The organism is Marinobacter fonticola (assembly GCF_008122265.1).
Taxonomy (GTDB): domain Bacteria; phylum Pseudomonadota; class Gammaproteobacteria; order Pseudomonadales; family Oleiphilaceae; genus Marinobacter_A; species Marinobacter_A fonticola.
Genome location: NZ_CP043042.1, coordinates 861,505 through 918,944 on the forward strand (window position 1 = coordinate 861,505; position 57,440 = coordinate 918,944).

The following is a 57,440-nucleotide window of genomic DNA, read 5'->3' on the forward strand; positions in this document are numbered from 1 at the left end:
CGGCCAATGGCACGGAAGACTTCCTGCATCGCCGGTGCCTCACCGATGATTTCGGTGTGGCGGTTTGGCGGCTCTACCTGTGGCTCGGCGGTTGCCCGGCGTTCGCGACCATGGTCCACGGCGCGCTTGACCAGAGCTACCGCATCGTCGACGTCGAACGGCTTGGGCAGGTATTCGAAAGCCCCGGACTGGTAGCTGGCGACGGCGCTCTCCAGGTCGGAATGGGCGGTTATGATGATCACCGGAATATCCGGGTGCTCGTGCACGATCTGCGAGAGCAGGGCGATGCCATCGATGCCGGGCATACGGATATCGCTAATGATGGCATCGGGCTGCTCTCGTTCGAGGCGCATCATGATGCCCTCGCCGTTCTCAAAAGCCCGCGGCTGCATGCTGGCCTGAGATAGGGCCCGCTCCAGGACCCAACGAATACTCCGATCATCGTCAATTATCCAGACGTTAGCCGATTGGCTCATGCTTTCAGCTCCAGAGGCAGGAAAATGATGAAATCGGTGCAGCCGGGCGAGCTCTCGCATTCGACGAGTCCCTGGTGTTGACCGATGATGCTTTGCGTAATCGATAGACCCAGGCCCGTGCCGTTGGCCCGGCCACTGATCATGGGATAGAAGATGTTCTGCAACAGGTCAGGTGGAATGCCGGGCCCGTTGTCTTCGATATCGACACGGCAGACCAGCCGGTAGCGGCGGTGGCCGATGGTGAACTGGCGCAGTGCCCGGGTCCGGAAGACGATGCACGGCTGCCGGTCGGACGGGTGATCGGCGGCGGCTTCCATGGCGTTGCGGGCCACGTTGAGGAAGGCCTGAATCAGTTGCTCCTTGTCGCCCTGGAACTCCGGCAGGCTGGGGTCGTAGTCCCGCTCCAGCCGCACCCGGCCCTTGCTTTCCGCTTCCAGCAGTGTGCGCACCCGCTCCAGCACTTCGTGAATGTTGGTGTCGTTGAATTGCGGGGCTTTATTGGGCCCCAGCATGCGATCTACCAGGCTGCGTAGACGATCGGCCTCGTCGATGATAACCCGCGTGTATTCCTTCTGATTTTCGTCGGTCAGTTCGCGATCCAGCAATTGCGCGGCGCCGCGAATGCCGCCTAGGGGATTCTTGATCTCGTGCGCCATACCACGGACGAGAATGCGGGTGGTTTCCTGCTGGCTCAGCATGTCTTCTTCGCGGGTGATGCGCAGCAGGCGATCCCGGGGTTGGAGTTCCAGTAACAACTCGGCGGAATCCGCACCAATTTGGGACACGGAATAATCCACCGTAAATCGCGAACCGGACAACAGGGTGAACTCGGCTTCCCGCTTGGTAAATGGCTGTCCGGTCCTGGCGGCCGCGTGCAGCGTCTCGAAAGCTTCGGCCGAGTCGGTAAACAGGCTGGCCAGATTGGTGCCCGCGATGCGCGTTCCGCTGGCTTCCAGCAGATATTCCGCTGCCGCATTGATGTACTGAATGGTCAGATCGCTATTCAGAACCAATGTTGCCGTCGTCAGATTATCCAGGATTTGTCTGTAGACAATATTTTTAGACATGATGCCCCTCGCATTCGATGCGGTATCTGCAAAAAGCGAACCAGTTGTGGGGCACGCCTCATGAACTGCGCGTATCGGGTGACAATCAAAAGCTGAACGGTCTGTAGTATGGCTCCCCGGTTTGGGGCGCTTTTACTACAACAGCGAAAATACGCTTCGATGTTGTTCGGATGGTAGAGGCTTTTTGATGTGAGCGCACCATGTTGGTGCGCTTGGTGGCCGTGGGCACTTGAATGGCTCACGGCAGCCCGGTGGGCTGCTCCGAAGCTTCAGCTTCTAAGGTGCCGAGGTGCCTGCGGTTTTCGCTCACATAGCGCTTTTGCGGCACCTTCTCTTCGGCTGGGGCACGGGGCGGGGGTAAAGGGGGCAGGGTCAATTCAGTACGGACGGACGGTGAATGGTGAAGCTGATGTTCTGGCCTGGCTGGATGATGCGGCCCTGGCTGTCGACAATGTTGACCGACGCCTTGTGCGTGCCCCGGAAGACGTTGTTGACCGAGAACCGGCCGGATGCGTTCTGTCCGATAGGCTGGCCATCGAGTGTCACTTCGAACAGGTGGCCGGAGCGCAACGCCGGCTGGCTCGAAACCGAAAAGGTGATGTCACCGCTGCCCGAGTGGAAGGCGCTCTCGTCTTCGGGGGCCATAAAAGTGACGCTGCCGTAGCGCTGGCTGGATTGCTGCTCTTCGCCTTCGCCGCCGCGCTCGACGATCTCGCGGACCTGATCCGCTTTCGGCAGGGTTACCGTCGTCACGGGTTCGACCTTAATAGCCTGACCACCGGAGAGCGGTTCGTCCGAGTAGGTCACGTTGCCCTGGGCATCGACACGCTTGTAAACCTCGGCCTGTGCTGCGGTGCTTGCGAACACGACCACGCCGAGTAGAGCGAGAAATCTTGTCACGGGAAACTCCCTTCTGTTTTCGTTTTAACGATTATTGGCCGAGCCTTTAAAGCATTGCAACTTCTGCGTGTTACGCGTTGTACGGGAGAGTCTATACATGATGTCCCGCAAATAAGTTCTGAAAGTCTAGACCCTCCTGTAGGTTGGGCTGGTAAGCCCAACAAACCCGGAAAATCCTGTTGGGCTTGCCAGCCCAACCTACGCTGTGCAAGTGAGTTACGATAGTGGGTTGTGGGACACACACTGGCGCTTTTTTGTGCAGGCACAAAAAAGCCCCGCGGAGTGCGGGGCTTAGTCTGCATCAGACGGCTACCTTAGGCAGCGTCTGTTTATACAGGGGTATTGCTTAAACCGAGTAGTACAGTTCGAACTCGACCGGATGCGTGGTCATGTTCAGGCGCTCGACTTCACCGCGCTTCAGGTCGATGTAACCTGCGATCATGTCCTCGGTGAAGACGCCGCCACGAGTCAGGAACTCGTGATCCTTCTCCAGTGTATCGAGCGCTTCCTGGAAGGTTTCGCACACGGTCGGGATGTTGAGCGCCTCTTCCTTCGGCAGATCGTACAGATCCTTGTCCATGGCATCGCCCGGGTGGATCTTGTTCTGGATACCGTCAAGGCCGGCCATCAGCATGGCAGCGAAGGCCAGGTACGGGTTGGCGGCTGCATCCGGGAAGCGGACCTCAACACGACGCCCCTTCGGGCTACTGACGTACGGGATCCGGATCGAAGCCGAACGGTTACGGGCAGAATAGGCCAGCATGACCGGTGCTTCGAAGCCAGGAACCAGGCGCTTGTAGCTGTTGGTCGAGGCGTTGGTGAAAGCGTTGAGAGTCTTGGCGTGTTTGATGATGCCGCCGATGTAGTACAGGGCCATCTCGCTCAGGCCGGCGTAGCCGTCGCCCGCAAAGATGTTCTTGCCGTCCTTGTTCAAGGACATGTGAACGTGCATACCGGAACCGTTGTCACCCACGACCGGCTTAGGCATGAACGTGGCTGTTTTGCCGTAGGCGTGAGCCACGTTGTGCACGCAATACTTGAGGATCTGCACTTCGTCGGCCTTCTTGGTCAGCGTGTTGGCGCCAACGCCGATTTCGCACTGACCAGCGGTGCCTACTTCGTGGTGATGAACTTCGATTTCCAGGCCCATGGACTCCATGGCCGCACACATGGCGCCACGCAGGTCGTGCAGGCTGTCAACCGGCGGAACCGGGAAATAGCCGCCTTTCACACCCGGACGGTGACCGATGTTGTTGCGCTCGAAATCTTCGCCGGAAACCCAGGCGGCTTCCTCAGAGTAGATTTCGTACATAGCGCCGTTCATGTCGGTGCGCCACTTGACGGAGTCGAATACGAAGAACTCAGGCTCCGGGCCGAACAGTGCGCCATCGGCAATGCCGGTGGACTTCAGGTATTCTTCGGCGCGACGGGCGACGGAACGCGGATCGCGCTCGTAACCCTGCATGGTGGTCGGCTCGACGATATCGCAGGTGATGTTCAGCGTGGTTTCTTCGGTGAACGGATCGATAACACCGGTGCTGTCGTCCGGCATCAGGATCATGTCGGATTCGTTGATGCCTTTCCAGCCGGAGATGGAAGAGCCATCGAACATCTTGCCGTCGGTGAAAAAGTCGTCGTCGATTTCAGAAGTGGGCATCGTCACGTGTTGCTCTTTGCCGCGGCTGTCGGTAAACCGCAGGTCAATCCACTTCACTTCGTATTCTTTGATCAGGTCAAGCGTCTTGGACATTACGCATACTCCGTCAGTTTATGTCTTTTGTGGAGCCGGCTCGGCTGAATGGCCTTGAAACAGCCCGTTCAGCGTCCGATTCATTCGACAGGCGCAGGGCAGCTTATCAAAAGTGCTGCGGCCGTGCCTGCAAATTCGGCTGCAAACAGTTAAGCAAAGCGCTTGCCAATATTGTTGGCTCGGTCGATGGTGGTGCAGCGTGAGCATTTACAGGGCGGAAGCTGCACCCTAACGCAGGGTGGCAGGGCAGGGATAGTGCGCTTTATGCTCTAAATTGGTGCAATAATGGTATTTATGCATCCTTTTGGACCGTTGACGGTGTTCAGCTGAATCGTCTCGTGTCAGCCGGAACCGTTGGTCACAATTTGAGCGCATTGCTTGAGTTGACGTAGTTACTCGGGCCGGTTTTCGATATACTGCGCGCGCCCGAGGGTGACCTCCAATATCTGGCGCCCACAGCCGGAGCTGTCGAAGCGCTCCTTAACCGAACATTTCCCCGATTTGAGATGGCATGCCGGACAGGCTTCCTGTTTCCTTATATAGGCCCCTCTCAGGTCAGTTGCATGCCGCAGGATTTTTTTGTGATCGAAAAACGCCGAAATATCGCCATCATTGCTCACGTCGACCATGGTAAGACGACGCTGGTCGACAAGCTGCTGGAGCAGTCCGGTACCCTGGACCGCAAATCCAGTGGCGCCGAGCGAATCATGGACTCCAACGACCAGGAGAAAGAGCGGGGCATCACCATCCTCGCCAAGAACACCGCGATTCGTTGGAACGAGTACCAGATCAATATTGTCGACACCCCGGGCCACGCCGATTTTGGCGGTGAGGTTGAGCGTGTCATGTCTATGGTGGACTCGGTACTGTTGTTGGTGGACGCCGTCGATGGCCCCATGCCGCAGACCCGCTTCGTCACCCAGAAAGCGTTCGACCGTGGCCTGAAGCCGATCGTAGTGGTGAATAAGGTTGACCGTCCCGGCGCGCGTCCGGATTGGGTGATCAACGAAGTTTTCGATCTATTCGACCGCCTGGGTGCGACCGACGAGCAACTGGACTTTCCCATCGTCTACGCTTCGGCTCTGAACGGCATTGCCGGCCCGGAAGCGGATCAGCTGGCGGACGATATGACGCCGCTGTTCGAGGCCATCACGCATCACGTCCCGGCGCCGGATGTCGACATGGACGCCCCGTTCCAGATGCAGATTTCCCAGCTGGACTACGACAGCTACGTGGGCGTAATCGGTATTGGCCGTATCACCCGCGGCAAGCTGCGTCCCGGTCAGCAGGTAGCGGTAATCGACCGGCATGATAAGAAGCGCAACGCCAAGGTGCTTGAGGTCAAAGGTTTCCACGGATTGCAGCGGGTGCCGGTGGAAGAGGCCAGTGCCGGTGACATCGTGTGTATCAGCGGCATCAGCGAGCTGTTCATTTCCGACACATTGTGCGATCCGCAGAATGCCGAGCGTTTGCCGGCCCTGACGGTGGACGAGCCGACCGTGAGCATGACCTTCCAGGTCAACGACTCGCCGTTTGCCGGTCGGGAAGGCAAGTTCGTCACCAGTCGCAACATCCGTGAGCGCCTGGACAAAGAGCTGCTGCATAACGTCGCGTTACGCGTGGTCCAAGGCGAATCCTCCGAAAAGTTCAAGGTGTCGGGCCGGGGCGAGCTTCACCTGTCCGTGCTGATCGAAAATATGCGCCGCGAAGGCTTCGAGCTGGGTGTGTCCCGTCCCGAAGTCGTGCAGCGGGAAGTCGACGGTGAAATTCACGAGCCGTACGAGTTCGTCGTGATCGACGTGGAAGAGCAGCACCAGGGCTCCATCATGGAAGTTATGGGCCTGCGTCGCGCCGATCTGAAGAACATGGTGCCGGATGGCCGTGGCCGCACCCGCCTGGAATTCATCATGCCGGCACGGGGCCTGATCGGTTTCCGTAACCAGTTCCTCACCATGACCTCGGGCACGGGGATTATCACCAACGTGTTCGATCACTACGGCCCGGTGAAGGGTGGCGATATCGAGCATCGCAACAACGGTGTACTGGTCTCGATGGTCGACGGCAAAATTCTTGGCTACGCGCTGATGACCCTGCAGGAGCGTGGCCGTCTGTTCGTTGATCCGGGTACCGAAGTCTTCGAAGGTATGATCATCGGTATCCACAACCGCGATAACGATTTGGTGGTCAATCCGACCAAGGCCAAGCAGCTCACGAATATTCGTGCGGCCGGTACCGACGAGAACATCATGCTCACGCCGCCCATCCGCATGAGTCTGGAGCAGGCGCTCGAGTTCATCGACGATGACGAGTTGGTGGAAGTGACGCCGGAGACGATTCGCATCCGCAAGAAGCTGCTCAAGGAGAACGAGCGTCGTCGCGCACATAAGAAGTAAGCGCGATATTAGCGCCAGCCCCGGTTAAAACTTGGGCTGGCGTTTTCTTTTTTGGTCCCGACGGTTCCTCTTTATCACGTGAATCAGCGTTCCGTCGTGCGCTGCCAAAGGTGGCAATTCCTCGCTTTATCCCCTAAATTCAGCCTGACATTCCGTTGCCTGATCCCCCAAGGATTGTGAGGTGCCTCATGCTGTCGCTCTATCCCGAAATCAAACCCTACGCCGAGCATCGCCTGAAGGTCGACGCCCCCCACGAACTCTATATAGAAGAAAGCGGTAATCCGGACGGTACTCCGGTGGTCGTCGTTCATGGCGGGCCGGGTGGCGGTTGCGAGGATTACTACCGGCGCTTCTTCGATGCCGAGCGTTTTCGTATTGTACTTTTCGACCAGCGTGGGGCCGGGCGCTCGACGCCGCTGGCGGAACTGGAGGGCAATCATACACAGGCGTTGGTCGAGGACCTGGAGCGTATACGTCATTTTCTGGGCATCGAGCAGTGGGTATTGTTTGGGGGGAGCTGGGGGTCGACTTTAAGCTTGGTTTACGCGGAAACCCATCCCGATCAGGTGCTTGCCTTGGTCTTGCGTGGGATTTTTTTGTGCCGGCCGCGGGATATTTATTGGTTTTACCAAGAGGGCGCCAGCCGGGTTTTTCCCGATTACTGGAAAGATTACGTCTCGGTGATCCCGGAGCAAGAGCGGGACGATATGGTGAGCGCCTATTACCGGCGTCTGACCAGTGCCAACGAATTGAAGCAAATTCAGGCGGCCAAGGCGTGGTCCGTCTGGGAAGGTCGCTGCGCGACGCTGCATCCTAACCCGCGCGTGGTTGAGCGCTTCGGCCATCCTCACGTAGCGATCGCACTGGCGCGGATCGAATGTCACTACTTTATGAACAATGCGTTCCTGGAGCCGAATCAGATCGTGCGTGATGCCGGTCGTCTTAAAGGCATTCCAGGCCACATCGTTCACGGCCGCTACGATATGGTCTGCCCCCTGGATAATGCCCAGGCGCTTCACGAAGCCTGGCCGGAAGCGGACTACGCCATTATTCGCGATGCGGGCCACTCCGCGTCCGAGCCTGCCATTGTCGATGCGCTGATGATCGCTTGCGAAAAGGTTGCAGAACATTACGAAAAAGAGCCGCGACGCCCGATTTGAACCAGAGCATTAGGCTTTTGTCTCTTTATGTAACCGCTGCTTGCCGACCCGGTTCGGGATAATTAGAATTCCGATCTGTTCGATTTCGTACCGCTGTGTAATAAACGAATCCAATAAGGTTCACAGCGAAGAAATCTTAGCCTTTCAGGCAAAAGAACAAGGAGCCGTTTTTGAAAGCGCTGATCCAGCGGGTTACTCAAGCCAACGTTGACGTCGACGGCCGCTCGGTCGGGCGGATCAATGCCGGTATCCTTCTATTTCTGGGTGTCGAACACAAAGACACCCAAGATAGCGCTTTTCGCCTTTGCCAGCGTGTCCTGAACTACCGCATTTTTGCCGACGGGGCTGGGCGTATGAATCTCAGTCTTATCGATGCAGGAGGCAGTCTCCTCGCCGTTCCCCAGTTCACCCTTGCCGCCGATACCCGAAAGGGCCAGCGTCCCAGCTTTTCCGCCGCCGCCCCTCCCGAGCAGGGCAGGCATTTATTCGATGCTTTTGTAAATCGGGCGGAGCAGGCTCTTGGTGAGCTGCGACTTGCGACGGGACAATTCGGGGCGGATATGGCGGTCAGTCTGGTCAACGATGGGCCGGTGACCTTTCTGCTGGAGGCTTGAGGCGGCTGTGGCGAGCGCAAGCGTGTCTTGTCACAAAACCGTAATGATGAACATGATTCAATGCGGCGCAAACAAATGCGCACTGGCCGAAAGTCTCGGTTATTTACGTGAACCGTTGTGCTAGTTTCCGTGTGTTTCTCGTGCTGGGCAATAAGAGTGCAGGGTCGTTTTGGTTGCTCCAGCCTGGAGCGGTGCATCATCTAAAGACGACAGGTTGTTTAGGATTAAATAACTGAAATTTAAAATTTTTCCTGAGTTGGCCTGAAAGTTGTTGTGCGAACCCGGAATTCGTCAGGGGCGGATACCTAAAAAATCGCCATAAAAAATTTGCAAAATACGGCGCATTGTATTAAAACCTTGTCATCAGGCAGCGCTTTAAAAAAGCGCTGTAAGTGACTGACCCTGAAGGGTCAAGCGATTGCCAAGTCCGACACAAAACGGAACGGCGCGGCGCCAGGCTTCAGGGTAAAAAAGATCACGCATGAATAAATTCTGTCATTCCGGAAGGATACGGAAAGGAGTAACAGGAATGACATGTTTGATTCACATAATGGGCGCGATTTGAGCCCAATACTAAAAACGGGTAATAAAACCCGCAGCTAAAACCTGAGTTAACCTTAAGAAGGAAGACGCAACATGAAAAAGACTCTGATCGCTTCGGCTGTAGCGGCGGCTACATTCTCCGGCGCTGCATTGGCGCAAGAATCCAACCTGCCGACCGTGTACGGTAACATTCAGTACGCGCTCGCCTACGATGCAATCGACAACGGCCCTAACAGCCTGGAGCATTTCGACAACGGCACTACCTTGGGCGTCAAGCACGAGCACGTGATCGCGCCGGGTTTCACGGGCTTCTTCAAGTTGGAGCTGGAAGGCATCAACGCTGACGATAAGTCGTACGAGGACGGCATCGACGACCTGGACGAAGCTTACATCGGTGTTAAGGGTGACAGCTTCGGTCAACTGTGGGTTGGTTCTGACGACTCAACTTACGAAACAGCCGTTGACTACATCGTTAACTTCTACGAAGTAGCCAGCCTGAACATCGGCGGTTCATACACCACTGGTGAAGGCGACCTGATCCAGTACAAGACCCCGTCTTTCGGTGGCCTGACCTTCGGCGGTGCCGTTCAGATCAACGGCGACGGCGACGACCAAGCGGGTGGTGACAAGTCGTACCCGTACCAGCTGTCTGCCATGTACGAAATGAACGGCCTGACCCTGGCGGTTGCCATGGACTCTAACGACGGCAACACTGGCTACTCCAGCGGCTCTGCAGACGATTTTGATAGCAACGAAAATACGTACGGTGTTCGTGCAGCTTACGCACTGGATAACCTGTTGGTGTCCGCTGAGTATCAGACTCGCAAAGATGCATACGACAAGGCCGGTGTTATTGGTGTTTACACCCTAGGTGCCAACCAAGTGTCACTGGCATATGAGCTTCGCACCAACGACTATGGTGACGATGACAAGACTGACACCATCACTCTGCAGGCTCTGCACAACCTGTCTGACCACATGTACGTCTACTTCGAAGGCTACCTGGGCGGCGGCGACGATGTCTACGAATACGAAGACGATCAGGGCAACGAAGCCTTCTCTGACGAGCGCTCTGTTGCTTCTGTCGGCGCGGTTTACTACTTCTGATCCAGGCCTAGCCTTATTTAGAAGCAGTAACGAGTAAAAAAACCGGCGTCCTTCGGGCCGCCGGTTTTTTGTGCGTGCAATTCTGTAGCGGTATGCTCAGCGTCCGATCAGCAATCGTCGAGGGATTTTTTCATGGCTGAAGAATTGGAAATCAAGCTGACCCTGGCGCCGGGCAGCGCCGACAAGGTTCTTGCCTGGGTCGCGGATAAAGGCTCGGAGGCGCTTTCTAAAAAACGGTTGCTGAATCGCTACTACGATACGCCAGACCAGGCGCTTAATCGGCACCGCGCAGCCTTGCGAGTCCGTCAGGCGGGCACCCATTATATTCAGACATTGAAAACCAAGGGTGAATTTGTCGAAGGCGCCCATCGCCGCAACGAGTGGGAATGGCCACTGCCGGGCGCTGACCTGAACCTTGGCCTGCTGGCGGATACGCCCATTGGCGACCGGGTGAATCTGGCTGAACTCGAGGTCGTGTTCGAGACCAATTTCGAGCGCCAAAGCCTGTTGCTGGAAGACGCCGGATCGACGGTAGAATTTGCGTTGGACCAGGGCAAGATTTTGGCGGGAGGCGAGGCGCTCGAACTCGCGGAAGTTGAGTTCGAGATGAAATCAGGCGACAGCAGTGCCTTGATAGCCTGGGCATCGGCGCTTGCCGGCCGTGTACCGACGTTCCTGAATCTGGTCAGCAAGGCCGAGCAGGGCTATTGGCTGGCCGGTTTAGGTGAGCCGTCGCCACAAGTCGAGGGCGACGACCCTGTTACATCGTTTCTGCGTGCGCTGAGTGTGCACTGGCTGACGGGCACGGCGAGTGAATCGCTGCAGGCTGCACTGGAAAAGATCAAGATGCTAGCCATCGAAGCGGGCCTGGAATCCCAGTGGCAGTGGGCGCGTGAGCAGGCATCGACCTCGCCGGGCCACCGCTGGATGTTCGAGCCTCAACTGATACAGCTCCAATTGGGGTTGCTAGAGGCATAGTCCCGTAGGTTGGGCTGGCAAGCCCAACAGACCCGGCCCATCTTGTTGGGCTTGTCAGCCCAACCTACAGGCTGACTGGCATTGGGTGTCGACACAGTTATACGCCGCGAAGAGGCATCATTGGATGTTCGACCCGCAACTGGGCCGGCTACAACTGGGACTGCTCAAGCGTTAATCGGGTTTGTCCGTGGGGGGCGGTCGCCGGTTTTGTCTCTGTGGATTGCCCCTGTAAGTCCCGTAGGTTGGGCTGGCAAGCCCAACAATTCCGGCACATCTTGTTGGGCTTGTCAGCCCAACCTACAGGCTGAGTGGCGTTGGGTGTCGACACAGTTATACGCCGCGAAGGGGCATCATTGGGTGTTCGACTTGCAACTGGTCCGGCTACAACTGGGGCTGCTCAAGCGTTAATCGGGTTGGCGGTCGCCGGTTTTATCTCTGTGGATTGCCCCTGTAAGTTGTGTCTGTCTCGTAGGTTGGGCTGGCAAGCCCAACAGACGCGGCAAATCTTGTTGGGCTTGTCAGCCCAACCTACAGGCTGAGTGGCGTTGGGTGTCGACACAGTTATACGCCGCGAAGGGGCATCATTGGATGTTCGACCCGCAACTGGTCCGGCTACAACTGGGGCTGCTCAAACGTTAATCGGGTTTATCCGTGGGGGCGGCCGCCGGTTTTGTCTCTGTGGATTGCCCCTGTAAGTTGTGCCAGCGCTCGAGATAGGCCCGGTAGCGATCGAGTGCATCCACGAGTTCTTCCACCGGCGGGGTATCGGCCGATTTTACCAGTACGATAAGGCCTTTGCCTTCTACCTCTGCATCCGGCTCCGGGTGGCAGACGATTCGATCTTCCGGGTCGATGTAAGCCAAGGCTGTACCGATGCCGTGGCGAATCAGGGCGCTGACGATGTCGGCCCAGGTCAGTTCGTCCAGGGGCAATTCGTAGCGGTGAGGGTGATCGTTCTGGTAGTTGAACAAGTCCTCCAGCACCTTCTCCGTGCCGGGCGAGATAACGGCGCGCACCATGATTTCCGGGTAGGTCCGCACCGGCCTGATCACGGTTCGAATGCCCATCGAGGTATAGCGATGCCTGTCCTCGTCCCGAATGCACTCCAAAGTGACCCGGTGACAGAGTTTCAGGTCATTGAGCCTATGGGCAATGTTGAAGGTCACGCTGTCGGAATTGGGGTCGGTTTCGTCTGGCGCAAGCACGAGAATGTGACGGGCATCGATGATGTTGACCGCGCGCAGCGCCTGGGGGTCGGAGCCTGAGCCATGGTAATGCACCAGGCCCGCATCCCGCAGTTCAGGCGGTAGGCCTTCCGGATACTGCTGGGTGAGAATCTGAATCGGCGCGCTCTCGTAGCCCGGCACCGCCCGGATTTGGCTGGAGAGGCGCAGAAAATACTGCTGGCCGCCATGCTTGGGCGTATTCACGATGACGATGTGATTTTTCAATGTGTACCTCCAGCGTCCTGTCAGGATGCGTTCACGCCGATAGAACCGGTATTCGATGTAATCGCTGACGATGAGTGTCAAGACCGTGATGGCCATGATGTACATCAGGGCAATGGTAAGCAGCCGCCCCCCGGCGGTTTGCGGAGAAATGTCGCCGTAGCCCACCGTCGCCAGAGTCGTAAAGGTGAGCCAGCAAGCCTCCAGCAACGATAGCCCCTCAAGCGCCATCATGGATACGACGTGAATGGCCATTAGGCTGAGCAGCGCAATCAGTAGGCGTTTGATACGCTTGCGTATCACCCCTGACATGGGAAGATGCGAGAAATGGCGCTCGGCGGTAATGGCGCGTCGGTCTTTACTTAGCATCGCGTCGAAACATCCGGTCCGGGCCTGAGAGTGACGTTTAGGGCGCCATGACGGCCTGTCGTCAGGATTAAAGTCGTGGCCATTATCCAATAGCGTGGCAGGGGTGTCTCTAATGCCCTGTCTTTAATACTCTTGTCTTTATACCTTTGCGGCCATTCTGAAAATATAGGGAAACCCACCGCAAGTCTAATCGCTTGACAGTGGGATTCGATGCTACGACGTCGATGAGCCGGCGGGCAACCCGCTATCATTAATGAACAATCAACAACAGAGAATTGCCTGAGCCTATGGACCCGTCTCAACGTGAACTGCCTCCAATCCCTGAATGTCTGCAGGCTGATGCAGAGGAGGCACGCCGTATTCTGGATCGCTCCGGATTGGAGCAGTGGTTAGATAGGGATGACGGCGTGCACCGCTCCTTGTGGGAGCGGGCGGCCCTCTACAGCACGTTTGTGCGGGAAACGGTCGAGCGCTATCCCGAGCAGCTTGCACAGTGGCTTGAGTCGCAGCCGTTATCGGCAGCGACGACCCCCGAGACCATCTCGGCCTGCTGGCAGCGTTATCTTCAGGCGGTTACGGATGAAACCGGGCTGCACCGGGAGCTACGGCTGTTCCGCCGGGAATGTATGTTCCGCATTATCTTTCGGGATTTTACCCGCCTGGCGGACCTCGAGGAAACCATGCGCGCCGCCAGTAGCATGGCGGATGTGGCGATTGGCGGTGCGTTGAACTGGCTATACGCCGACGCCTGCGAACAGTGGGGTACGCCCTACGGCGAAGATCCGGCAACGGGAGAGCAGGCTCCCCAGCGGATGATCGTTCTGGGCATGGGCAAGCTGGGCGGCTTGGAATTGAACGTTTCATCCGATATCGACTTGATTTTCGCCTTTCCCAGCAACGGCGAAACCCGCGATGGCAAGCGCACGCTCGACAATCAGCAATTTTTCACGCGCCTGGGGCAGCGTCTGATTCAAGCACTTGATCAGTTGACCGCCGATGGCTTCGTGTTCCGGGTGGATATGCGGTTACGTCCCTATGGCCAGAGTGGCGCCTTGGCCCTGAGCTTTGCTGCCCTGGAATCTTACTATCAGGACCAGGGGCGTGACTGGGAACGCTACGCCATGGTCAAGGCACGGGTCGTGGCTGGCGACGTTGAAGCGGGCCAAGTACTGATGGAAAGCCTGCGGCCCTTCGTCTATCGCAAATACATTGATTTCAGTGCCTTCGAGTCCCTGCGGAATATGAAGGCGATGATCAGCCGGGAGGTTCGGCGCAAGGGGCTGGAGAACAATATCAAGCTGGGCAGCGGCGGCATTCGCGAGATCGAATTCGTCGTCCAGGCCTTCCAACTGATTCGCGGTGGCCGTGATCGGGAACTGCAGCAGCGCGAGCTGTTGAAGATCCTGCCGGAACTGGTGAATCTGGAACTTCTGCCCGAGGCGGTGACCCAGGAGCTGGCCGAGGCCTACGTTTTTCTGCGTAATGTCGAGCACGCCCTGCAGGGCGTGGCCGATCAACAGACCCAAGAGCTCCCCGACACGCCGCATGAACAGGAAAGACTGGCGTTGATTATGGGATTTACGGACTGGGCCACATGTCACGAGGCGCTGAAGCAGCATCGTGAGCGGGTCGCGGCCCATTTCGCCGACATTATCGCCTCGGACGACGACGATGCCGAAGAGCAGGAAGCAAGCGAGCGCTGGCAGGAAATTTGGCTGGGTGAGCTGGACCTGGACGATGCGGCGAAACGTTTGGCGAATGTGGGCTTCGAAAAACCGGAGGAGAGCTTCGAACTGTTACAGAAGCTCCGCCAGAGTCGGTCCGCACAAGTCATGCAGACAGAGGGGCGCCGTCGGTTGAACCGCTTTATGCCGGTTCTGCTGGAAGCGCTGAGTGACGTGGAGGCGCCCTCCGAAACCCTCGGCCGGGTGCTGCAGTTGGTGGAAGCCGTTTTGCGCCGCACAGCCTATCTGTTGCTGCTGCTGGAGAACCCCGAGGCCCTCAAGCAGCTTGTGCGCCTGTGCAGCGAAAGCCCCTGGATCGCGCGTCAGCTTGCCGAAACCCCTTTGCTGCTGGATGAGTTGCTGAACAAGGAAAGCCTCTATCACCCGCCGACCAAGGGGGAGCTCGAAGACGATCTGCGCCAGCAGCTCCTGCGTATTCCGCTGGAAGACCTGGAAGAACAGATGGAGGTGCTGCGCCATTTCAAGAAAGCGCACATCCTTCGGGTCGCCGCGTCGGAGCTGCGCGGCACACTGCCGCTGATGAAGGTGAGCGATTACCTGACCTGGATCGCGGAAGTCGTGCTTGACCACGTCGTTGAGGTGGCTTTCTCCAATCTGGTCAGCCGCCATGGCTACCCGCAACAGGACGATGAGCGGGCCTGCAATAACGATTTCGCCATTATCGGTTATGGCAAATTTGGCGGCATCGAGCTGGGCTACACCTCCGACCTGGACCTGGTCTTTATTCACACCGCCGATCCCCAGGGGGCGACGGGCGGCGACAAGCCCATCGACAATGCGGTGTTCTTCACCCGGCTGGGCCAGCGTATTGTTCATATCCTCAACGCCCAGACGCCATCGGGCCAGCTTTACGAAGTGGACATGCGTCTGCGTCCATCCGGCAACTCGGGTTTGCTGGTGAGCAATTTGCCCGCGTTCGAAAAATACCAGCGCGAAGATGCCTGGACCTGGGAGCATCAGGCTTTGGCGCGCGCACGCGGCGTCGCCGGCAGTAAAGAGGCGCTGGCTGCTTTCGAGACGCTGCGTCACGACTTGCTGTGCCAGTCGAGGGACCGCAAGAAGCTACGCGACGACGTGGTCGACATGCGGGAAAGGATGCGGGAGAACCTGGGAACCGCGATTCGTGAAGGGGAGTCCACAGTTTTCCATATCAAGCATGACCAGGGCGGCATCGTCGATATCGAGTTCATGGTTCAGTACCTGATGCTGGCGTATTCCGCCGAGCATCCGGCGCTGACCCAGTGGTCCGACAATATCCGCCAGATGGAAGAACTAGGCCGGGCGGGCGTTCTGCCCGAGGAAGACACAGAGCGTCTGCGCGAGGCTTATATCACGCTGCGCTCCACGATCCATCGCCGGGCACTGCAAAACCTGAATAGCCGCGTGGAGGGTGACGCCTTTGAATCGGAGCGCGCCTATATCTGGAGCGTCTGGCAGCGCATCATGGGGTGACATGGGGTGATTGCCATGAGGTGATGAAAAAATCGGCGATGACATGGACGATGAACCGCTGGTAGAGGCGTGTGTCGATGGGGCAGGGGCCACTTCGTCCGTTCTGGTTTTCCTGCTAGAATGCCGTTTTTCCAAAGTGTTCCACGGCCCAGCCAGGGAACGCTCTCATCGCTTGTTTCAGGAGCAATAAAGATGTCGATGGCGGATCGTGACGGCCTCATCTGGATGGATGGCGAAATGGTGCCCTGGCGTGAGACCAAGGTACACGTACTGACCCACACGCTGCATTACGGATTGGGCTGTTTTGAAGGCGTGCGTGCTTACAACACCGAAAAGGGCCCCGCCATCTTCCGGCTGCAGGAACACACGGATCGCCTGTTCCGCTCCGCGCACATTCTCAATATGAAGCTGCCCTTTACCAAGGAGCAGGTCAACGAAGCCCAGCGCCAGGCAGTGCGGGAAAATGGGTTGGATGAAGCCTACATTCGTCCGATGGTTTTCCTGGGCTCCGAAGGCATGGGGCTGCGTGCGGACAACCTCAAGGTTCACCTGATGGTTGCCGCCTGGAGCTGGCCGTCCTATATGGCGCCGGAAGCCCGTGATCTGGGTATTAAAGTCCGCACCTCGTCCTACACCCGCCATCACGTCAACATTACCCTATGTAAGGCGAAGGCCAACGGCAACTACATCAACTCCATGCTGGCGCTGAACGAAGCGATTGCCTGCGGCTGCGAAGAAGCGTTGCTGCTGGATAACGAAGGCTACGTGGCGGAAGGTTCCGGCGAGAATATCTTCATTCTGCGCGACGGTGTGCTGCATACGCCCGAGCTAACCTCCTGTCTGGAAGGTATCACACGCCAGACGATCTTCGATTTCTGTAAAGAACTGAATGTGCCCGTGCGCGAGCGTCGTATTACCCGCGATGAAGTTTACATCGCCGACGAGGCCTTCTTCACCGGTACCGCGGCTGAGGTCCTGCCGATCCGCGAACTGGACGGCCGTGTCATCGGCCAGGGTAAGCGCGGTCCGCTGACCGAGAAGCTTCAGGGTATGTACTTCGATGCGGTGAAGGGCAAGCGCCCCGAAAATCTCAGCTGGCTCACCGCCGTTAAAGACTGAGGGGTGCTCGTTGACCGGTCCTGAGTACGGCAGCGGTTACCATTCATCAACTGAATCCAGCGAAAATCCGGGAAGATTAAATGGCCGACGTAATCAAAGTACCCGTCTCCTTTGGTGAGGTGCTCGACAAGATCACCATCCTCGAGATCAAGTCCGAACGTATCAAGGATGAAGAAAAAGTCCGCAATGTTCGTCTCGAACTTGATGAGCTGAGTGAAACCTGGAACCAGGCGGTGCAGGATCAAGCGGCCATCTCGGAACTGCGCCAGCAGTTGAAAACCGTCAACGAGCAGCTTTGGGTGATTGAAGACGATATCCGTGACCAGGAAGCGGCGCAGGATTTTGGTTCCCGCTTCATCGAGTTGGCCCGTGCGGTTTACGTCACCAATGACAAGCGTGCGGCGATCAAGAAAGAGGTCAATCTGGCGCTAGGCTCTCGTTTTGTCGAAGAGAAGTCCTATCAGGATTACACCGCCCGTAAGTAAGCCTTCCCCCGGGGAGCCGGTTATTTCTCCGGCTCCCTGTTCCGGCGGCTCGTGACCCACTGGTCGAGCCGCTGACAGACTTCGTCAACGCTGATCAGTTCCATTGCGCCGGGGTATTCAGCCTTTGCCCCCCAGCGCGCCGTCTCCACGCTCTTTCCCGCAAACTTTTCGAGCGCTTCCGGATAGCGATTGACGCAAAGTTCGAGTGAGTTATAGGGACCGGAGCGATAGGGATTGCTGCCCGCGAACAGGCCCAGCACGTCCGTACCCATGGCGCTGGCAATATGCGCCGGGCCCGTGTCAGGCGCCACCAGCAGGTCCGCTTTTTTGAGCAGCGCGGTCAGCTGTTTGAGTGTGTCCTTGCCGCAAATGTTGACGGGTTTTTCCTGCATGCCCTGTTCGATCGCTGCGCAGTATTCTTTTTCCTGTGGGGCAGGACTGCCGACAAGAATGACCTGGGCGCCGTGGGTTCGAATCGCGTGGTCGGCGAGTGCTGCATAGCGTTCCGCGGACCAGTTGCGTAGTGGATGGCTGGCGCACGGACTGATGACGATAGTGTGCCGGTCCGGCGAGATATGGGCGTCGGCAAAGGCCAGGTCGGCCTCGGACAGCGGGATCGTCCAGCGCGGAGGCGCGGCCTTCAACCCCAAAGGCTCCAGGAAGCTGGCCAGGCAGTCGCGGACATGCTGACGCTCTGCCGGCGCGATGCGGCGATTGATAAAAGCCCCGTGCAAATCCTTGCTGCGAGACCGGTCATAGCCGATCTTGAGCTTCGCCGGAATGACGGCCGCCGCCAGATTAGCGCGAAAGGCGACCTGCATATGCAAAAGCGCATCGAATGTCTGGCCCTTCAGGGTTCGGCGCAGTTCCCGGTAGCCTTCTATCCCTGCCTTCTTGTCGAAGATCACGAACTCGACGCCGGGCAGGTCACCGACCAGCTTGGCTTCGATCTTGCCGATGACCCAGGTGATTCTGATGCCAGGCAGTTGTTCCTGGAGGCTGAGAACGACCGGTATCACGTGGGTTACATCGCCGATGGCGGACAGGCGGAGGATGCAGATGGAGTTGATCAAGAAGCTATCCGTTAATCAGGTGCCTATTATTACAGAGCCTTAGGCTCCCGTTTTGATAAGCTAGTGGCCATTCTAGCCTAGTCGTCGGCCCTGAGTCTCTCCGGTCTCTGCCGGCGGTGAACTTCCAGGGCCGCTGAAAAAGCGCGATGGGCTCGATTGGAGGCTCGCGAACAGGCAGCCGTAAAGTCAGGAATGAGGTGCCATCCCAAGCCATGTCTTCTGCAAAACCAGGCGAACCGATTGATGCTGTCGTCACATGGGTCGATGGCGACGATCCGCGACATCAGCAAAAGCTCGAGACCTACCTGGGCTGGCGCGCTCGTAAGAGGCCGAAAGCCGCAGCCAAGACCCGTTATGCGGACCGGGGCGAACTGGAATACTGCATTGCTTCTCTGCTCCGGTTTGCGCCCTGGCTGCGGTATATCTTCATTGTCACTGACGAGCAGGTCCCCGGCTTTGTCGGCCGGCTCCCAGCGGCTGCCATTGACCGTATCCGGGTGGTTGACCACAAAGTGATTTTCCGCGACATGGCTGACAGTCTGCCAACATTCAACAGTCTCTCGATTGAAACCCTGCTATGGCGTATACCCGGGCTGGCCGATAATTTCGTCTACTTCAATGACGATTGCTTCCTGATCAAACCGGTGGCTCCTGAGGTTTTTTTCAAGAGTGACAAGGTTGTGTTGAGGGGGACTTTTCGCTCTTTGGTCAAGTCAACGCTCAAAAGAAAGCTCAAACGCATGATGGGTATGGGGCGTCCGACGCGACGCACATTACAGTCGGAGACGGCCAGCCTGGCTGGAGCCGAGGATCGTTATCTGGATGTCGGGCATATTCCGCATCCGATGCGCGTCAGTACGTTCCGGGACTGTTTTGCGAAACATCCTGAGCGGATGCGTCGCAATGCATCGTACCCTTTGCGTCATGTCAGACAATTCTGGCCTGTGGCGCTCGCGAACCATCTTGAACTACGGCATGATGCCGCCGAAATTTCGCCACTTCCTGAGGCTCTCTATCTGAGTTCCACGTCGGATGTCGAGGATATTGAATCGTTGATCGAGGCCGAGACGCGCCCTGAGTGCAAGTTTCTTTGTGCCCAGAGTCTGGACAATGCCAGCGACGCATTCATGCGCTTGTGGATCGCCTGGATGGATCGGATTATCGGTCGTCTGCAGCCGGATTCCGACCGAGTCGACGAGCGGCCGCCCGTTAGGGATTGTTGATGCCTTTAGCTTTTGATTACCGTCACTATCACGTGGTTTCTCATGTGGGTGAAGACGCAAGCCGGGAACTCGTGGATGCGGTTCTGGACGAGACGCTAACGCGCGAAAAAGTGTTTCGCGACAACTGGCGGACCTTAAGCGCGCGCGTTCGTTTTCGGGATGAGTCGCTCCTGCTCAAGGTGCCCCGGGCCAGAAACAGCCGCCGATGGGAGCGCTTCCTGACGCGTTTCCGGGAAAGTGACGCCCTGCGCACGTTCCGGCATCTTGAATTGATGTCGACTATGGGATTTACGGCGCCCGTTCCCATGTTGGCGTGCGAACACAGGCCGGACGGCGTTGTAACCGACGCCTTCGTCTGCTATCGCTTTGTCGAAGGCCGTCCCGCCGAGCCGCGGGATGCGCTCAAAATCCTGGACGCTCTCGAAGCTCTCCATCGCCGCGGTTATCTCCGTAACGACCCGCAGTTGGCCAACTTCGTTGTATCTGGAGAGACCGTATGCTTCATCGACTTCCGGTTAAAGAAGCCTAAATTTTTACCGGCGTTGCAGAAGGCCCGGGAGCTGGCGCGCTTTCTTGGCAGCTGCCCGGAGGCGGAGAGACTTTTGCCAGCCACCGTTACTTCGTCGGGCTGGTTTTGGTTAGCCGTTCGTTTGGAGAAGATCAGTTTGGGTATTCGAAAGCTGAAAAGACGTTTGCGCAAGTGATGTGTCGTAGCGCTTTTGGTCTAAAACGGCGGTTGGAACATAGTCGGAGTTGCGCATGAGGAAAGCCGTGCTCTTTTGCCCATCCCGAGTTTGGGGAGGGATCGAAAAAAACGTGCGTCTCAGAGCCCGGTTTCTGGGAGAGGATGGCGTAAGGGTTTACGTGATCTTGCTGAAAGGCTTCTTTGCAGAGCGCTTTGCGGAGTTACCTAACGTAAGTGTGATCGAAGTCGCTTCACGTGGGGGCGACTTTAATCTTTTCGTGGTCGCCAATTACATAAAGATCCTTCGGGACATCGCTCCGGATGTCGTTTTTGCTGCGCTTAAGAAAGATTGGTGGCTCGTTTCCCTGGCCTCGAAGCTCGCCGGTGTGGATCGGGTTGTGCTCTATCTGGGGATCGCCCGAAGGGTGAAAAGCCCGCTTAAGTATTTTGTGATTTTCAGAATGATGAAATCGGTTCTGATGGTTAACAGCGATTCCCTGAAGCAGGCCATGCTGAAGCACCCGAAGTTCTTCGATGAAAACAATGTATTCCGGGTGTACAACGGTTTTGACGTCCCTTCGGCTGAAACTGAACCCATGGATTTCAGGGCGATGTTTAATTTACCCGCCGACACGGTTGTTGTGGGTTGCGCTGGCCGCTTCAGTCCACAGAAGGGCTTCGATTTGCTGCCCGATATTCTTTCCAAACTTCCTAATAACATTCACATTGTCCACGCTGGCGAAGGTGAGTTCGAGCAGGAGATTAAAGCGGCTATCCAGCTGCGCCCGGAGTCCAAGCGGATCCATTTTCTTGGATATCATCAGAATATGCCGTCGTTTTTTGCTGGCATCGACGTGTTCTTGTTGTGTTCCAGAAACGAAGGCATGGCCAATGTCCTCAATGAAGCGATGAGCCATGGCACGCCGGTCGTTTCAACCCGGGTCCCGGGAAGTGAAGAGCTTCTGGCCCATGGAGAGTACGGCATTCTTGTGGATGTCGATGACGTACCGGCGATGGCTCGGGCGATCAGCGCCATTGCAAATGGCGAGCATGCAGTTGGCCCCGAGCGCCTAAAACGCTGGATAGCTGACGAGTTTGGTCTGGAGAGAATGGTGCGTGAAACGAACCAGCTGTTTTTTTCAAGCTGATCGGGTAGAGCATCAGCGTTGGTAAGGCGTTCATCATGGTTCTATATGCGCGGAGAGTCCGTATGAAGGGGTCGTCTTGGCTATAAAGTATCGACTGAGAGCCGCCCGGATTGATGCTTTCAACCGCTTTAAATTTGGTGCTGATGCCCCTCGCTATGCCGAGCGCATCTGGGTGTCTCCCTCGCAATGCCAGCGCTACATCGAGGCTGCGGATCTGGCGAAGCATTTTGGTTCGAGAGTCAGGCAGATGTCAGGTCGCGTTTTTTTTGAATGGCCAACATCGCTCGAGCAGCCCTTCGAAAACCATCCGAAACTGAATTACTGCTGGGGGCATTGGCGAGACGGAAAGAATTGGCATGAGTCCGGTGCCATCGACTTTATGCTTCAAAAGATTGCCGTTTCACCCACCGGGGTGACTGACAAGTGCCGTACCCCTCAAGATGTCGAGCAGCGCTTTGAAACACTGGATGGAATTTGGGCGCAGGTCAGGGACAAAGGGCGTTTCCCCTCACGCCGGGAGCTGGTTTCGGATAACTATCGTGAGATCGGGGGTATTTTGATGCATTTGGGTCCCGGAGGTGAGCCGATCTTTTCCGGTGCTGGCTGTCATCGCTTCGCGATGGCGATGATGCTCGATACGCGTTTCCCAGCCCAGGTTGGTTGTGTCCACGTCTCGGCGTTGGATCGCTTGTCCGAGTTCCGCTCACGAACCTGATCCTTATGGCATCAGGAAGGCGTCAACGACCGATTTGGAACTGAAAGGCGCCAACCAATCGGGTTTTACCTCTATCGGTAGTTTTTCGACGGTACTCTCAAGCCCTTCCGTCAGACCCTTAACCGTCCGGGGCGTGAGGTACTGTTCGAGCTCACCCGTGAAGACCGAGCGGACACCCCCGCGACTGTCCACGGAAAGGATAGGGGTACCGCAAGCCAACGCCTCCGTGAGAACAATACCAAGCCCTTCGTATTCTGAGGCCAGAACGAAGAGATCGGCCTGCCGCATCCAGGGGTAAGGGTTGCTGCGTTTGCCCGCGAAAAACACGCGGTCCGAAATGCCCAGACTGTTCGCTTTTTCTTCGAGTTTTGCTCGAAGGGGGCCTTCGCCGACAATTACCAGTTTGTGGGGAACGCGGGCCGCTTTGAAGGCCTCCAGCAGCAGGGAGTGACCTTTCTGGGGCACCAGGCGGGCGACGTTCACGATGAACGGGGCGTCCGGAAGGCCTGATTCGGTTTCATCGGCCATTGTCTGGATGTGATTCACCGGACAGGGATTGGTAATAACGCGTAGGCTTTGAGGTTGAATGCTTCCCTTGGAAAAAGCCTGTTTGGCGGATTCTTCCACGCCAGAAGAAACGCAAACGAGATGGCGTTTATGGAATACCAGTTTCCACTCCAACTTTTTTTGCCATAGCGGCCGGTCGTAGTGAATAACGTTTTCCAGTACGTAGATATTGCGTTCATCCCGGAACGACCAAAAGTATTTGAAGGTACCCAGCCCCCGGAAAACGATGCGATCGAAACGACCGTACCGACGCTCCAAGTGCTTTATTTTCCGCTTGAGCAACCAGCCGCTCAGCCAGCCTATCCACATGAAGTGGGAGCGAGGGAGAACCACACCGAGAATAAGGCGCGAAATCAGAAATACGGGGATGCCGATGACGGATTTCAGCAAGGCTTTTAGCTGGTCGTGATAGTGAACATTAACGGCAGGATCTTGAGGGTGGAGATCATTGGGTTGGGCGCGGCAGGACAGTAAGTGGCTTTCATGGCCTTCTTCGGCGAACGCATCGGCAAGATTCACAGCCACACGCTCCATGCCACCCATCTTCAAGCTGTGGATGATAACCAGGGTTCTCATGAAGCGACGTTCTTCTCAATACCATTCTCCGCCCAGAATGTCCGGTTGTCTTTAACGGCCTCCCGTATGGCCCGGTTCTTTGCCCATATTTCAGGCTTGGAATACCCGCGTGCATGGTCGAGGTGTAGACACACCGTACTGAATCGGATTTGTCTGGACTTGTGCCCGAAGTTCCAGAGGCGCTCGCCCAGCTCCCGGTCCAGACCGCCGTACTGCATGTCTTCATTGAATCCGTTCACGGCCATCAGATCTTTGGTCCAGGTAGAACTGTTCATGCCATTCCAGCTCGCAGCCGCTGGCGTCACCGTATTCATGAACGCTTTCACCCAGGGTGAAGACGTCAGTTTCCAAAGCTTATGGCTTCTGGGCTGGCCGTTGGCTACCAGCCACTTCGCATCGAATATGACGCCCGAGCGGATATCTTCATCTGAAATGTTCTCAGAAATTGATGAGGTTAACTTGATGTAGCCGCCGGATAGAAAAAAGCCAGGTTTGGCCAGGTCGCGATGCGTCTCGACAAGATTGGGTTCTGGTATGCAATCGCCGTCCGTAAAGACAAGGTAGTCGCAATCGGTATGGCCGATCACCTCGTTAAGAACCCGGCACTTCCGGAAGCCTTCGTCTTCCTGCCAAACGTGGTCAATAGCCAGCACGCCACGCTCTTTGAAACGCTCGATTAACTCGCGCGTCGAATCTGTCGACCCATCGTCCGCGATGATTACCCGAAAGTCCTTTATGGTCTGATTTTCATAGCCCGTAAGCACCTTGCTTAGCCAATCGGGCGAATTGTAGGTGGTGATGACCACGCCAATTGCATCTGGTTTCATAGGTTTGACAGGATACGGGGAAATGGGATCGATAAGCATCAAGTATACATGGGCACGTCAACGTATACTGCAAAGCGCTTTTAATCTGTGACGCGTATAGTCGCCGGCCGTCCCGGCAGAAAAAGCACAATGGGTGTCATGAGAAGCACCTCCAATGCCGGGCAGACGCAGTACGCCGGTTTTATTAACGGGCTTTGGGTCCATGCAGCGTGTTGTCTGTAGGCTGTTTTGTTAAATTTCGATAGAGATAAATTTTGGTGCTTCGGCTCAGCCATTTGTAGTGCTGGCGCAGTGCAAGAACGTATCTTAGCTTCTCGCGGCGGCTGACGGGGACCGGATAGCGTGAACCCCAGGGGGTTTGCCGTAGGAAATCCCGATACAGCGGTTTGAACGGGTGGAAACAGTAGTGTAGCCAGGGCTTTTTCTTGCCCGTGAAGTGAACGATCTTGGGCCGGCCAACGCCCTCGCGCAATTCGTCTACGGTATAGGCGCTGCCTTCGCTGTACCTGCGTAAGATCTTGTAGATGTTGGCCTGCTGGTTCCAGGCGGGGGACAGGCGTTTCCATCGCGTATGCAGGATCGCGTTCAGACTGCACTGGTCGACATACTGGAACCGGTGGGCATTCTCCCCGGCATACCGGGCGACCGTGCCGTGAATATCTTCAGCGCGCCACTGCTCCAGGTCCATCACCAAGACACCGGAATTGAAATATTCTTGCCGGCTTACGCCAACCGATTCGCAAGCGGAGCGGGAAAGATCCTCGACCGCCGCAACGGGTTTCCCGTCCAGGTCCAGCTCCCAAAGTTCGCTGACATCCCCGATGACCAGGGTGTCAGAATCGATATAGATGACGCGGTGAATATCGGGTGGAAGATAGTCGGCCAGCAGGATGCGCTGATACACCGACGACCCGAAGCGGAGCGTGGGTAATCCGTCGAACCGCAGATTATCGGCAGGGTAGACAGAAAGCCTGCCGCCACGCTTTTCCACCAGTGCTCGCATCTCGGCAAGGACATCTTCGGGCACCTTGTCGGCGACGAAATGGAAATGGAGCTGGTAGTCCGGATGAGCGTTTTCCAGCGCCGATATCATCATGACGCTGGCAAACGGGACGTAATTCTCGTCGCAACAGGCGCCGATATCGATTTCAGCCCGTTGCCCTGGTCCCTGGTTTGTGGGCATGATCCTTGACCCCGGTCTTCAAGTAGAAGTGATAGATGAATCCGCCAACGCACGCGGTAATAACGTGGCCTGAGTTGAACATGATGTACGACTCAAAACAGTTTACGACCATCCAGAAGATAAAAAACGTCCAGGCGAAAATAAAAGCATCCCGCGGCATGGCGCCGGAACGGTATGCCTGAATAGTGGCCCAGCCCAGATAGGCCACCAAGCCCAGCAGGAGCAGCAGTCCGAGCGTTCCCAAAGAAACGGCGGCTTCGAGATAGGAATTGTGCAAGTGCCCGAATTGGTTCTTGAACCAGTCGTCGAAGTACGGGGCGTTTTCAATGAGCTGAGGAGTCGTGCCCGGGCCCCAGCCCAAAATCGGCCGTTGAGAGAACCAGTCGATTGCGGCGGACCAAGACGCCACGCGGACGGCGGTACTGGTATTTTTCACGTCTTCCAGTGCGAAAGCCTGTTGCAGCGCCTCGATTTGATTGTCGGTTGCGCTCAGTCGCTTCTCCATGTGTCCTTCGATGCCCGTCGTCAGCAGTAAAGCGGTGGTGACGCCGATCACGGCCAAGAGGGCAGCAATCGGAAGGTATACCCCCTTGAGTGAAGGCTTGCGAGACCGATCGCGATAGACGAGTGATAGGACAAAACCAATAGGTAAGGCCAGGGCTAACCCAAGCCAGACGGCGCGCACCTGCGTGACGAGGACGCAGGCTGCGGAGATAACGATCGCGCAGGCCAGTAACACGACATAGGCATATCGCTGCGGCTTTTGGGTATGCAGTACACGAGGAGCAAAAATAACAAGGGCCAACAGGGCGGTACCGAACGCGACGCCGGAATGCTGGGCGTTGGTAAAGCCGAAGCTGGGTCGATATCCTTGCAGAATCTGGTCGATCAACGGGCCGTTTACGGTCAAGGCGAGCTGAACGAGCAGTCCGCAAAAGGCAATAGGAAGGAACAGCCAAGCGAACCCCGGACGCGCGAGAGCCAGGCCGTAGGCGACGATCAGAATCAGGAGCGGTTTAAGGTAATACCGCGAGAAGCGCACGCTCACATCGTAAGCTTCCGGGAGTACGGCTCTATGATAGAACAAGCTGGCTGCCAGGTAAACCAAAAGAGCCATGCACAGCAAAAAGGCGGGATTGGTACGCAATGGCCGCCCCTGCCTCAGACATAGCGACAACAAGAAGAGTGCGACCAGTGCGCCTTCGGCACCGTGATAGGCCGGGGGCAACGGGTGCCAGGAGAACGCATAGATAGCCAGTGCGATGGAAAATAGAATGTGAAGATGGCGGGAAAGTAAGTCCATATACCCCTTTGAGCGCTTTTCCATTTGCGGGTCGCTACTGCTGGAATGTAAATTGCTGGCTGACATTGGCAGCGCGCTACTCCTATACGGCACTCGACGGCGGATACCTGAGACGTGAGGCCGGACAAACGGGTAACAGCGCTTCGCCAAGCATGCCCTGGAGAGGCTGAGCGGCCGGACTACGCGGCTTTCGCAGGCTGGTTCCAGGCTGCCAGGTTTCGATGGCGGGGATTCTAGCATGGAGATCTGGGCTGATATAGGTTGCGCGCTCCCAGGTAATGAACCGTTAATTCCCGGCGTGGCATGTTCAGTGCCTTCCGGTAATCCAGAGGATTGAATAGGGCGATGGCCACGTCGTTTACACGGACGGAAAGCAAGGGTGAAATTGTCCTGATCGCACCGGGCTTCGAAGACAGCGTTTCAGCTGAATCTTTCGATCCGCGCAGCTGGCAGGAGAAGGCCCGGCCGGTATCGGTGGGTGGCCGCGGCGGCGCCTGGTATATCCAGCGCGCGGAAAGCGATTGGGTCTTGCGACATTATCTGCGAGGCGGGCTGGTGGCGAGAATTTCACGCGACCTGTTCAAGTTCGCAGGTGAAAACCGGGTGCGTTCGTTCATGGAAGTGCGATTGCTGGACTATTTGACGCAGCAGGGCCTTCCCGTGCCTGCGCCGGTTGCCGCCTGGTATGCCCCGGCGGGCATTGGCTTCTATCGGGCCCGCATTCTGATCGAACGCATTGCCGGCGCCAAAACACTGCTTGAATTCGCCGGGGAGGCGACCGATCAGCTACTCAGGGATGCCGGCCGGGTCATTGCGCGCTTCCATTGGGCCGGCCTCGATCATGTCGATCTCAATATCAACAACATCCTGGTCGCGCCGGGCGGGGTTTATCTGGTCGATTTCGATAAATGTCTTATACGGGAACAGGGCGAGAGTGGTCTGAAATGGCAGCAGGCCAACTTGGCCCGCTTGCGCCGCTCGGTGGACAAGGAACTCGGCGCGTGGTCTGTTTCAGATCGGGAGAGCTTCTGGCAATCGCTCGTCGGTGGGTATAACGCTCGCGCTTGAGCGGTTGACGGTCAGCTTCGAGCGTCCTTGCGTTTTGCCCGTTTACGGTCTTTCGAGCGGTATCTCCAGCGCCAGAACGCCAGGCCCAGATGAATCAGCATGCCTGCCAGCCCGTTCATTTTTTTACTTTCGGCGTACCTTGCCAGGACTTGTTCCAACTGTTCGTCACTCAAGCGCCCCTCTCGGGTCAGGCGCAGCATTTCCTTGCCGATGGAGATGTAAAGGAGCGGATTGACGGCGTTGTAGACTCGCGCGCGACCGAAATCGATGAAAGCCAGGGTGTCGGGCTGGCTTGCCGGGTGCAGAAAATTTTCGGGTTGGGGGTCCAGCGTGACGACCCCCCGATTATGGAAGGTCGCGAATAAATCAGCCACTCGGGGGATGTCGGGCAGGGCAATATGTTCCAGCGGGTCGCCGGCCAGGCAGCTTCGCACGTAAAGAACCGAGCTGCGGCCAGCCGAGTGGTCGGCCTGCATATAGCCCAGAGAGCGAGGCACGGAAAGACCCTCCAGTCTGGCCAATGCACGGTGCTCGCGTCGCCAGACACGGCGGAAGTCCTTGCGCCCGGGAAACTGGCAAAAGCGTTTGAGCACGTAGCCAGAGGGTGTAATGTAAACTTCGCGGCGTGTGTTGTGTATCCATCGCGATTTCAGAGGGGACAAGGCCTCAAGCTCGGCCTGGCTGCCGATGACACCATTTTTCTGCAGGAAGCGTTGCTCTTCGGCATGCCACTCGAGCGTCGTCTCATCTGTCGTGTTCATGCTATTCTCGCAGCCTTGTGTGCCCGGTCTCCCCTCCGCGGGATGCGCCAATCTATCAAGTTTTACGCATGCCGGCCATCGCACAGCCTGGTAGCTGCTGGAGAATTGGAGAGCCTTCAACCGATGATCGCCCAAGAGCCACGCATCCTTATTGTCACTGACAAGTGCGATCTCTCGGAAACCCAATGGATTCTCGGTCTTCATGAGGCCGGAGCCCGAGTTGCCGTGGCATGCAACCCGGCTGGCCGGTACTTCGGCGATCTGGACGCTGCGGGTATCGTTCGGGCGCGCATCGCCTTGACGGGACGATTCGACAAAACCGGTACCCGGCAAATTCAGCAGGTGATCGACGACGAGCGAATCGACGTCATGCATTGCTTCAATCCTCGCGCTCTAGCCTGCGGCCTGCGGGCTGCCCGGGGCCGTAAGGTCGCTATTGCCGCCTACCGTGGAGTGATTGGCAACATCGATTATCTCAATCCGGAGTCCTGGATTACTTTTTTACATCCTCGTCTCAACCGTATTGTCTGTGTTTCCGATGCGGTCAAACGGTATTTCCTTGGGCTCAGCTTTCTATGGATGCGCCTCCCTGAGCGAAAGGTGGTTCGCATCTACAAAGGCCACAAACTGGAATGGTACGAGGGCCCTCCGGCCGATCTCTCGGCGTTTGGATTTCCGCAGGATGCCTTTGTGTTCTGCTGTACCGGTCGTGACCGGCCGGGCAAGGGCTTCCGAACGCTAATCGAAGCCATGGACCATATCCCCGACGACATGCCGGTGTATCTGCTGTTGGTGGGCAAACTGGATGAGAACGCTGAACTGACCGACCGCATACGGGCCTCTCGCCATGCCGACCGGATAAAGCTCGCCGGTTTCCGGACCGATGCGCCGCAGGTCGCAGCGGCCTGCGATGCGATGGTGTTGCCGTCGGAGAGTGAGGGGTTGCCACGCGTGGTGATCGAAGCCATGGCCTATGAACGCCCGGTCGTGGTGACAGAGGCCGGCGGCATGCCGGAACTGGTCGATGACGGCGTCGAGGGGTACGTGGTCCCGGTCCGCAACGCCAAGGCCCTTGCCGATGCGTTTATCAGGCTGGCATCGGATCGGGATGCGGCAACGGCCATGGGGCAGCGAGGGCGTGAACGCATCGGCCGCGAGTTCACCAACGAAGCGACGGTTCGGGAGACACGGGTGCTCTACCAGGACATGCTGGACGAGTTGAGCCTGTGAGACGCTACCTATTCTACGTGAGCCAGCCCTATTCCTACGCCATCCTGCGGCCCTTGCAGGCGGCTATTCGCAAACGGGGCGATGAAGTGGCGTGGCTGATCATAGGCTGTACTGCCAAGCCGTTGCGGCCGGATGAAAAGCGCATCGTGAGTTTTCGCGAGGCGCGGGACTGGGCACCGGACGCGGTTTTTTGTCCCGGCGACTGGGTTCCTTTTTTCCTCCCGGGTATCAAGGTCAAAGTCTTTCATGGGCTGCCGATCAACAAACGAGGCCACAAACCGGAAAAACAGTCTCATTTCCGCATTCGAGGGTGGTTCGACCTTTACTGCACCATGGCGGAAACGGACACCCGGCGCTACCAGAAGCTGGCGGACGACTATCGGCACTTCGCCGTGGTCAAGACCGGATGGCCCAAGCTGGATGCGATCCTGGCCGATAATCCGCAAGGGGCTGTACCGGCGCCTCATGCGCTACCCACGGTGTTCTACGCCTCGACGTTCAGCGATACCGTCACATCGGCACCGCATTTGGTCGACACCATTCGGCGTATGCGGGATTCAGGCGAATGGCGGTTTATCGTTACCCTGCATCCCAAGATGCCAGAGGCCGTCGTCGCGGAATACCGGGCCCTTGCCAACGAGCATCTGACGTTTATTGAAAGCGACCATGACTTCGTTCCCTTCATGTCCCAGGCGGACGTCATGCTCTGCGATACCTCATCCATCCTGTTCGAGTTCATGTTCCTCGATACGCCGGTAGTGACTTTGCGCACCAATATGCCGGGGCCTTACTTGCTGGATGTGAAAACGCCGGACGAGGTGGAGCCGGCATTGCGCAGAGCGCTCGTTCGTCCTCCGGAACTCATGGAGAACATGCGGCGTTTCGCCGATGAGTTGCACGAATTCCGGGACGGGCACTCCAGTGAGCGCGTCCTGGATGCGGTCGAAAGATTTATGGATAACCCCCCACCGCTGAAAAGAAAGCCGCTGAACCTGCTGCGGAAGCTCAGGGTTGCCCTGCGGCTGCGCAGGGAAGCGGCTTTTCAGCGGCAGTTGGATCAGTCCGGTGTCTGATCCCGGTTGCGCTTTGCCATGCGTTCCGTTCGGCTCAGCGTCCACAGGCCCGCGTATTTGTTGAACGATCCCTGCGCGTAGGTGACGGATACCAGGTAACCCACGGGCCCATCGAGGAAGCCAAAGCGTAGGAAATAGACCTGGATGAACGTCAGTAAGCCACGAAAGCTGGCATAGGCCAGGGTGCGCGTCCGCTTGCCGCGACGGAACTTTTCCTGCGACCCGAGCCAAGCGTACTTGGCACTTTTTTCCAGGGCCTGGCCGAAGTGACGGTGGGTGTAATGGGTCATACGACCCCGGAGTTGACGGGTCTTGCGACCGGAAGGAATCAGGATTCTCTCGTGGACCAGCGCATCGGAGAAGCGCACACCCTCGCGCCGGAATAACCGTAGGGGAGAGCGGCCGCTGCGACCAAAGTCCAGCCGTGTTCCGTACAGGGTGACGGCCCAGGGCAGCTTATAGGCGTCGGCGTCCGGATCGGCCAGCCGCTCGTTGATTTCACGGGCCAGCCCCTCGGTGATCCGTTCATCGGCATCGATCGACAGTACCCAGTCCCCGGTTGCCCGGTCCAGTGCCCGCTGTTTCTGGATGCCGAAGCCGGGCCAGTCGGTAACCTCTACGCTATCGGCCAGGGCTCGGGCCCGTTCCACGGTGTCGTCGGTGCTACCGCTGTCGAGCACGATAATCTCATCGGCCACGGCGCGAACGGAGCGTAGGCAATCCTCGATATTGTGCGCCTCATCCTTGGTGATAATCGTTGCCGAAACCCTGACCCGTCTCCGGCGCCGGTCGCCCAAGTCCAGCTCGACAAAGAGTGTCGCCGCAGTGGCTCCTATCAATACCAGGTACGTCGTCACAAACAGGCTGCGGTCCAGGGTCGCTTCGGTCAGTCCGAACACGAGGTAGCCTACGGGGACAAGCAGGCCGGCCAAGGCGGTATAGGCCACCTCGGGGTTACGATCCAGTAGGTGGCGGCCAAATAGGGCGGCCGGCAAGCCCAGTAGGAATCCCCAGGCCAGCAAGCCGATCAGTCCTCTTGTAGCCATCACCTGCATTACGTCGCTATGAGCGTGATCGGCGCAGCACCCCGCCAGTTGCGCCTCTAATGTGCCTTGGGCAGTGCCTTGGAGGATGGCGTGCTGGTAGCCATCGAGACCGGCGCCCTTCAGCGGGGACGCCAGGAAGAGTCTGAGCGCTTCTCCCCAAGCTGCAAACCGAAGCTCGATGCTCTGATCGAAAGAACCGGCAGCCACGCCGGTCACCGTTTCGATTACACGGTCACTGAAGCCTGCGGCCAAAGCGATGAGGGCAAAGCACGTCACCAGCGCCGGCACCCGCGCGTTGCGAGGCAATAGAGGGATGAACAGGAGGGCCAGCACAGGAAGCGCCACCAGGCTGCTACGGGTTTGCGACAGGCCTGCGCCCGCCAGTCCTATCAGGCTGGCGATGATCAGTAGCGCAGCCATTGTTCGTTGCTGCTGACGAGTGTAGAACAAGGCGCCGGCCAGGCTCAGAAACCCGGCCAGTAACGACAAGTTGCCGAAGATAATTGGATTCAGATCGTAGCCCGCTGGATGCTTGAGAAGCGTCTGCCAGGCTTGGGCATTGAGTCCGTTGTCGAGCACGATCGCCAGCCCCGCTGCAAAGGCCATCAGCATAAAAGCGATAAACAGGTGTCGCGCCCGGACGCGGGCATAGGTGAGGGCAACGAGTAGAGGCCAGAACAGAATAAAGCGCGCATGGACGCCCAATGTCTTGAAGCCTTCGTAACTAAACCCCGAAAAGGCCCAGCTGATCGCGCTGACAAGAACGAAGAACCAGAAACCGAAGTGAATCAAGCGCAGTTCCCGCGGCTTGTCCCAGCCGGTCGCCTTCAGCTTGCCAGTCATTGCGATGACGATACCCGAGATTGCAATCAGTAGCGCTGCGCCAGCCATGATGCTGGAGGATATCAGCGTGCCGCCCAGTCCCAGAAACATGAGGCCGGTCAGTGCGGACTTGCTTTTTTCGGTTGGGCTAGGCGACACCACGGCATTCCTTTCGGCGGTTTCGGGTCGGGGCGTCTCTAACAGATGCGCCCAGGTTTGTAAGGATTCATCTCGCCCGGTGGGCGATGGCGCATGCGCTTGTATTCCCATTGGTATTGTTCCGGGATTTCGCGCACGCAGTGCTCGACCGAGGCGTTGAGAGCGGTGGTGGCCGTTACCGGATCGGTGTCGGCCATGTCCGGTTCACACTCGCGTATCACGATTTTGAAGCCTCGGGCATCGGGTAGGCGCTCGGCGTAAGTCACCAGTACGGAAGCCCCGGATTTCTGCAGTAACTTAGCCACCAGCGTCATGGTGCGCACTTCCATGCCAAAGAAAGGCGCATAGGCATTGGTTTTACCCCGCGGGCTTTGGTCGGGCAGAATGCCCGCGACGCCGCCTTCGCGTAGTAGAGCAATGAGCCGCGCCAGCCCCCTTCGGTCACCGCGCACCAGCTCAGAGCCGAGCCGACCGCGCACCTGGATCATGTAATCCTCGAATTCGGGATAGTGGGGTGGGCTGTAGAGTGCGGCCATCTTGTAACGCGAGGAAAAATACAGCCCCGCCAGCTCCCAGTTGCCTAGGTGAGGTGCCAGCAAAATAAGGCCCTTGCCGTCGTCACGGCAGCGTGTCAGTAGCTCTTCGCCTTCAATGTCACGGATCAGGCCCAGGCAGCGCTCCACCGGCCATTCCCACATCAGCGGAATTTCCATAATGGTGCGGCCGGTCTGCTTCATGCTCGCGCGTGCCAGGCGCTGGCGCTCTTCGGCGGGAAGGCTGGGGAAAGCGATACCCAGGTTGATTTCCGTCACCCGCCGGGACTCGCTGCGGCACCACCAGCCCAGCAGGCCGATAAAGCTTCCCACGGCTTGCGCGACGCTCAGCGGTAATTTACCGGCGCACTTGAGTATCCAGGTTAAAATAGAAATTCGTGACAGGGCCATAATCCCCAAATTCCGGGTATTGAACAGGGCGGCAAGCTATCACCATCGCTCGCGGCCGGCAAGGTTGAAGATGCCGTGATAAAGCCTGCCCTGGCTGTAGTTGGTGGCCATTATAGACAACTTTTGCGAGCGATGGTTTGGAGGCTCGCCAGCCTTTCTTGCGTGTGCTTATTGAGGCATGGTTCAGCGGCGCCTTAGAGCTTCTCCGCCGATGCCCAAGGACCCTGGCGCCCGCCGGTTTCCCAGTCGATGCGGATCCCAAAGCGCTGGATTTTACGATCGATATAGCGGTCGCGGTAGGCGGCACTGTGCGACAAGGCTGTGGGCACGGTGGGCGCGCCAAGGCCATCCACCAGGTAGAGCTCAAGCTGATGTTGCCGGGTAGCAACGACCAAGTTGTGGGGTAGGAGATTGCGGGTCAGAATTTTCGTTTCCCTGAGCCACCGGCAGAAACGATCGATAGCCCCGTGGATCGTTTTATCCAAACCGTGTTGATGAAGGTAGGCTTCCAGCGTGATACACGGTGTCCTATCGGGATTGGTGATCAGTTCACTGACGTTGGCCGGCCCTAAGGTGGTAGGCTCGCTACCGTAGAAGCGGGGGAGGTGCGCCCAGACCAGCGGGGTACCGTTGGCCACAGCCGGCTGGCTATGGGCGGCCTGTTCCTGCAGATTGTCGTTGATGCGCGTTTTGCCAAGGAGCTTCTTGTACCACGGCTGGCGGGCGAAGCGCCGCTCGATGTTTTCCGGCCGGAGCACTTTAAGGCAGCGCGACGGATCGTCCGGGTGGATATAGCAGGTTCGGTTGTAACCTGCGGCGAAGGGTTCCTGGCGAGTCAGGTCGATCATGGCACACGTATCGGTTAGGAGCGTTAAGGATGACGATGAATAAGTGTATCGCCTATGGCGATTGCAACACCGAAGGGATTCGGCAGTTTACGGGCCAGCTTTGGGCAGAGCGCGTTGCGCAGGCTCTGGATATGCCGCTGACCAATTGCGGTCACACCATGAGCACCACGCGGGAGCTACGCCGCTACGCACAGGACTACCCACCCGCCACGTACCGCGTGGCGATGATTCAGTACGGGCTGGTGGACTCCTGGCTGACCTTTCGTGGCGCGCCCTATGTCCTCTATTATCCGGACTCGCTGAAACGGAAGCTGGCCCGCAAGCTGGTCAAGAAACTCAAGAAATGGGCTCGCAGCTTTCACCTCCAGGCGCGGCTAGGGGCCGTGGAACAGGTTCCCCTCGACGAATACCTGGCCCACATCAGAACTGTAGTCTCGTCCGCGCCGACGACCTTGTTCGTACTGGTGGGAACTGCGCCGAACAAGGACGAGTCGCGCAATCCCCGTATTCTGCGTTACAACGCCGCCCTGATGGCGCTCGCCGGTCAAAGCGACAATACGCTTTATGTCGATGCCTACGATGCGCTTTGGGATCAGCGAGGCTACACGCTGATGGCGGACGGCACGCATCTCACCGACGATGGCCACGCGCTCTTGGCGGAGAAGGTCATCAGCGTGCTGCGTCCGAGCCTGGCCTTAATGCATCGAGCGCCTCATAAAACTGCCGCGTTTGCTTGACCATGGCGTCACGTGTGAGGGTTCTGGCCGCCTGAGCAAATGCAGGTTCCTGTTTTTCCCGTAGCGACACCAGATCGCCGAGTGCTGAAGCCAGGCACTCGGCGAGGTCGTCCACTTCACTTGAGCGGGCGATACAGGTTTCCGGTAACAGGGCGCCTACGCCGCTGACGGGTGTTGAAACGACAGGGCAACGGCTGAGCAAGGCCTCGACGAGAATATAGGGAAACCCCTCGCGCTCGGAACTGATTACGCAAAGATCGGCCTTCTCGAGCCAGCCGGCAACGTTGGCTTCGTAACCCGGCAGTGTGACCTGTTCGCCCAAACCGAGCGTCTTTATCTGCTTTTCAAGCTGTGGTCTCGCGCTGCCTTCTCCGAGGATCGCCAGCGATGCCTTAATGTTGGCTCTGGCCCACGCGTCCAATAATCGGTCGAAGCCCTTGACGGGTTCCAGGCGGCCGGCGGCGACGACCAAAGGACGCTCTGCAGGTAACGCGAAAGACGTTGGGGTGTTGTTCGGTGGCGAGGCCATGCCGTTAAAGATGACGGTTTTTTCCGGGTGCGCCAGCGACGCATAGATCTCGTCGCTGACGGCGATGACGCCATCCAGCCGGGTAAAGGCGTTGTGCGACGATTTTGTGCCGTGCAGCGTGCCTATGTAGAGCGAGCGCTTGGCGCCTCCGCGCCGTTTTATGTTACTCAGTAGCTGAGCAGCCTTGTTGCCCTGGGCGTGGCAAATGTCCGGCTGAATGCGCCGCAATAAACGCCGTAGGCGAAGGCCCAGCCAGGGGTGGCGGCGGCTGTACTGGACCGGAATCGGATGGAAGTGAGCGACGGTTGCAAAGCGCCCGCGATACTCGGCATCGGCAAGCACGTGCACTTCATACCCGGTCTCTATTAACCCCTGGGCCAGCTCCAGTGTGTGTCTCTCCATGCCGCCCCAGGTTGTGCCTGGCGTGCCCAAAATCAGGGCGATACGGAGGGGCTGGCTCATACGTCCGCTTTCCCGTGACGGGCAAGTACCTGACGGTAGACGGACAGCGTGGCCTCGGTTTGTGCCTCGAGCCTGAAGCGTTCGGGAATCTGGATGCTTGGCTCGCGCATCGATAGCACGGCGCGCGCTTTCTCCACGAAAGCGTCGATGTCGTCCGGCGGCACCAGCCCCTCGGGGAAACAGGCGTTAAGGGATTCGGCCGCGCCGCCGCGCTCGAAAGCGACGACCGGCGTGCCCGACGACAAGGCTTCGGTCAGGGTGCGGCCAAAGGGCTCGGGCTTGGTGGACATATGGCACACCACGTCTGCAAACAGGTAAAGCTCGTGCATGTCGTCGCGCTGGCCCAGGAAAGTAACATGTCTATCCAGTTTAAGCGCTTGCCGCCGGGTTTCCAGCTCCCGCATGAAATGCTGCTTGCCGCCTTCCAGACCGCCCACGATCAGGCCATGTAACTGGTCGTTGTCGCGCACGAGTCGTGCCATAACGTCGAGAAAGGACAACTGGCCTTTCCAGCGTGACAGACGCCCCGGCATGAGCAGGATTTTCCGGTCACGCAGTTGCGGATGGCTCTCGAGCATCTGGCGGCGCCAGGCCGGGTCCAGCGGCATTTCCCGGAACGTGCGGGTATCCACGCCACGCTGGATAACCGATATGCGTTCGGGATCGACCCGGTAAGCGTCGAGGATATAATTGCGCACGCAGTCCGATACGGCGATCAGATGCTCCGCCTTGCTCATGATTGCACTGTAGCGATTGACCGAGTACATCCCATGAAAGGTGCTGATTAATCCCGGCCTGCGGTCAGCGGGCAGTTTTTTCCACGCCAGGTAGGTGACCCAGGCCGGCATACGCGAACGCAGGTGAATCACATCCGGACGCAGCTCCTCAAGCAGGCGGCGAACCGGACGTATCTGGCCTAACGTTGCGAGAGACTTGCGATGAATGGGCAGAGCCACATGGTGGGCGCCTTGCGCCCGTAGCTGGTCGACCATCGGGCCGCCGGATGAAAGCACGTAGGCATCGTGACCCCGCTTGACCAGCTCGGCGGCAAATTCCACGGTACCGCGCTCGACGCCGCCGCTGTATAGCGCGGGCAGAACTTGAAGGACCTTCACTGGCGGCTCTCCCGGCAGCGCCCTAACAGCCATCTGGCGGCACGGTCTGCCTCCCATAGCGGTTCGGGTGGGGTGACCTGACGGGACATGATTTGCTCGGCATCCGCCAGCGAGCCAGTCCGCCCACTGTGCAGCAGGGCTTCGACACCATTCGCCACACGGCTGTTCGAACGCGCAGGAAGCGTCAGTAGTCCGGTGGGCACCCCGGCGGTTAGCGACTCGTAGACCATCGACACGCTATCGGGGGTGATCCATGCCGCGCGGCTGTTGGCGAACATGTGTGCCAGCCAATGGGCGTGGGTCTGTCGATGATCGTGAACCGTGAAATTCACGCCCGAGCGCTGATTCAGCGCCTCAATCACATCCTCGGGAGTTCGCCGGCTCGATGACACCGTCCAATGCCACCGGGGGTAGTTCTGGCGTAGCTGGTCGATTTGCCGGAGAACGGATGCGCTGTCCCACTGAAAATGCTTTGACGGGCCGCCAACCAGAATCAGGGCATTTTGCTTCGTAGTCAGACGCGCTATCGGCGTTAGCGTGTTGAGCGCACCGCAGGTGATCAGGGTATCCGGCGTTTCTGCAACATGATCGTGGGCCGGGATAATACGGCTGTCGATCCAATGCTTGGGAAAGGCGGGGCGCATGAGGACAACTGTATGAACGCCTCTTTTACGGCGTTGAGTAGCTAGCAAACGGTGTGTCCGCGCGCCGGCGCCGACAATGATGTCGGGGCGCGTATAGGGTTCGGGAATCGCCAGGCTCGGTGATAAACCCAGCCCTACACGCCATAGCGGAACCTTGATGGCGGTGCAGTCGATCCAGTGGAGCTTTGCGCTGGCCAGTGCGATCAGCCGGTTACCCAAACCTTTGAGTTGCACCTGATGGCCTCGTCGGTCGTCGTGGAGTAACCATACCACGGGGCTGGCAGGGGCGTTCATGCCCGCTTTTTTCCATAGAACCCAGGTTCATTCGACGACGGGCGGGTCTTGAAGCGCCGGTGCATCCATAGATACTGATCGGGGTAGCGGCGAATTTCATTCTCAATGGTGAGGTTGACCCGCGTGGCATCGGCCACGTCATCGCCCGACGGGAAGTTGTTCAGTGGCGGGTGGAAGTAGATGTCGTAGCCGATCTCGCCCTCACGGCGGAAATGGCTGAAGGGCACGACAGTACAGCCGCTACGTTCGGCGATGCGCGCCGTCGCGGTGATACTGGCGGCGGGCACACTGAAGAAGGGGGCGAAGACGATGCCCTTGCGGCCATAGTCCTGATCGGTGGCGTACCAAACAATGCGATTGTCTTTGAGTCGCCGAAACAGGCCGCGCAAATCCTTGCTGTTGAGTGCCACGCCATAACGCTTCTCACGGGCCCGGGTCATGATGGCATTCATCAGCCCGTTGTTATGGTCGCGCTGCATAACATCGGCTTCGATGAACATGGTCACCAGGCTGCCTCCGAGATCGAGGGTGCTGTAATGTCCGCCCAGCAGGAGAATGCCCTTGCCGTTGGCCAGGCCTGCATCGACGTATTCGAGTCCATGCACCCGGGTAAGCTTGCGTAGGGATTCGGGGTCACGAAACCAGGCCAAACCGATTTCCATAATGCCGATTCCGTTGGAGTGAAAGGATTTGCGCACCCGCGCTTCGCGTTCTTCGTCGTTCAGTTCGGGAAAGCACAGGCCGATGTTCACCCGGGTGATATGCTTGCGCCGGTTCAGGGTACGGTAGGCCAGTTCTCCCAGGAACACGCCGGTCGACCACTGCACGCGCATGGGCAGCTTGGCGAGCAACCAGATAAAACCAATAACCAGCCAGGTGGGCCACCAGCGGGGATGCAGGTAGTGGGAAAGCTGGGTATCGCGTACGCGTTTGCGTTTTTTCGACTGACTCACGGCGCGCTCATGGTGATGATTTTGCACAAGTCTATCAGCAAATGTTTATTTGATAAGGGCGCCTGCGCAAACCTAAGGAACCTCTGATTAAATCTATTGGCGATTCTGCAAGCCTTGAGGCCGTCGCACGTAAGTCCTGGCGCGATGCGCTAGAATGCCTGCAGTCTTTCATCCCGGGCCGGAGTGCTGATGCTTCATTACCTGTATTCCTTTATTTTTCGACTCATTCTGCCGTTCGTTTTGCTGCGCCTGTGGTGGAATGGCCGCCATTCGCCGGACGTGCTGGAGCATTGGAAAGAAAGACTGGGGCTGATTCCCGAGGCCGACGAACCCGTGATTTGGGTGCATGCCGTGTCGGTGGGCGAAACGATTGCGGCCGCGCCTTTGGTCAAGGCGCTTATCGAACGGCGCCCGGATCTAAAAGTACTGATCACGGCCATGACTGCAACGGGTCGGGCCCGTGCGCAAGCCTTGTTTGGCGATGCGGTCACCTATGCATATTCGCCCTACGACACGCCGGGGTCGGTCGCGCGCTTTCTCAAGCGGGCGCGGCCCAAAGCGCTGGTGATCATGGAAACGGAGCTTTGGCCAAACATGATCGATCGGACCGCCGCCGCCGGCACACCGATTTTTCTCATCAATGCCCGGCTTTCTGCCCGGTCGGCGCGGGGTTATCAGCGAGTGAGCCGTTTCGTTCGTTCGCTGTTGCAGAAGCTGGACTGGATCGCCGCCCAAAATGGCAACGATGCACGTCGTTTTGTGACCATCGGAGCCCCAGCGGACTCGGTAACCGTGACCGGTAGCATCAAGTTCGATGTGGAAGTGACCGAGTCGTTACGCGCCGATGCCGGCCATCTGCGCGAGCAGCTTGGCCGAGAACGGCCCGTGTGGATTGCGGCCAGCACCCATGAGGGCGAGGACCGCCAGATTCTCGAGGCCCATGGCGAAGTACTCAGCAAGCATCCCGATGCGCTACTTATCCTGGTGCCCCGCCATCCAGAGCGTTTCAACGATGTGGCCGCACTCGTGCAAAGCCAGGGTCTTGGCATGGCAAGACGTTCAATGGATTCTCGAGACAGCGCCAGCAGCAAAACTCAGGTATACCTCGGCGATACCATGGGGGAGTTGATGATGCTTTACGGGGTTGGGGACGTGGCGTTTATCGGTGGGTCGTTGATCGAACGCGGTGGCCATAATCCGCTGGAGCCCGCGGCATGGGGCTTGCCCGTCGTGAGCGGTCCCCATGTGTTTAACTTTGCCGATATTTATCAGCGGTTGGCACAGGGGCACGCGCTTGTCAGTGCCAGTAACGCGGAAAGTCTGGCAGATGCCGTCAGCCATTATTTCGACGATCCGGCGCGGGCGAGGACTTTGGGGCAAAACGCCTTGGCGGTGGTAGAGGCTAACCGGGGCGCTCTGGACAAGGTGGTCGGCGGCATCCTGCAGAAGCTGGTTTGACCCGGCTTTGGCAAGATGCCGCTTTTTCTTTCAGCTACGGATTCTGCTGTAGCGGGTTTTCGGTCGTGTCTTCGTTGGCGATCGCTTCGATGCCGGGCGCTGCGGCGCTTAACCAGCGGTTGAGATCCACCAGGTCCTGCGGGCTCAGTGTACCGGCAACCAGTTTCAGGTTCAGCGTGTTGACGACATAGTCGTAGCGGGCGTTGGCATAGTCGCGCAGGGCAATGTAGTAGTTGCGCTGGGCATCGAGCACTTCCACGATGTTCCGGGTGCCCACGTCGTAGCCCGCGCGGGTTGCGTCCAGGGCGCTACGACGGGAAACGATCGTCTGCCTCTGGGCGGTGACGGTCTCGATGTTGGTGTTGACCGTACGATAGAAACTACGCGCGTTGACGCTGACGTCGCGCCGGACCGTGTTCAGATTCTGATCGGCCACTTCCACCTGTGCCCGCTGTTGGCGAATCGCCGCCTGGGTACCGTGGCCCTCGTATAGCGGCACGTTCAAGGTCAGCGCTATCACGCCCTCTGTGGTCGTTCCGTTCTGGTTGGTCTGCAGCGCGGAGGTCTGGCCAACGCCGTTCAGTCGCGTGTTGCCGTAGCTTGCGCTCAGGTCCAGGGTGGGTAGGTGGCCGGACTTGGCCGCGTCGAGCAAAGAGCGGTTTGCGTCCAACTGATAGGCGGCTGACTGGATACGCCAGTTTTGCTCCAAGGCGATGTTTTCCCAGGCGGTGGGATCCATCGGCTGGGGGCGGGAAAGCGGAAAGTCCTGCTCCAGGTTCTGCAGGTCGTCCGCGTTCTCGCCGATCAAGCGGCTCAGTTGTTCACGGGCGATGTCCAGATCGCTCTCCGCGGAGATGCGCTCGCTCTTGGTGGCATCGTAACTGGCGCGCGCTTCGTAGACTTCGGTAATCGCGATCAGACCGACCTCGAAGCGCTCCTGCGCCTGGTCGTATTGGCGCTCGAAGGCTGCCTCGGCAGCGCGGACGGTGGTGAGGCTATCCTCGGCGCGCAGAACGTTGAAGTAGGCTGTGGCAATGTCGAGGATCAGCTGTTGCTGGGCCAGGCTGTATTCCGCACGGGAGCTATCGCTCCGGAACTGGCTGGCGTCGAAATTGAACCAGGCTTCGGGACGGAACAGCGGTTGGGCCAGTTCCAGTCCATAGCTGTACGTTTTGTAAGAATCTTCCCGGCGAGGGCCATCGGCATCCGTGTGGCGCGCATCGCCGAAGGCGCTGAGTTGGGGCAGAAGCTGGCTACGTACCACGTTGATATTGGCCTGCTGGGCTTCGTAGGAAGCTCGGGCTGCGGCAATGCCGGAGTCGTAGGCCAGCGCTTTTTCATAGGCCCCGATCAGGTCGATGGCCAAAGTCGGCTGGGCAACCAGTAAGCCGATCAGACCGGAAAGCACCGTTCTTTTCATGGATTCTCCTGCCTGCGCATAGATATAGCCTCATCCCGAGGCACTTGGGAGCGGTGGACATTATGGACAATAATCCATTTGATCTCTACACTTGCGAAAGTCACCTATATCAAGCGTGGAACGCCGCCTATTGTTCGCGGCCCCAGACCTTGCAGGTGACGACGTATGACGCGTCTTGACGGGGTGCTGGCGTTAGCTGGCTGAGATTGCCCAAAGGCAAAACCCGCGAACCTGATCCGGTTAGTACCGGCGTAGGGATTTGAGACTGACCTTTCTGACCGGTTGTGGTGGTGTTCCCACCCGCCCTTCAGCACTCTGCTGAAGCCTCGTCAAACGCGCCCCCGTCCGTTATGGACTCAGTATTCGTCGATACCCTGGTGTTAGCCGAATCCATGGCTGATCCCAAGGAATCGATTCATAAAAGAGGGACGCTTTGATGACGACCGAAACCATTTCTTTTCTCAAGGACGCTGCCAAGGTCGATCAGGCCGCGGTTCAGCCCTTACCCCGTTCCCGCAAGATCTACGTCAGTGGCAGTCGCCCGGATTTGCGGGTGCCCATGCGCGAGATCAGTCTCAGTGACAGTAATACCGAGCAGGGGCCGCAGCCTAACGAGCCCCTGGTGGTCTACGATACGTCCGGTCCGTACACGGACCCGCAGGCGCAGATCGATTTGCGCCAGGGCCTGAAGCCGGTGCGCCATCAGTGGATCGCCGAGCGCGAGGATACCGAGACGCTGGCGGACTACACCTCTGAATTCACCCGCCGGCGCATGCGGGATCCCGGTCTGGACACGCTCCGATTCGACGACCGCCGTAAGCCATTGCGCGCCCGGGGTGACCGTAACGTGAGTCAGATGCACTATGCCCGGCAAGGCATCATCACGCCGGAAATGGAGTACGTGGCCATCCGGGAAAACCTGAAGTTGCAAGAAGCGCGGGACAAAGGCTGGGTGGACGCGCAGCATCCGGGGCAGTCCCATGGGGCTGCAATTCCCCGGGAGATTACCCCTGAATTCGTGCGTGAAGAAGTCGCCCGTGGACGGGCCATCATTCCCGCCAATATCAATCATCCGGAAGTCGAGCCGATGATCATTGGCCGCAACTTCCTGGTAAAAATCAACGGCAACATCGGTAACTCGGCGGTGAGCTCGTCGATTGAAGAAGAAGTGGAAAAGCTGACCTGGGGCATCCGCTGGGGTTCGGACACCGTCATGGACTTGTCCACCGGCAAGAATATCCATGAAACCCGCGAATGGATCATCCGCAACTCGCCGGTACCCATCGGTACCGTGCCGATCTACCAGGCACTGGAAAAGGTCAATGGTGTCGCCGAAGATCTGACCTGGGAAATCTTCCGCGATACGCTAATCGAGCAGGCGGAACAGGGCGTGGACTACTTCACGATCCACGCTGGCGTGCGGTTGCATCACGTACCGCTGACGGCGAGGCGGGTGACCGGCATCGTGTCCCGCGGGGGGTCGATCATGGCCAAATGGTGCCTGGCGCATCATGAGGAAAGCTTCCTGTACACCCACTTCGAAGACATCTGCGAGATTATGAAGGCCTACGATGTGTCTTTCAGTCTCGGGGATGGTTTGCGTCCGGGATGTATCGCCGATGCCAATGACGAAGCCCAGTTCGGTGAACTCGAAACCCTGGGCGAGCTGACCCAGATCGCTTGGAAGCACGACGTGCAGGTGATGATCGAAGGGCCCGGTCACGTGCCTATGCACCTGGTCAAGGAGAACATGGATAAGCAGCTCGACTGCTGCGACGAGGCCCCGTTCTACACGCTGGGCCCGTTGGTGACCGACATTGCGCCGGGTTACGATCACATCACCTCGGGTATCGGGGCGGCGATGATCGGCTGGTATGGTTGCGCCATGCTGTGTTATGTCACGCCCAAGGAGCATCTGGGGCTGCCTAACAAAGATGACGTTAAGACCGGTATCATCACGTACAAGATTGCGGCTCACGCGGCGGATCTGGCCAAGGGGCATCCCGGTGCGCAGCTCAGAGACGACGCCCTGTCACGGGCACGGTTCGAGTTTCGCTGGGAGGATCAGTTCAATATCGGGCTCGATCCGGACACTGCGCGTGCCTACCACGATGAGACCTTGCCCAAGGACTCGGCCAAGGTGGCGCATTTCTGCTCGATGTGCGGTCCCAAGTTCTGTTCCATGAAGATTACTCAGGAAGTCCGGGAATATGCCAAGGCGAACGGCATGGAAACCCGCGACGCGCTGGATCAGGGTATGCGGGAGAAATCGCAGGAATTTACCCGCGCAGGTGCCCGGATTTACGACAAAATCTAGCTGTAAAAACGATTAGGCACTGGCCTGTCGTCAGGCGGGGGACTTGAAATAGGCGTCCTCCGCCTTCTATTGTTCTGCTTCACTCGATGAACGCAGGACGGCTCATGTCTGAGAAATCGCCAGCCCCATTCCAGTTTTCCGAAAAGGACGTCAGGATTGAGAATCGGGAGACCCTGTTCAAGGGTTTTTTCCAGATGGATCGTCTGCGTCTGAGCCACATCCGGTTTGCCGGTGGCTATACCGAGGTTTTTGACCGTGAGCTTTTTGTCCGCGGCGACGCAACCTGTGTGTTGCCCTACGACCCGCAGCGGGATGAAGTGGTCCTGCTGGAACAGTTCCGGCCCGGCGCGCTATGGCGGGATCAGTCTCCTTGGTTATTGGAATTGGTTGCCGGTATGAACGAGCCTGGAGAAACCCCGGAGGATGTCGCGCATCGGGAGGCCGAAGAGGAGGCCGGGCTTGAGTTCAGGCAACTGGAAAAAATCTGCAGTTATCTGGTTTCACCGGGCGGCACCACGGAAATGGTGTCGCTGTATTGTGGGCATGTCAGCACCGAAGGTGCCGGCGGCCTATATGGCATAGAGGCCGAGCATGAAGATATTCGCGCGCATGTAATGGCGGCCGACGAGGCTTTGCGTATGATAGCGGATGGACGGATCAACAACGCCGCCGCCATCATCGCCTTACAATGGCTGACCATACAGCGTTCGCGTCTGCGAGAAGAGTGGGTTTAATGCAGAAGAAGTCAGAAGTCGTTCCTGTTTTGCGAAAGAAAGCCTACGTGCCTGACCTTCAGCGCTTCGGCGCCTTGTGCGAGGCGAATTATGGCCGTATTCGGCGTTTGCGCCTGTTGGCGGAGGGGCGCATGGATGTGGCCGAGTTCGAGCTGCAGGATGGCGATGCCTATTTTGGCCGGGTGCGTATCGAGCAGCTCCAGCAGTCTCGGTTTACCGAGACGCTGCTGTTGGAGCAGGTGCATAACGCGGGACGCTGGCTCAACAATCCCCATCTGACGGTGCGTGTATACCATGATGCCGGTCTGGCCGAAGTGATCAGTTGCTACCGCAATCGCCGCATCGAGGCCATCAATGACTACCCCAATCGGTTCATGCACCATCCGGACGAGAAAACCCAGGTGAATGCTTTTCTGGCGGACTGGCTGAGCTTCTGCCTGCGCTTCGGTCACGTTCCGGCGGACCGGATTGCCTGGCCGGTCGCGGAATAGCGCGATCACGCTCGAGTTGTTGGCCGCTTTCCGGCAGATGCGTCGTTGAATGTGACAGTGCTCCAGGAAAATCGGCCCGCAATTCGCTAGAATTCAACCTGTGTTAAGGGACACCAGGAGTCTGCTGCCAAACCTTGATGCCTATCGATAGTCGGGGCTTGTGCGGCGTCTCCTCGCATTCAACCGTTTTTTGGATATCACTCATCCTGGAGTCGCGGCTCGCTCATGTCTTCCCGTGTTTCGCCTGAAATAAATGCCAGCCGGACGTCGACACCGACGCTCCGCATTCTGCAGCTGACCGATCCGCACCTGATGGCGGATCCCGACGGCGAGCTGTTAGGCATGAATACCCGGGACAGCCTTGACGCGGTCATGGCTCTGGCGAGCAAGGAACCTCATGCGCCGGATCTGGTGATAGCCAGTGGCGACATTGCCCAGGACGGTTCCGAAGTCGCCTATCGCATCTTTCAGGAAAAAATGAGCCGGTATGCCTGTCCGGTCATTTGGTTTCCGGGCAATCATGACGATACCGAGGCCATGCAACGTGTGACCGCAGGAACCCGTGCGGAGCAGCGTCGTGTTCTGGATGGAGGGTGGCAGCTCATCTTTCTCAACTCGGCCGTGCCCGGTAAGGTTTATGGCGAGTTGGCTGAAACGGAGCTGGATTTCCTGCGTGAGTGTCTGGCGCAGTATCCCGACCGCCCTACGCTAATCGCTTTCCATCATCATCCTGTCGATGTGAACTGCGGCTGGATGTCTGAAATCGGACTCACCAACAGCGACGTATTCATGGCTGCGATTGCAGGTCACGCTCAGGTTAAGGCGTTACTGTGGGGGCATATCCACCAGAGCTGGGACGAAGAGCGTGACGGTATTCGCCTGATGGCCACGCCTTCCACCTGTATCCAGTTCGCGCCGGGGTCGACCGAATTTTCGATCGACGAACAGGCGCCGGGCTATCGCTGGCTTGATCTCTATGCGGATGGAACGCTGAATTCTTATATCCGCCGGGCGGAGGATTATGCGTTTACGGTCGATATGAACAGTCAGGGCTATTAACCGGCATGGCGATTGAAACACCGTTCCAACGTCGGCCGCGTCTGATCTATCTGCACGGTTTCAAGAGCTCGCCGCAATCTCAGAAAGTGACGGAGCTACGCGAGTGGCTGGCGGCACACGAACTACCCATCGAATTGGTGGCGCCGGCGGTGGGCTTCTCGCCAAACGAGGCCATCGCACGGATCGAGCGCGACATCGCCGCCTCGGCAGACCGCCCGTGCGCCTTGATGGGCAGCTCCCTGGGGGGCTATTACGCCACCGTGCTCGGCGCCCGCCACAATCTGCGCAGCGTGCTGATCAACCCCGCTGTGGCCCCGTATCGGTTGTTGCGCACATACATCGGCGTACAGGAGAATCTGTACACGGGCGAGCGCTTCGAGGTGGAAGAAGCGCACATGGACGAGCTGGAAGCCATGGATCCCGGTCAGTTGACCCAACCCAGGCAGTTCCTCGTTCTTCTGCAGTCCGGCGACGAAACGCTGGACTACCGTGAGGCTGTCATGCGCTATCCGCAGTCTCCGCAGTGGATCCAACCCGGTGGCGACCATCGCTTCCAGAATTTCACGCGCACCTTGCCCGCTGCGCTGGCGTTCCTGGGGTTGTTGCCGGGGCACACTTTCTAAGCCCGGCTATTCAGTGGATGCCTTCAAGTGCGCTAAACTGGCGTGAAATTTCGATAAGGAAATGCAAACCATGAGTCAAGTTCCCGCGGATCTCAAATACATCGAGACCCACCAATGGGTGCGGGTTGCAGCGGACGGCACGGCAACAGTCGGCGTTACCGACTTTGCCCAGGATCAGTTGGGCGACGTCGTATTCGTCCAGTTGCCGGAAGTGGGCGCTACCGTCACGGGCGGTGAAGAGGCCGGCGTAGCGGAATCCGTCAAATCCGCGTCCGACGTCTTCAGCCCGGTAACCGGTGAGGTGGTCGAAATTAACGAGAGTCTCGAGGAAGAGCCGGAAAAGCTCAATGACGATCCTTATGGCGAAGGTTGGTTGTTCCGGGTCAAGCTGGCGGACGAAGGCGAGCTCGACGGTTTAATGGAAGCGGATGCCTACGCCGAGCTCATCGCCGACATTGACTGATCGCTTCTGCTAAGGAACCTACGCGGGGTAGCGGTTAGCCGCCCCGCACGCCATCGCGCTGTCTTCGTCGACGCAGCCTCCGTATAATCCCGCAGTCCTCCATATCCCTTTTTTCTGGAATCGCTATGTTTCCCCAGCTCTACCTGCGTAAAGGCGCCGAGCGTCGTATTCGCGCCGGCCATTTGTGGATCTACAGTAACGAGGTGGATACCCGCCGCTCGCCGCTGAACACCTTCGAACCCGGGGCGCAGGTCTGTGTGGTCGCCGCCAACGCCAAGCCGCTGGGCACGGCCTTTATCAATCCCCATACCCTGATTTGTGGTCGGCTGATCAGCCGCAACCCAGAGCAGGGCATGACGCCCCAGCGTCTGACGGAGCGCCTGGAATCGGCGTTGGCCTTGCGTGAAAGACTATTTGATCGGCCCTTTTACCGCTGGGTGTTCGGCGACGCCGACGGTCTTTCCGGCCTGGTAATCGACCGCTTCGATGACGTGGTCGTCGTCCAGATATCCACCGCCGGCATGGAAACCTTGAGAGAGTCGCTGGTGCGTGCTGTGCAAAAGCTGGTGCATCCTCGCAGCATTGTCTTCAAGAACGACGGCAAGATGCGTGAGGTGGAAGGTCTCGATAGTTATGTTGCGGCCGCGCACGGTGACATTCCCGAGGTCCTGCAGGTGGAGGAAAACGGGGTTCGCTTCGAGGCGCCATTGGCGGACGGCCAGAAAACCGGCTGGTTCTACGACCACCGGATGAACCGGCGCCGCTTGCAAGCGTACGCTCCGGGCAAGCGGGTGCTGGATGTGTTCAGTTACATCGGCGGATGGGGGGTGCAGGCTGCAGCCGCCGGGGCTTCGAAGGTCACGTGTCTCGACAGCTCACGCCCGGCACTGGACGCGGTTGAACGCAATGCGACGCTGAACGGACTGGCGAACGTCGACACACTGGAAGGCGATGCCTTTGCGGCGTTGAAGGACTTGTGCGACCAAAAGGAAAAATTCGATATTGTGGTATTGGACCCGCCGGCTCTGATTCCCCGGCGCCGGGACCAGAAAGCCGGCGAGCAGGCATATGCCCGGCTGAACCAGTTGGGTTTGAGGCTGCTCGAGCGTGACGGCTTATTGGTGTCTGCGTCCTGTTCCATGCATCTGTCGACCGAGCGGCTGGTCGACATTATTCGCGGCAGTGGCCGTCGCATCGACCGTTTCGTCCAGTTACTGGAGCAGGGCCACCAGGCGCCGGATCACCCGGTCATTCCCGGCATCCCGGAGACTGACTATATCAAGAGCTGCTTCGTTCGCTCGCTCACTGGATTTTTCTAGTGTCCCTTAGCAAAAGTTCGTCTGGTTAATTCGCTGCCCTCTGGCTTTTCCTCAATATTGCGCTGCCTGACCTTCGAACGCGAGTTCGGTCAGGCCCTCGCTGAATTGCGTTAGCGCCACTCGGGCTTCAGCCAGCGCCGCTGTGTCGATGGGTTTCTGTTGCGGATCGATGGCGTCTAGTTTGGTGGCCAGCGTAGCCAATGCTTCCGAGGCTTTTTCACGGGCCTCTTCCTTCTCGGCCAGCAGGATCGGTATCCATGTGGCTTTCAGGGCGTTCACCACGGCGCTGTATTCAGAAAAGTCGGTGCGCGCCTGGGGACTATGGCCCACTGGCATGCCGTTTCGATCCTCGCCTTCGGGATTCTTTGCCCAGGCAGCCAGCGCTGTACCGACGGTATTGGCCAGGGTTCTTTCCAGGCGTACGGCCGCTTTGGGCGGGGCCTGATGCAGGCGAGCGAGCCCGGCTATCAAGTGGGCTTGGTTCTGTGGCTGGCAAAGAGGCTGGATATCCCGCTGGAGTGCGGTGGCGATCAATCTCAGCAAGTCCTGGCGTCGTTCGGGGGCATTGATCTTTCCGGTCTCGGGTGTCGCGCCCGGCGTCCGGAAATTAGCGAGGGTCGCTTCGATGGGGCGGTGGCCCTTGGGCCAGAGCAGCGACTCCAGTGGATGAAAGCCGAGTGTCAGGTAGAAGAAATCGGTGGACTGGTGCTCCTTGCGCAGAAAGTCCGGCGTCAGCGGCACTTCTGAAAAGGTCAGCCCGCTGCGTGGGTAGTGGGGCACTTGGTCCAGGTAACCGGGCAGCATCGGATGGGCGTCGACCGGGTCTCGATCGTTGAACTGGTGAGGTAAGGATAGATCCGCAATGCGATAGAGCGTGGCCAATTGCTGATAGGTTTGGTGAGCGCCGCGCCAGGTTTCCCGCGCTGACGTTAGGGTCTGGGCGCTGGGGGCATCGAGGAATTGATTGATTCTATCGTGCAGGGTGCTGACGCTTTCGCAAACAGCCTGGGTCTGTTCGGTGACCGCCGTTTTCAATGCCGGCGGAATCGTTGCGGGTTCGGCTTCGCTGACGACGGGAGCTTCTCCCGGAGGCGGCGGCTCGGAGCAACCGGCCAGCAACAAGGCGATGCCCAGTCCATAGACAATCGATGCGCGTGCTTTCCCTGCCATGAGCGCTCAACCCCTTAGTGAAATTACTGGCCAGCCTCTTTCCCGGGCCAGCGCGGCAAGTTTTTCATCCGGGTCGACGGCAACCGGATGTGCGACCTGTTCCAGTAGCGGCACGTCGTTGTGGGAGTCGCTGTAGAACCAGGCGTTGTCTGCTGACTGTCCCTGTGCCTCCAGCCACGCTTTTAAACGTGTGACTTTGCCTGCCTGGAAACTAGGCGTGCCGGCGACCTGGCCGGTGTAGCGTCCATCGCGCATCTCCGGCTCGGTGGCGATCAGGTCGTCTACCCCAAGCAGGTCGGCGATAGGCTGTGTCACGAAGCGGTTGGTCGCGGTAACGATCAACAGATAGTCACCCTGCCGACGGTGTTTTTCCAGAAGCTCAGCCGCCTTGCTCAACATCAGCGGACGAATACGCTCGTTCACAAAGCGATCGCGTAACGCGTACAGCGTATCCGGTTCATGCTTGGCCAATGGCGCCAGGGCGAACGCCAGGTAGCGGAGAATGTCGAGGTCGCCGTTGAGGTAATCCTGGTAGAACCGATCATTTGCCTCTTCGTATTCGCGAGCGTCGACAACGCCTTCCGCCACCAAAAAATCGCCCCAGGCGTGGTCGCTGTCACCTTGGATGAGGGTGTTGTCGAGGTCGAAGATGGCGAGGGTCACGGCGAGTCCTTACTGGAAGCGTCAACGAGTGTCATTGTGCGGGTTTCACATCCGCTCTCTGGCGGTGGATTCTAGCATGTCTGACGGGAGCGGGTCTGGTTTGCCCGGCGGTACGCTTTCTGTAAGAATGAAGGCAACTTAGGCAAAGTGCGGATGCCGCGTCAGGCGCTTTATTCCGATAGGAATGAGGTTGCGAAGTATAACCGGAACGGCTTTCCGCTGCTGACAAATTTGAACAGGATATTACGGTGATCGACTCCGACGGTTTCAGACCCAACGTCGGAATCATTCTGGCCAATCATCGAGGTGAGGTACTCTGGGCAAGACGAATCGGACAGGACGCATGGCAGTTTCCTCAAGGCGGCATCAATGGTGATGAGTCGCCGGAGGAAGCGCTCTATCGCGAGCTGGGCGAAGAAGTTGGCCTGGGACAGCAGGATGTGGAAATCATCAGCTGTACCCGAGGCTGGCTGAGGTACCGTCTGCCCCGTCGAATGGTGCGACACCATTCGCATCCGGTGTGTATCGGGCAAAAACAGAAATGGTTCCTGCTGAGGCTTTTGTCCCCCGACGCTAGTGTATGCGTCGACGGGACGGATTCACCCGAGTTCGACGGCTGGCAATGGGTCAGCTACTGGTATCCGCTCGGACAGGTCGTATCGTTCAAGCGAGAGGTGTATCGACGCGCACTGCGTGAGCTGGCGCCGAGATTGTTCCACAACATGGAGCAGTGGCAGGGATCGCCGCAGTTCCCGGACAGGATGGATTAACAGCCTATGTTGAGCACGCTGAGAAGTATTGTTCAGGAAGTTAATGGTGCCCGGGACCTTCAGGAAGCATTGGATATCATCGTCTCCCGTGTCCAGCGTGCCATGAATACCGAAGTATGCTCGGTGTACCTGCTGGATCCGGATACCAATCTCTATATTCTCATGGCCACCGAGGGTCTTTATAAAAAGGCAGTCGGCCGGGTCATCATGTCGCCCTCGGAAGGCCTGATTGGTTTGGTCGGCTCAAGGGAAGAGCCGATCAACCTCGAAGACGCCACGGCTCATCCCCGCTATCGTTATTTTCCGGAAACCGGCGAAGAACGCTTTCGTTCTTTCCTCGGTGTTCCCATCATTCATCATCGCCGTGTTCTGGGCGTATTGGCGGTGCAGCAACGGGAGAGTTCGCGCTGCTTCGACGAGGGCGAGGAAGCCTTCCTGGTTACGATTTCCGCCCAGCTGGCCGGCGTGATCGCCCATAGTGAAGCGACGGGTGCCATCAGCGGCCTCTCGCTTACCGGCGAGCAGGCTCACGATATCTGCTTCAAAGGCGTGGCCGGCGCACCGGGGGTGGCTATCGGCACGGGCGTCGTGGTCTATCCCCCAGCGGACCTGGACGCCGTTCCGGACAAATCCGTCGAGGACGCGGAGGCCGAAAAGGAGGTCTTTCTGCAAGCGGTGAGCGTGGTACGGGAAGACATCCAGCTTGTGGCCGAGCGTCTGGCGCCACAGTTGCGTCCTGAAGAGCAGGCCCTGTTCGAAGTCTACTTGCGCATGCTGGACGACAACGCGCTCCCCGGCGAAGTTATGACCCGCATCGCGGATGGCCAGTGGGCGCAGGGCGCGCTCAAGCAGGTGGTGCAGCAGTACGTTCGCCATTTCGAGATGATGGGCGACCTTTATCTGCGTGAGCGTGCGGTGGATATTCGCGACCTTGGGCGCCGTCTGCTGGCCCACCTGCAGGAAGGCGACCAGCAACCCGTGGCCTATCCTGAGAAAACCGTGTTGGTCAGCGATGAACTGACTCCGGCGATGTTGGGCGAGGTGCCCCGCGGTCAGTTGGTCGGTCTGGTTTCCGTGCGTGGTTCAAGCAATTCCCATGTGGCCATTCTGGCTCGCGCCATGGGTGTGCCAACCGTCATGGGCATGATCGACATGCCGGTGAATCAACTGAATGCCCGAGATCTGATCGTCGACGGTTTCGAAGGCCAGATTTATGCCTCGCCGTCTGCGGACTTGCTCTCGTTCTACCAGGAAGTCTGCGACGAGGAAGCGGCCCTGTTCCGTGGGCTGGAAGAGCTGCGGGACAAGCCATGCGTGACCACGGATGGCAAGCGGGTGTCATTGCTGGTGAACACCGGACTGATGACCGACGTGGTCCGTTCCCTCAGTCATGGCGCCGAAGGTATCGGTCTGTACCGGACGGAAGTGCCGTTCATGATCAACGAGCGCTTTCCCTCGGAACAGGAGCAGCGGGAATACTACCGGGAACAACTTGAGGCCTTTGCGCCCAACGCTGTCACCATGCGCACTCTGGATATCGGTGGCGACAAGGCGTTGAGCTATTTCCCCATCAGCGAAGAAAACCCGTTTCTTGGCTGGCGTGGTATACGGGTAACCCTAGACCATCCCGAGATTTTTCTGGTGCAGGTGCGCGCCATGCTCAAGGCCAGTGAAGGTCTCGACAACCTGCGCATCATGCTGCCGATGATCAGCAACGTCTCTGAAGTGGAGGAGTCGCTGCATCTTATTTACCGGGTCTATCACGAGGTCCGTGAAGAGGGCTACCAGATTCAGATGCCCAAGGTGGGCGTGATGATCGAGATCCCCGCCGCCGTCTACCAAGTGCGGGAGCTGTCGAGTAGGGTGGATTTCCTATCGGTGGGCTCCAATGATCTAACCCAGTATCTGCTGGCCGTAGACCGCAATAACCCGCGCGTAGCGTCGCTCTATCATTCGTTCCACCCGGCTGTGCTGCAGGCGTTGCTGAAAATCGCTGACGATGCTCATGAGGTGGGCACGTCGGTAAGCATTTGCGGTGAATTGGCTGGCGACCCAGGCGGGGCGGCATTGCTCATGGCTATGGGCTACGATGCGCTGTCGATGAACGCTGCCAGTCTGCCAAAGGTGAAGTCGGTGATCCGCAGTATCGATTCAGCCTGGGCGCGCACGTTGTTGGAGGATGTACTGGCACTGGATTCGCCCCACGTCATCAAGAGCTGCGTCGATCTGGCGCTACGCAATGCGGGCTTTGGACGCTACCTGCGCCCGAATCGATCCATCTCCGACACGCAGTAGGGTGTTTATTCTAAAGCGGGTTGATATGGTTCTGAGGTAGGTTGGTATGGTTTTTAGGCTGCAAGCACGCAGACTTGGAAAGTCTTTCTCTACCCAGTCTTTCTCTACCCAATAGAGCGACGAATGGCGGCGACCAAAACAGAGCTAAAAGAAAGACCCCGGATCGGCCTGGCCCTTGGCGGCGGCGGGCCCTTGGGGGGCATTTACGAGATTGGCGCGTTACGTGCGCTGGATGAGGTGCTCGACGGCATCGATTTTAACGACCTCGATGTTTATGTTGGTGTGAACGCGGGGTCGTTCGTTGCCGCAAATCTCGCAAACCAGATGACGACGGCACAGTTATGCCGAATCTTCGTCAAAAACGAAGCTGAAGTTCATCCTTTCCATCCCGAAGTTTTCTACCGCCCCGCTTTCAATGAGATCGGTCGGCGTATGATGGCTGTGCCCGGCTTGCTAGCCAACGCCGTGGGGCGTTTCGTCAGCAATCCCTACGATCAGAGCTTGCTCGAAGCATTGACGATTCTGGCTCAAGCGGCGCCGGCGGGGCTGTTCGATAACGAAGGTCTGCACGACTATCTAAAGCGCGCATTCAGTATGCTAGGACGCACCAACGATTTTCGGCAACTGCGGCGCAGCCTGTATATCGTTGCCGCCGATGTGGAAAGCACCGACGCAGTCTGTTTCGGTGCGCCGGGTTACGACCATGTGCCGATCTCTCGGGCCGTTCAGGCGAGCACCGCGTCTCCGGGTCTGTACGTTCCGGTGGGGATCGACGGCCGTTATTACGTAGACGGTACGCTACGTAAGGGGTTGCATGCTTCGGTGGCATTTGAAGACGGGGCCGACCTGGTACTGGCGGTAAACCCGCAGGTGCCGGTCGATGCCAGTGCAGCGGTGCGTGCCGGCTCCATGAAGCCGGGGGCGCTCACTCACTCAGGTATGCCGACGGTACTGGCCCAGACGTTCCGAACGATGGTTTATTCCCGCATGCAGTCCGGCATTGCTCAGTATGCACGCGACTATCCGGACAAGGACATTTTGCTTTTCGAGCCCACGCGAGACGATGCCAAGCTCTACTTTTCCAACGTATTCAGTTTCCAGTCCCGGCGCATGGTGTGTGAGCATGCCTATCAGATGACGCGCCGTGACCTATTGGCGCGTGCCGACCATCTTGAGACGACATTGGCACCCTACGGTATCCGGCTACGGCGGGATAGGCTGGAAGACGACCAGCGCACGATCAGCACCAGTCTGTATGGCGAGATGTTGCCTCTCTATGTGGCGAAGGGGCGCGCTAAACGCGCTCGCGTGCGATCCGGTTTGGACAACGTAACCGGACTTCTTCAGAAAGCGCTTTAACGGCTCCAGGTGCCGCTTATCGCTTTGCTGGATTTTCTGGATAGGGACGCGGGTTAGGGTTTTACCTGTCAGGGCTTTATTTGATAGGGCTTTGCTGGGGCGTCCCGGCTTCCACCTTCCGCCTCCAGTCTTGCGAGATAATCTCGCCAGTAGTCGTTCTGATTCCGCCCCAAATCCTGCAGATAGCTCCAGGTAAACAGGCCTGAATCGTGCCCATCGCTGAAACTGAGCTTCAGCGCGTAGTTCCCCACCATATCCGCTCCCGTCACCAGCACGTCGCGCTTTCCGGTTTGCAGCGTGCCGGGACCGGTGCCGTGGCCGCGTACTTCGGCCGAGGGAGAATAGACCCGGAGCAGCTCGAAGGGCAATTCAAGTACGTCGCCGTTGGCATAGCTCAGCTGCAGTAGACGGCTTTGACGGCGAATACGGATGTCGCTGGGCAGCGTAGAAGCATCGGTCATAAGCAAAGACTCTCGTGAAGATGAGCGGACGCTGGTGTGACCATAAAAGCCACGATGGCGCGATTAGGAGGCGCCATCGTGGCTGAGACCTGCAGAGATCGTGAGCGGGCTACAGAATGTAGCGGCTCAGGTCTTCGTCTTCGGCCAGATCGCCAAGTTTTTCGTCGACATAAGCCGCAGTCACCTCGACATCGCCGGTGACGGAATCGCCAGCGTCGAAGGAAACGCTCTCCAGTAGCCGCTCAAGCACGGTGTGTAACCGACGAGCACCGATGTTTTCGGTGGTTTCGTTCACTTTCCAGGACACCTGAGCGATACGCTCGATGGCGTCATCGGTGAAGGTCAGCGTTAGGCCTTCGGTGTTCATCAGCGCTTCGTACTGCTTGACCAGCGAGGCATCCGGCTCGGTCAGGATGCGCTTGAAGTCTTCCGGCGTCAGCGCCTGAAGTTCCACCCGGATGGGCAGGCGACCCTGCAGTTCCGGTATCAGATCCGATGGCTTGGATAGGTGGAAGGCACCCGATGCAATGAACAGGATGTGATCGGTGCGAATCATGCCGAATTTTGTGCTAACGGTGCTGCCCTCGATCAGCGGCAGCAGATCGCGCTGAACGCCTTCCCGGGAAACATCCGCCGATCCGGTTTCGGAGCGTTTGGCGACCTTATCGATCTCGTCGATAAAGACAATGCCGTTTTGCTCTACGGCCTGTATCGCTCTTTGCTTGATGTCTTCCTCGTTGACCAGCTTGGCCGCTTCTTCTTCGCGAAGACTGGCGAAGGCATCCGCGACCTTCATTTTCCGGGTCTTCTTGCGGTCTTTGGACAGGTTGGAGAACATGCTCTGCAACTGGTTAGTCATTTCCTCCATACCCGGCGGCGCCATGATCTCGACGCCGGCGCCGTTATTGCTCAGCTCAACCTCGATTTCCTTGTCGTCCAGCTGGCCTTCGCGCAGTTTCTTGCGGAATAGTTGCCGGGTGGAGGAATCTTCAGTGGGGCGGCTATCTTCCTGGAAGTTGCGGGCCGGGGGCAGCAGGGCATCGAGGATGCGATCTTCGGCAGCATCGGCGGCGCGATGTTCGTGGCGCTTTATTTCTTTTTCGCGCAGCATTTTTACGGCCATATCGGCCAGGTCGCGAATGATCGACTCGACATCCCGGCCCACGTAACCGACTTCGGTAAACTTGGTGGCCTCTATCTTGAGAAAAGGCGCATCCGCCAATTTGGCCAGGCGCCGCGCGATCTCG

49 protein-coding genes, 2 pseudogenes and 1 riboswitch (2 of these 52 only partly in view) are annotated in these 57,440 nt (G+C 58.2%); of the genes and pseudogenes, 28 read left to right on the forward strand and 23 right to left on the reverse strand.

From position 1 onward, the window contains the following. The 4 genes from glnG to glnA all read right to left on the reverse strand — a co-directional run. Positions 1–476, reverse strand: partial view of a nitrogen regulation protein NR(I) gene (gene glnG / locus FXO11_RS03840; RefSeq protein ID WP_148861652.1) — the 5' end (the start) only. 958 nt of this gene lie to the left of the window's left edge; only the first 476 of its 1,434 coding nucleotides appear in the window; its start codon is at positions 474–476; its stop codon lies beyond the left edge, outside the window. After that, entirely contained in the window at positions 473–1,543 is a 1,071-nt protein-coding gene (glnL, locus tag FXO11_RS03845; RefSeq protein WP_148861653.1) for a nitrogen regulation protein NR(II), read from the reverse strand. The genes glnG and glnL overlap by 4 nt, the downstream gene beginning before the upstream one ends. A gap of 372 nt (positions 1,544–1,915) precedes the next feature. Further along, complete coding sequence (locus FXO11_RS03850; RefSeq protein ID WP_148861654.1) at positions 1,916–2,443, reverse strand: DUF4124 domain-containing protein; 528 nt, start codon at positions 2,441–2,443, stop codon at positions 1,916–1,918. 346 nt (positions 2,444–2,789) lie between these two features. Next, positions 2,790–4,193 (reverse strand): glutamate--ammonia ligase, encoded by a 1,404-nt coding sequence (glnA, locus tag FXO11_RS03855; RefSeq protein ID WP_148861655.1) that lies wholly within the window; start codon positions 4,191–4,193, stop codon positions 2,790–2,792. Between the two features lie 581 nt (positions 4,194–4,774). Here glnA and typA point away from each other — a divergent pair. From typA to FXO11_RS03880, 5 genes are all read left to right on the forward strand, one after another. Further along, entirely contained in the window at positions 4,775–6,586 is a 1,812-nt protein-coding gene (gene typA / locus FXO11_RS03860) for a translational GTPase TypA (RefSeq protein ID WP_148864779.1), read from the forward strand. Positions 6,587–6,774: 188 nt separating this feature from the next. Then, positions 6,775–7,746 (forward strand): prolyl aminopeptidase, encoded by a 972-nt coding sequence (gene pip, locus FXO11_RS03865; protein WP_148861656.1) that lies wholly within the window; start codon positions 6,775–6,777, stop codon positions 7,744–7,746. A 170-nt stretch (positions 7,747–7,916) separates the two neighbouring features. After that, positions 7,917–8,360: a D-aminoacyl-tRNA deacylase gene (gene dtd, locus FXO11_RS03870; RefSeq protein WP_148861657.1), complete on the forward strand. Its 444-nt coding sequence runs from the start codon at positions 7,917–7,919 to the stop codon at positions 8,358–8,360. A 636-nt stretch (positions 8,361–8,996) separates the two neighbouring features. Beyond that, on the forward strand, positions 8,997–10,010 hold the full coding sequence (locus FXO11_RS03875) for a porin (protein WP_148861658.1): 1,014 nt from the start codon (positions 8,997–8,999) through the stop codon (positions 10,008–10,010). A gap of 132 nt (positions 10,011–10,142) precedes the next feature. Then, complete coding sequence (locus FXO11_RS03880; protein ID WP_148861659.1) at positions 10,143–10,988, forward strand: CYTH domain-containing protein; 846 nt, start codon at positions 10,143–10,145, stop codon at positions 10,986–10,988. 635 nt (positions 10,989–11,623) lie between these two features. Here FXO11_RS03880 and FXO11_RS03885 read toward each other — a convergent pair. Next, positions 11,624–12,805: a potassium channel protein gene (locus FXO11_RS03885; protein ID WP_148861660.1), complete on the reverse strand. Its 1,182-nt coding sequence runs from the start codon at positions 12,803–12,805 to the stop codon at positions 11,624–11,626. A gap of 287 nt (positions 12,806–13,092) precedes the next feature. Between FXO11_RS03885 and glnE the strand changes: the two genes are divergently transcribed. From glnE to FXO11_RS03900, 3 genes are all read left to right on the forward strand, one after another. Then, the gene (gene glnE, locus FXO11_RS03890) at positions 13,093–16,002 is read left to right on the forward strand and encodes a bifunctional [glutamate--ammonia ligase]-adenylyl-L-tyrosine phosphorylase/[glutamate--ammonia-ligase] adenylyltransferase (RefSeq protein ID WP_148861661.1); all 2,910 of its coding nucleotides are present in this window, start codon (positions 13,093–13,095) and stop codon (positions 16,000–16,002) included. Positions 16,003–16,194: 192 nt separating this feature from the next. Beyond that, complete coding sequence (locus FXO11_RS03895; protein WP_148861662.1) at positions 16,195–17,121, forward strand: branched-chain amino acid transaminase; 927 nt, start codon at positions 16,195–16,197, stop codon at positions 17,119–17,121. An 80-nt stretch (positions 17,122–17,201) separates the two neighbouring features. Further along, positions 17,202–17,606, forward strand: a complete 405-nt coding sequence (locus tag FXO11_RS03900) for a DUF6165 family protein (protein ID WP_148861663.1) — start codon at positions 17,202–17,204, stop codon at positions 17,604–17,606. 20 nt (positions 17,607–17,626) lie between these two features. On the opposite strand, the gene FXO11_RS03905 is transcribed toward FXO11_RS03900, so the two are convergent. Further along, positions 17,627–18,676 (reverse strand): glycosyltransferase family 9 protein, encoded by a 1,050-nt coding sequence (locus FXO11_RS03905; protein ID WP_148864780.1) that lies wholly within the window; start codon positions 18,674–18,676, stop codon positions 17,627–17,629. 215 nt (positions 18,677–18,891) lie between these two features. On the opposite strand from FXO11_RS03905, the pseudogene FXO11_RS20645 reads away from it, so the two are divergent. The 5 genes and pseudogenes from FXO11_RS20645 to FXO11_RS03925 all read left to right on the forward strand — a co-directional run. Further along, positions 18,892–18,978: pseudogene (locus FXO11_RS20645) on the forward strand (Stealth CR1 domain-containing protein); the annotation flags it as partial. Positions 18,979–19,089: 111 nt separating this feature from the next. After that, positions 19,090–19,902, forward strand: a pseudogene (locus tag FXO11_RS03910) (hypothetical protein); the annotation flags it as partial. Next, a complete protein-coding gene (locus FXO11_RS03915; RefSeq protein ID WP_148861665.1) occupies positions 19,902–20,606 on the forward strand; it encodes a lipopolysaccharide core heptose(II) kinase RfaY in 705 nt (234 codons plus the stop codon). The pseudogene FXO11_RS03910 and the gene FXO11_RS03915, both read left to right, overlap by 1 nt. A 55-nt stretch (positions 20,607–20,661) precedes the next feature. Next, the gene (locus tag FXO11_RS03920) at positions 20,662–21,735 is read left to right on the forward strand and encodes a glycosyltransferase (protein WP_148861666.1); all 1,074 of its coding nucleotides are present in this window, start codon (positions 20,662–20,664) and stop codon (positions 21,733–21,735) included. A gap of 76 nt (positions 21,736–21,811) precedes the next feature. Next, complete coding sequence (locus tag FXO11_RS03925; RefSeq protein WP_148861667.1) at positions 21,812–22,450, forward strand: hypothetical protein; 639 nt, start codon at positions 21,812–21,814, stop codon at positions 22,448–22,450. A 3-nt stretch (positions 22,451–22,453) separates the two neighbouring features. On the opposite strand, the gene FXO11_RS03930 is transcribed toward FXO11_RS03925, so the two are convergent. The 4 genes from FXO11_RS03930 to FXO11_RS03945 all read right to left on the reverse strand — a co-directional run bounded on the left by FXO11_RS03930 (position 22,454) and on the right by FXO11_RS03945 (position 26,930). Beyond that, the gene (locus FXO11_RS03930; RefSeq protein WP_148861668.1) at positions 22,454–23,593 is read right to left on the reverse strand and encodes a glycosyltransferase; all 1,140 of its coding nucleotides are present in this window, start codon (positions 23,591–23,593) and stop codon (positions 22,454–22,456) included. Continuing rightward, a complete protein-coding gene (locus FXO11_RS03935; RefSeq protein ID WP_227546032.1) occupies positions 23,590–24,459 on the reverse strand; it encodes a glycosyltransferase family 2 protein in 870 nt (289 codons plus the stop codon). The genes FXO11_RS03930 and FXO11_RS03935 overlap by 4 nt, the downstream gene beginning before the upstream one ends. Before the next feature lie 145 nt (positions 24,460–24,604). Further along, positions 24,605–25,603, reverse strand: a complete 999-nt coding sequence (locus tag FXO11_RS03940) for a glycosyltransferase family 8 protein (protein ID WP_148861669.1) — start codon at positions 25,601–25,603, stop codon at positions 24,605–24,607. Next, positions 25,569–26,930, reverse strand: coding sequence for an O-antigen ligase family protein (locus FXO11_RS03945; RefSeq protein WP_168203122.1), 1,362 nt, complete (start codon positions 26,928–26,930; stop codon positions 25,569–25,571). The genes FXO11_RS03940 and FXO11_RS03945 overlap by 35 nt, the downstream gene beginning before the upstream one ends. Before the next feature lie 321 nt (positions 26,931–27,251). Here FXO11_RS03945 and FXO11_RS03950 point away from each other — a divergent pair, with 321 nt between their 5' ends. Next, positions 27,252–27,974: a 3-deoxy-D-manno-octulosonic acid kinase gene (locus tag FXO11_RS03950; RefSeq protein ID WP_148861671.1), complete on the forward strand. Its 723-nt coding sequence runs from the start codon at positions 27,252–27,254 to the stop codon at positions 27,972–27,974. A gap of 11 nt (positions 27,975–27,985) precedes the next feature. On the opposite strand, the gene FXO11_RS03955 is transcribed toward FXO11_RS03950, so the two are convergent. Continuing rightward, positions 27,986–28,735 (reverse strand): BUD32 family EKC/KEOPS complex subunit, encoded by a 750-nt coding sequence (locus FXO11_RS03955; RefSeq protein WP_148861672.1) that lies wholly within the window; start codon positions 28,733–28,735, stop codon positions 27,986–27,988. A 123-nt stretch (positions 28,736–28,858) separates the two neighbouring features. Here FXO11_RS03955 and FXO11_RS03960 point away from each other — a divergent pair, with 123 nt between their 5' ends. Further along, on the forward strand, positions 28,859–29,965 hold the full coding sequence (locus FXO11_RS03960) for a glycosyltransferase (protein WP_148861673.1): 1,107 nt from the start codon (positions 28,859–28,861) through the stop codon (positions 29,963–29,965). After that, positions 29,962–31,038: a CDP-glycerol glycerophosphotransferase family protein gene (locus tag FXO11_RS03965; RefSeq protein WP_148861674.1), complete on the forward strand. Its 1,077-nt coding sequence runs from the start codon at positions 29,962–29,964 to the stop codon at positions 31,036–31,038. The genes FXO11_RS03960 and FXO11_RS03965 overlap by 4 nt, the downstream gene beginning before the upstream one ends. Here the strand turns inward: FXO11_RS03965 and FXO11_RS03970 are convergent. The 3 genes from FXO11_RS03970 to FXO11_RS03980 all read right to left on the reverse strand — a co-directional run bounded on the left by FXO11_RS03970 (position 31,023) and on the right by FXO11_RS03980 (position 34,857). After that, positions 31,023–33,065 carry an O-antigen ligase family protein gene (locus FXO11_RS03970; RefSeq protein ID WP_227546033.1) on the reverse strand — a complete coding sequence of 681 codons (2,043 nt, stop codon included), beginning with the start codon at positions 33,063–33,065 and terminating at the stop codon, positions 31,023–31,025. The genes FXO11_RS03965 and FXO11_RS03970 overlap by 16 nt on opposite strands. 38 nt (positions 33,066–33,103) lie before the next feature. Continuing rightward, positions 33,104–34,009, reverse strand: a complete 906-nt coding sequence (locus tag FXO11_RS03975; RefSeq protein ID WP_148861675.1) for a lysophospholipid acyltransferase family protein — start codon at positions 34,007–34,009, stop codon at positions 33,104–33,106. A gap of 194 nt (positions 34,010–34,203) precedes the next feature. Beyond that, complete coding sequence (locus tag FXO11_RS03980) at positions 34,204–34,857, reverse strand: YrbL family protein (RefSeq protein ID WP_148861676.1); 654 nt, start codon at positions 34,855–34,857, stop codon at positions 34,204–34,206. Positions 34,858–34,886: 29 nt separating this feature from the next. Here FXO11_RS03980 and FXO11_RS03985 point away from each other — a divergent pair, with 29 nt between their 5' ends. Further along, the gene (locus FXO11_RS03985) at positions 34,887–35,594 is read left to right on the forward strand and encodes an SGNH/GDSL hydrolase family protein (RefSeq protein ID WP_227546034.1); all 708 of its coding nucleotides are present in this window, start codon (positions 34,887–34,889) and stop codon (positions 35,592–35,594) included. Here FXO11_RS03985 and FXO11_RS03990 read toward each other — a convergent pair. Genes FXO11_RS03990 through lpxL form a run of 4 tightly spaced genes read right to left on the reverse strand, consistent with a single transcriptional unit; the run spans position 35,527 to position 39,591 of the window. Beyond that, positions 35,527–36,585: a glycosyltransferase gene (locus FXO11_RS03990; protein ID WP_148861677.1), complete on the reverse strand. Its 1,059-nt coding sequence runs from the start codon at positions 36,583–36,585 to the stop codon at positions 35,527–35,529. The two genes, FXO11_RS03985 and FXO11_RS03990, sit on opposite strands and share 68 nt — an antisense overlap. Next, positions 36,582–37,700: a glycosyltransferase family 4 protein gene (locus FXO11_RS03995; protein ID WP_148861678.1), complete on the reverse strand. Its 1,119-nt coding sequence runs from the start codon at positions 37,698–37,700 to the stop codon at positions 36,582–36,584. Before FXO11_RS03995 ends, FXO11_RS03990 begins: the two co-directional genes overlap by 4 nt. Beyond that, positions 37,697–38,638 (reverse strand): mitochondrial fission ELM1 family protein, encoded by a 942-nt coding sequence (locus tag FXO11_RS04000; protein ID WP_148861679.1) that lies wholly within the window; start codon positions 38,636–38,638, stop codon positions 37,697–37,699. Before FXO11_RS04000 ends, FXO11_RS03995 begins: the two co-directional genes overlap by 4 nt. Next, the gene (lpxL, locus tag FXO11_RS04005) at positions 38,635–39,591 is read right to left on the reverse strand and encodes an LpxL/LpxP family Kdo(2)-lipid IV(A) lauroyl/palmitoleoyl acyltransferase (protein WP_202980283.1); all 957 of its coding nucleotides are present in this window, start codon (positions 39,589–39,591) and stop codon (positions 38,635–38,637) included. Before lpxL ends, FXO11_RS04000 begins: the two co-directional genes overlap by 4 nt. Before the next feature lie 189 nt (positions 39,592–39,780). Between lpxL and waaA the strand changes: the two genes are divergently transcribed. After that, entirely contained in the window at positions 39,781–41,049 is a 1,269-nt protein-coding gene (gene waaA / locus FXO11_RS04010; protein WP_148861680.1) for a lipid IV(A) 3-deoxy-D-manno-octulosonic acid transferase, read from the forward strand. A 34-nt stretch (positions 41,050–41,083) separates the two neighbouring features. On the opposite strand, the gene FXO11_RS04015 is transcribed toward waaA, so the two are convergent. Beyond that, positions 41,084–42,469: a TolC family outer membrane protein gene (locus tag FXO11_RS04015; protein ID WP_148861681.1), complete on the reverse strand. Its 1,386-nt coding sequence runs from the start codon at positions 42,467–42,469 to the stop codon at positions 41,084–41,086. 169 nt (positions 42,470–42,638) lie between these two features. Then, positions 42,639–42,745: riboswitch (TPP riboswitch) on the forward strand. A gap of 160 nt (positions 42,746–42,905) precedes the next feature. Here FXO11_RS04015 and thiC point away from each other — a divergent pair. The 7 genes from thiC (at position 42,906) to FXO11_RS04050 (ending at position 49,475) form a co-directional block, all read left to right on the forward strand. Next, positions 42,906–44,786 carry a phosphomethylpyrimidine synthase ThiC gene (thiC, locus tag FXO11_RS04020; RefSeq protein WP_148861682.1) on the forward strand — a complete coding sequence of 627 codons (1,881 nt, stop codon included), beginning with the start codon at positions 42,906–42,908 and terminating at the stop codon, positions 44,784–44,786. Positions 44,787–44,890: 104 nt separating this feature from the next. Then, a complete protein-coding gene (locus FXO11_RS04025) occupies positions 44,891–45,520 on the forward strand; it encodes an NUDIX domain-containing protein (RefSeq protein ID WP_148861683.1) in 630 nt (209 codons plus the stop codon). Beyond that, complete coding sequence (locus FXO11_RS04030; RefSeq protein ID WP_148861684.1) at positions 45,520–46,011, forward strand: DUF1249 domain-containing protein; 492 nt, start codon at positions 45,520–45,522, stop codon at positions 46,009–46,011. Before FXO11_RS04025 ends, FXO11_RS04030 begins: the two co-directional genes overlap by 1 nt. 225 nt (positions 46,012–46,236) lie before the next feature. Next, positions 46,237–47,070 carry a 3',5'-cyclic-AMP phosphodiesterase gene (gene cpdA / locus FXO11_RS04035; protein WP_148861685.1) on the forward strand — a complete coding sequence of 278 codons (834 nt, stop codon included), beginning with the start codon at positions 46,237–46,239 and terminating at the stop codon, positions 47,068–47,070. Positions 47,071–47,075: 5 nt separating this feature from the next. Beyond that, entirely contained in the window at positions 47,076–47,693 is a 618-nt protein-coding gene (locus FXO11_RS04040) for a YqiA/YcfP family alpha/beta fold hydrolase (RefSeq protein ID WP_148861686.1), read from the forward strand. Positions 47,694–47,763: 70 nt separating this feature from the next. Beyond that, positions 47,764–48,156 (forward strand): glycine cleavage system protein GcvH, encoded by a 393-nt coding sequence (gene gcvH, locus FXO11_RS04045; protein ID WP_148861687.1) that lies wholly within the window; start codon positions 47,764–47,766, stop codon positions 48,154–48,156. A gap of 125 nt (positions 48,157–48,281) precedes the next feature. After that, complete coding sequence (locus tag FXO11_RS04050) at positions 48,282–49,475, forward strand: class I SAM-dependent rRNA methyltransferase (protein ID WP_148861688.1); 1,194 nt, start codon at positions 48,282–48,284, stop codon at positions 49,473–49,475. A 51-nt stretch (positions 49,476–49,526) separates the two neighbouring features. Here FXO11_RS04050 and FXO11_RS04055 read toward each other — a convergent pair whose 3' ends face one another. Continuing rightward, positions 49,527–50,645: an imelysin family protein gene (locus FXO11_RS04055; protein ID WP_148861689.1), complete on the reverse strand. Its 1,119-nt coding sequence runs from the start codon at positions 50,643–50,645 to the stop codon at positions 49,527–49,529. Positions 50,646–50,651: 6 nt separating this feature from the next. Beyond that, on the reverse strand, positions 50,652–51,308 hold the full coding sequence (locus tag FXO11_RS04060) for a histidinol-phosphatase (protein WP_148861690.1): 657 nt from the start codon (positions 51,306–51,308) through the stop codon (positions 50,652–50,654). 248 nt (positions 51,309–51,556) lie between these two features. On the opposite strand from FXO11_RS04060, the gene FXO11_RS04065 reads away from it, so the two are divergent. The 3 genes from FXO11_RS04065 to FXO11_RS04075 all read left to right on the forward strand — a co-directional run bounded on the left by FXO11_RS04065 (position 51,557) and on the right by FXO11_RS04075 (position 55,732). Then, on the forward strand, positions 51,557–52,078 hold the full coding sequence (locus FXO11_RS04065; protein ID WP_148861691.1) for an RNA pyrophosphohydrolase: 522 nt from the start codon (positions 51,557–51,559) through the stop codon (positions 52,076–52,078). A 6-nt stretch (positions 52,079–52,084) separates the two neighbouring features. Continuing rightward, the gene (gene ptsP / locus FXO11_RS04070; RefSeq protein ID WP_148861692.1) at positions 52,085–54,373 is read left to right on the forward strand and encodes a phosphoenolpyruvate--protein phosphotransferase; all 2,289 of its coding nucleotides are present in this window, start codon (positions 52,085–52,087) and stop codon (positions 54,371–54,373) included. A 123-nt stretch (positions 54,374–54,496) separates the two neighbouring features. Further along, positions 54,497–55,732 carry a patatin-like phospholipase family protein gene (locus FXO11_RS04075; protein ID WP_148861693.1) on the forward strand — a complete coding sequence of 412 codons (1,236 nt, stop codon included), beginning with the start codon at positions 54,497–54,499 and terminating at the stop codon, positions 55,730–55,732. A 68-nt stretch (positions 55,733–55,800) separates the two neighbouring features. On the opposite strand, the gene FXO11_RS04080 is transcribed toward FXO11_RS04075, so the two are convergent. Continuing rightward, positions 55,801–56,193, reverse strand: coding sequence for a gamma-butyrobetaine hydroxylase-like domain-containing protein (locus FXO11_RS04080; protein WP_148861694.1), 393 nt, complete (start codon positions 56,191–56,193; stop codon positions 55,801–55,803). A gap of 109 nt (positions 56,194–56,302) precedes the next feature. Beyond that, on the reverse strand, positions 56,303–57,440 hold the 3' portion of the coding sequence (gene hslU / locus FXO11_RS04085) for an ATP-dependent protease ATPase subunit HslU (protein ID WP_148861695.1). It continues 191 nt past the right edge of the window; only the last 1,138 of its 1,329 coding nucleotides appear in the window; the start codon falls outside the window, past its right edge — the gene reads right to left on this strand; the stop codon is at positions 56,303–56,305.

What these genes read in the sequence shown, in the direction of transcription:
- glnE (WP_148861661.1), top strand. Translation starts at nt 13,093, where the DNA reads ATGGACCCGTCTCAACGTGAACTGCCTCCAATCCCTGAATGTCTGCAG.
- pip (WP_148861656.1), top strand. Translation starts at nt 6,775, where the DNA reads ATGCTGTCGCTCTATCCCGAAATCAAACCCTACGCCGAGCATCGCCTG.
- cpdA (WP_148861685.1), top strand. Translation starts at nt 46,237, where the DNA reads ATGTCTTCCCGTGTTTCGCCTGAAATAAATGCCAGCCGGACGTCGACA.
- FXO11_RS04080 (WP_148861694.1), bottom strand. Translation starts at nt 56,193, where the DNA reads ATGACCGATGCTTCTACGCTGCCCAGCGACATCCGTATTCGCCGTCAA.
- FXO11_RS03985 (WP_227546034.1), top strand. Translation starts at nt 34,887, where the DNA reads ATGACGATGAATAAGTGTATCGCCTATGGCGATTGCAACACCGAAGGG.
- FXO11_RS04025 (WP_148861683.1), top strand. Translation starts at nt 44,891, where the DNA reads ATGTCTGAGAAATCGCCAGCCCCATTCCAGTTTTCCGAAAAGGACGTC.
- waaA (WP_148861680.1), top strand. Translation starts at nt 39,781, where the DNA reads ATGCTTCATTACCTGTATTCCTTTATTTTTCGACTCATTCTGCCGTTC.
- FXO11_RS03955 (WP_148861672.1), bottom strand. Translation starts at nt 28,735, where the DNA reads ATGAACACGACAGATGAGACGACGCTCGAGTGGCATGCCGAAGAGCAA.
- FXO11_RS03900 (WP_148861663.1), top strand. Translation starts at nt 17,202, where the DNA reads ATGGCCGACGTAATCAAAGTACCCGTCTCCTTTGGTGAGGTGCTCGAC.
- FXO11_RS03875 (WP_148861658.1), top strand. Translation starts at nt 8,997, where the DNA reads ATGAAAAAGACTCTGATCGCTTCGGCTGTAGCGGCGGCTACATTCTCC.
- FXO11_RS03975 (WP_148861675.1), bottom strand. Translation starts at nt 34,009, where the DNA reads ATGGCCCTGTCACGAATTTCTATTTTAACCTGGATACTCAAGTGCGCC.
- FXO11_RS03930 (WP_148861668.1), bottom strand. Translation starts at nt 23,593, where the DNA reads ATGAGAACCCTGGTTATCATCCACAGCTTGAAGATGGGTGGCATGGAG.
- FXO11_RS04075 (WP_148861693.1), top strand. Translation starts at nt 54,497, where the DNA reads ATGGCGGCGACCAAAACAGAGCTAAAAGAAAGACCCCGGATCGGCCTG.
- FXO11_RS04000 (WP_148861679.1), bottom strand. Translation starts at nt 38,638, where the DNA reads ATGAACGCCCCTGCCAGCCCCGTGGTATGGTTACTCCACGACGACCGA.
- FXO11_RS03980 (WP_148861676.1), bottom strand. Translation starts at nt 34,857, where the DNA reads ATGATCGACCTGACTCGCCAGGAACCCTTCGCCGCAGGTTACAACCGA.
- FXO11_RS03915 (WP_148861665.1), top strand. Translation starts at nt 19,902, where the DNA reads ATGCCTTTAGCTTTTGATTACCGTCACTATCACGTGGTTTCTCATGTG.
- FXO11_RS03880 (WP_148861659.1), top strand. Translation starts at nt 10,143, where the DNA reads ATGGCTGAAGAATTGGAAATCAAGCTGACCCTGGCGCCGGGCAGCGCC.
- FXO11_RS03935 (WP_227546032.1), bottom strand. Translation starts at nt 24,459, where the DNA reads ATGCTTATCGATCCCATTTCCCCGTATCCTGTCAAACCTATGAAACCA.
- FXO11_RS03895 (WP_148861662.1), top strand. Translation starts at nt 16,195, where the DNA reads ATGTCGATGGCGGATCGTGACGGCCTCATCTGGATGGATGGCGAAATG.
- FXO11_RS03945 (WP_168203122.1), bottom strand. Translation starts at nt 26,930, where the DNA reads ATGGAAAAGCGCTCAAAGGGGTATATGGACTTACTTTCCCGCCATCTT.
- FXO11_RS04050 (WP_148861688.1), top strand. Translation starts at nt 48,282, where the DNA reads ATGTTTCCCCAGCTCTACCTGCGTAAAGGCGCCGAGCGTCGTATTCGC.
- glnL (WP_148861653.1), bottom strand. Translation starts at nt 1,543, where the DNA reads ATGTCTAAAAATATTGTCTACAGACAAATCCTGGATAATCTGACGACG.
- gcvH (WP_148861687.1), top strand. Translation starts at nt 47,764, where the DNA reads ATGAGTCAAGTTCCCGCGGATCTCAAATACATCGAGACCCACCAATGG.
- FXO11_RS03940 (WP_148861669.1), bottom strand. Translation starts at nt 25,603, where the DNA reads ATGCCCACAAACCAGGGACCAGGGCAACGGGCTGAAATCGATATCGGC.
- FXO11_RS04055 (WP_148861689.1), bottom strand. Translation starts at nt 50,645, where the DNA reads ATGGCAGGGAAAGCACGCGCATCGATTGTCTATGGACTGGGCATCGCC.
- ptsP (WP_148861692.1), top strand. Translation starts at nt 52,085, where the DNA reads ATGTTGAGCACGCTGAGAAGTATTGTTCAGGAAGTTAATGGTGCCCGG.
- FXO11_RS03960 (WP_148861673.1), top strand. Translation starts at nt 28,859, where the DNA reads ATGATCGCCCAAGAGCCACGCATCCTTATTGTCACTGACAAGTGCGAT.
- FXO11_RS04030 (WP_148861684.1), top strand. Translation starts at nt 45,520, where the DNA reads ATGCAGAAGAAGTCAGAAGTCGTTCCTGTTTTGCGAAAGAAAGCCTAC.
- FXO11_RS03990 (WP_148861677.1), bottom strand. Translation starts at nt 36,585, where the DNA reads ATGAGCCAGCCCCTCCGTATCGCCCTGATTTTGGGCACGCCAGGCACA.
- glnA (WP_148861655.1), bottom strand. Translation starts at nt 4,193, where the DNA reads ATGTCCAAGACGCTTGACCTGATCAAAGAATACGAAGTGAAGTGGATT.
- FXO11_RS04040 (WP_148861686.1), top strand. Translation starts at nt 47,076, where the DNA reads ATGGCGATTGAAACACCGTTCCAACGTCGGCCGCGTCTGATCTATCTG.
- thiC (WP_148861682.1), top strand. Translation starts at nt 42,906, where the DNA reads ATGACGACCGAAACCATTTCTTTTCTCAAGGACGCTGCCAAGGTCGAT.
- FXO11_RS03885 (WP_148861660.1), bottom strand. Translation starts at nt 12,805, where the DNA reads ATGCTAAGTAAAGACCGACGCGCCATTACCGCCGAGCGCCATTTCTCG.
- FXO11_RS03950 (WP_148861671.1), top strand. Translation starts at nt 27,252, where the DNA reads ATGGCCACGTCGTTTACACGGACGGAAAGCAAGGGTGAAATTGTCCTG.
- FXO11_RS04015 (WP_148861681.1), bottom strand. Translation starts at nt 42,469, where the DNA reads ATGAAAAGAACGGTGCTTTCCGGTCTGATCGGCTTACTGGTTGCCCAG.
- FXO11_RS03920 (WP_148861666.1), top strand. Translation starts at nt 20,662, where the DNA reads ATGAGGAAAGCCGTGCTCTTTTGCCCATCCCGAGTTTGGGGAGGGATC.